Source organism: Taibaiella helva (assembly GCF_003545695.1).
Classification (GTDB): domain Bacteria; phylum Bacteroidota; class Bacteroidia; order Chitinophagales; family Chitinophagaceae; genus Taibaiella; species Taibaiella helva.
Genome location: NZ_QUZZ01000013.1, coordinates 1 through 57671 on the forward strand (window position 1 = coordinate 1; position 57671 = coordinate 57671).

45 protein-coding genes (1 of these 45 running past the window's edge) are annotated in these 57671 nt (G+C 51.8%); 19 read left to right on the top strand and 26 right to left on the bottom strand.

The window, feature by feature from the left end:
* Window positions 1–149 precede the first annotated feature (149 nt).
* From DZC79_RS17535 to DZC79_RS17545, 3 genes are read left to right on the top strand one after another with little or no spacing between them, the layout of a single operon-like run.
* Complete coding sequence (locus DZC79_RS17535; protein WP_118952915.1) at window positions 150–1253, top strand: acyltransferase family protein; 1104 nt, start codon at window positions 150–152, stop codon at window positions 1251–1253.
* 40 nt (window positions 1254–1293) lie between these two features.
* Window positions 1294–1545 (top strand): hypothetical protein, encoded by a 252-nt coding sequence (locus tag DZC79_RS17540; RefSeq protein ID WP_118952916.1) that lies wholly within the window; start codon window positions 1294–1296, stop codon window positions 1543–1545.
* 6 nt (window positions 1546–1551) lie between these two features.
* Window positions 1552–2058, top strand: a complete 507-nt coding sequence (locus DZC79_RS17545; RefSeq protein WP_157977243.1) for a hypothetical protein — start codon at window positions 1552–1554, stop codon at window positions 2056–2058.
* Window positions 2059–2150: 92 nt separating this feature from the next.
* Here the strand turns inward: DZC79_RS17545 and DZC79_RS17550 are convergent, their stop codons facing one another.
* Window positions 2151–2579, bottom strand: coding sequence for an SRPBCC family protein (locus DZC79_RS17550; RefSeq protein ID WP_118952918.1), 429 nt, complete (start codon window positions 2577–2579; stop codon window positions 2151–2153).
* A gap of 295 nt (window positions 2580–2874) precedes the next feature.
* Here DZC79_RS17550 and aspS point away from each other — a divergent pair, with 295 nt between their 5' ends.
* Entirely contained in the window at window positions 2875–4695 is a 1821-nt protein-coding gene (gene aspS / locus DZC79_RS17555) for an aspartate--tRNA ligase (protein WP_118952919.1), read from the top strand.
* Window positions 4696–4825: 130 nt separating this feature from the next.
* Here the strand turns inward: aspS and DZC79_RS17560 are convergent, their stop codons facing one another.
* From DZC79_RS17560 to ychF, 3 genes are all read right to left on the bottom strand, one after another.
* On the bottom strand, window positions 4826–8533 hold the full coding sequence (locus tag DZC79_RS17560) for an ABC transporter permease/M1 family aminopeptidase (protein WP_118952920.1): 3708 nt from the start codon (window positions 8531–8533) through the stop codon (window positions 4826–4828).
* Window positions 8534–8538: 5 nt separating this feature from the next.
* Entirely contained in the window at window positions 8539–9408 is an 870-nt protein-coding gene (locus DZC79_RS17565) for an ABC transporter ATP-binding protein (protein WP_118952921.1), read from the bottom strand.
* A gap of 478 nt (window positions 9409–9886) precedes the next feature.
* Window positions 9887–10984: a redox-regulated ATPase YchF gene (ychF, locus tag DZC79_RS17570; protein WP_118952922.1), complete on the bottom strand. Its 1098-nt coding sequence runs from the start codon at window positions 10982–10984 to the stop codon at window positions 9887–9889.
* Between the two features lie 192 nt (window positions 10985–11176).
* Here ychF and DZC79_RS17575 point away from each other — a divergent pair, with 192 nt between their 5' ends.
* Both DZC79_RS17575 and DZC79_RS17580 read left to right on the top strand, forming a co-directional pair.
* Complete coding sequence (locus tag DZC79_RS17575; protein WP_118952923.1) at window positions 11177–11443, top strand: hypothetical protein; 267 nt, start codon at window positions 11177–11179, stop codon at window positions 11441–11443.
* A gap of 30 nt (window positions 11444–11473) precedes the next feature.
* A complete protein-coding gene (locus DZC79_RS17580) occupies window positions 11474–12595 on the top strand; it encodes a glycosyltransferase family 4 protein (protein ID WP_118952924.1) in 1122 nt (373 codons plus the stop codon).
* A gap of 220 nt (window positions 12596–12815) precedes the next feature.
* On the opposite strand, the gene DZC79_RS17585 is transcribed toward DZC79_RS17580, so the two are convergent.
* From DZC79_RS17585 to DZC79_RS17595, 3 genes are all read right to left on the bottom strand, one after another.
* Window positions 12816–13685: a segregation and condensation protein A gene (locus tag DZC79_RS17585; protein ID WP_232831870.1), complete on the bottom strand. Its 870-nt coding sequence runs from the start codon at window positions 13683–13685 to the stop codon at window positions 12816–12818.
* A gap of 276 nt (window positions 13686–13961) precedes the next feature.
* A complete protein-coding gene (locus DZC79_RS17590; RefSeq protein ID WP_118952925.1) occupies window positions 13962–14456 on the bottom strand; it encodes an SRPBCC family protein in 495 nt (164 codons plus the stop codon).
* Between the two features lie 132 nt (window positions 14457–14588).
* A complete protein-coding gene (locus DZC79_RS17595) occupies window positions 14589–15206 on the bottom strand; it encodes a dihydrofolate reductase family protein (protein ID WP_118952926.1) in 618 nt (205 codons plus the stop codon).
* A 163-nt stretch (window positions 15207–15369) separates the two neighbouring features.
* On the opposite strand from DZC79_RS17595, the gene DZC79_RS17600 reads away from it, so the two are divergent.
* A complete protein-coding gene (locus DZC79_RS17600) occupies window positions 15370–16152 on the top strand; it encodes a helix-turn-helix domain-containing protein (RefSeq protein ID WP_118952927.1) in 783 nt (260 codons plus the stop codon).
* A gap of 69 nt (window positions 16153–16221) precedes the next feature.
* Window positions 16222–16773, top strand: a complete 552-nt coding sequence (locus DZC79_RS17605) for a dihydrofolate reductase family protein (protein WP_118952928.1) — start codon at window positions 16222–16224, stop codon at window positions 16771–16773.
* 273 nt (window positions 16774–17046) lie between these two features.
* Here the strand turns inward: DZC79_RS17605 and DZC79_RS17610 are convergent, their stop codons facing one another.
* A complete protein-coding gene (locus DZC79_RS17610) occupies window positions 17047–18060 on the bottom strand; it encodes a DUF3078 domain-containing protein (protein ID WP_118952929.1) in 1014 nt (337 codons plus the stop codon).
* 68 nt (window positions 18061–18128) lie between these two features.
* Window positions 18129–19163: a gliding motility lipoprotein GldB gene (gene gldB / locus DZC79_RS17615; RefSeq protein WP_118952930.1), complete on the bottom strand. Its 1035-nt coding sequence runs from the start codon at window positions 19161–19163 to the stop codon at window positions 18129–18131.
* Between the two features lie 112 nt (window positions 19164–19275).
* Between gldB and DZC79_RS17620 the strand changes: the two genes are divergently transcribed.
* Entirely contained in the window at window positions 19276–19872 is a 597-nt protein-coding gene (locus tag DZC79_RS17620; RefSeq protein ID WP_157977244.1) for a hypothetical protein, read from the top strand.
* The gene (locus DZC79_RS17625) at window positions 19869–20933 is read left to right on the top strand and encodes a cytochrome-c peroxidase (protein WP_118952932.1); all 1065 of its coding nucleotides are present in this window, start codon (window positions 19869–19871) and stop codon (window positions 20931–20933) included. The genes DZC79_RS17620 and DZC79_RS17625 overlap by 4 nt, the downstream gene beginning before the upstream one ends.
* A 486-nt stretch (window positions 20934–21419) precedes the next feature.
* On the opposite strand, the gene DZC79_RS17630 is transcribed toward DZC79_RS17625, so the two are convergent.
* The 6 genes from DZC79_RS17630 to DZC79_RS17655 all read right to left on the bottom strand — a co-directional run bounded on the left by DZC79_RS17630 (window position 21420) and on the right by DZC79_RS17655 (window position 27750).
* Complete coding sequence (locus DZC79_RS17630; protein ID WP_118952933.1) at window positions 21420–22505, bottom strand: beta-ketoacyl synthase chain length factor; 1086 nt, start codon at window positions 22503–22505, stop codon at window positions 21420–21422.
* Between the two features lie 92 nt (window positions 22506–22597).
* On the bottom strand, window positions 22598–23557 hold the full coding sequence (locus tag DZC79_RS17635; RefSeq protein WP_118953014.1) for a YpdA family putative bacillithiol disulfide reductase: 960 nt from the start codon (window positions 23555–23557) through the stop codon (window positions 22598–22600).
* A gap of 170 nt (window positions 23558–23727) precedes the next feature.
* Window positions 23728–24939, bottom strand: coding sequence for a beta-ketoacyl-[acyl-carrier-protein] synthase family protein (locus DZC79_RS17640; protein WP_118952934.1), 1212 nt, complete (start codon window positions 24937–24939; stop codon window positions 23728–23730).
* A gap of 152 nt (window positions 24940–25091) precedes the next feature.
* On the bottom strand, window positions 25092–25349 hold the full coding sequence (locus DZC79_RS17645; protein WP_118952935.1) for a phosphopantetheine-binding protein: 258 nt from the start codon (window positions 25347–25349) through the stop codon (window positions 25092–25094).
* Between the two features lie 84 nt (window positions 25350–25433).
* Window positions 25434–26492 carry a tetratricopeptide repeat protein gene (locus DZC79_RS17650; protein WP_118952936.1) on the bottom strand — a complete coding sequence of 353 codons (1059 nt, stop codon included), beginning with the start codon at window positions 26490–26492 and terminating at the stop codon, window positions 25434–25436.
* Window positions 26493–26592: 100 nt separating this feature from the next.
* Complete coding sequence (locus DZC79_RS17655) at window positions 26593–27750, bottom strand: hypothetical protein (RefSeq protein ID WP_118952937.1); 1158 nt, start codon at window positions 27748–27750, stop codon at window positions 26593–26595.
* Between the two features lie 344 nt (window positions 27751–28094).
* On the opposite strand from DZC79_RS17655, the gene DZC79_RS17660 reads away from it, so the two are divergent.
* Window positions 28095–30473: a TonB-dependent siderophore receptor gene (locus DZC79_RS17660; protein WP_118952938.1), complete on the top strand. Its 2379-nt coding sequence runs from the start codon at window positions 28095–28097 to the stop codon at window positions 30471–30473.
* A 97-nt stretch (window positions 30474–30570) separates the two neighbouring features.
* Window positions 30571–31785: a PepSY-associated TM helix domain-containing protein gene (locus tag DZC79_RS17665; protein WP_118953015.1), complete on the top strand. Its 1215-nt coding sequence runs from the start codon at window positions 30571–30573 to the stop codon at window positions 31783–31785.
* On the opposite strand, the gene DZC79_RS17670 is transcribed toward DZC79_RS17665, so the two are convergent.
* The 3 genes from DZC79_RS17670 to tyrS form a co-directional block, all read right to left on the bottom strand.
* Complete coding sequence (locus DZC79_RS17670) at window positions 31782–32549, bottom strand: outer membrane beta-barrel protein (RefSeq protein WP_118952939.1); 768 nt, start codon at window positions 32547–32549, stop codon at window positions 31782–31784. The two genes, DZC79_RS17665 and DZC79_RS17670, sit on opposite strands and share 4 nt — an antisense overlap.
* Before the next feature lie 51 nt (window positions 32550–32600).
* Window positions 32601–34103: an NAD(P)H-hydrate dehydratase gene (locus DZC79_RS17675; protein ID WP_118952940.1), complete on the bottom strand. Its 1503-nt coding sequence runs from the start codon at window positions 34101–34103 to the stop codon at window positions 32601–32603.
* A gap of 61 nt (window positions 34104–34164) precedes the next feature.
* Complete coding sequence (gene tyrS, locus DZC79_RS17680) at window positions 34165–35448, bottom strand: tyrosine--tRNA ligase (protein WP_118952941.1); 1284 nt, start codon at window positions 35446–35448, stop codon at window positions 34165–34167.
* Between the two features lie 263 nt (window positions 35449–35711).
* Between tyrS and DZC79_RS17685 the strand changes: the two genes are divergently transcribed.
* The 3 genes from DZC79_RS17685 (at window position 35712) to DZC79_RS17695 (ending at window position 44531) form a co-directional block, all read left to right on the top strand.
* Window positions 35712–36899, top strand: a complete 1188-nt coding sequence (locus tag DZC79_RS17685) for a putative type IX sorting system protein PorV2 (protein ID WP_157977245.1) — start codon at window positions 35712–35714, stop codon at window positions 36897–36899.
* A gap of 37 nt (window positions 36900–36936) precedes the next feature.
* The gene (gene porU2, locus DZC79_RS17690) at window positions 36937–42000 is read left to right on the top strand and encodes a putative type IX secretion system sortase PorU2 (protein WP_118952942.1); all 5064 of its coding nucleotides are present in this window, start codon (window positions 36937–36939) and stop codon (window positions 41998–42000) included.
* Between the two features lie 86 nt (window positions 42001–42086).
* Entirely contained in the window at window positions 42087–44531 is a 2445-nt protein-coding gene (locus DZC79_RS17695; protein ID WP_118952943.1) for a PIG-L family deacetylase, read from the top strand.
* Window positions 44532–44651: 120 nt separating this feature from the next.
* Here the strand turns inward: DZC79_RS17695 and bla are convergent, their stop codons facing one another.
* From bla to DZC79_RS17710, 3 genes are read right to left on the bottom strand one after another with little or no spacing between them, the layout of a single operon-like run.
* Window positions 44652–45551: a class A beta-lactamase, subclass A2 gene (gene bla, locus DZC79_RS17700; RefSeq protein ID WP_118952944.1), complete on the bottom strand. Its 900-nt coding sequence runs from the start codon at window positions 45549–45551 to the stop codon at window positions 44652–44654.
* Window positions 45552–45589: 38 nt separating this feature from the next.
* On the bottom strand, window positions 45590–46171 hold the full coding sequence (gene rdgB / locus DZC79_RS17705) for an RdgB/HAM1 family non-canonical purine NTP pyrophosphatase (RefSeq protein ID WP_118952945.1): 582 nt from the start codon (window positions 46169–46171) through the stop codon (window positions 45590–45592).
* A 24-nt stretch (window positions 46172–46195) separates the two neighbouring features.
* Window positions 46196–46648: a hypothetical protein gene (locus DZC79_RS17710; protein WP_157977246.1), complete on the bottom strand. Its 453-nt coding sequence runs from the start codon at window positions 46646–46648 to the stop codon at window positions 46196–46198.
* Window positions 46649–46772: 124 nt separating this feature from the next.
* Between DZC79_RS17710 and DZC79_RS17715 the strand changes: the two genes are divergently transcribed.
* Window positions 46773–47843: a branched-chain amino acid aminotransferase gene (locus tag DZC79_RS17715; protein WP_118952947.1), complete on the top strand. Its 1071-nt coding sequence runs from the start codon at window positions 46773–46775 to the stop codon at window positions 47841–47843.
* A gap of 255 nt (window positions 47844–48098) precedes the next feature.
* Here DZC79_RS17715 and DZC79_RS17720 read toward each other — a convergent pair whose 3' ends face one another.
* The 3 genes from DZC79_RS17720 to DZC79_RS17730 form a co-directional block, all read right to left on the bottom strand.
* The gene (locus DZC79_RS17720; RefSeq protein WP_118952948.1) at window positions 48099–49694 is read right to left on the bottom strand and encodes a peptide MFS transporter; all 1596 of its coding nucleotides are present in this window, start codon (window positions 49692–49694) and stop codon (window positions 48099–48101) included.
* A 72-nt stretch (window positions 49695–49766) separates the two neighbouring features.
* On the bottom strand, window positions 49767–51326 hold the full coding sequence (locus tag DZC79_RS17725; protein WP_232831871.1) for a peptide MFS transporter: 1560 nt from the start codon (window positions 51324–51326) through the stop codon (window positions 49767–49769).
* Between the two features lie 227 nt (window positions 51327–51553).
* Window positions 51554–53206, bottom strand: a complete 1653-nt coding sequence (locus tag DZC79_RS17730) for a peptide MFS transporter (protein ID WP_118952949.1) — start codon at window positions 53204–53206, stop codon at window positions 51554–51556.
* 106 nt (window positions 53207–53312) lie between these two features.
* On the opposite strand from DZC79_RS17730, the gene pth reads away from it, so the two are divergent.
* Both pth and DZC79_RS17740 read left to right on the top strand, forming a co-directional pair.
* Entirely contained in the window at window positions 53313–53873 is a 561-nt protein-coding gene (gene pth / locus DZC79_RS17735; protein WP_118952950.1) for an aminoacyl-tRNA hydrolase, read from the top strand.
* Window positions 53874–53877: 4 nt separating this feature from the next.
* Complete coding sequence (locus tag DZC79_RS17740; protein ID WP_157977247.1) at window positions 53878–55491, top strand: M1 family metallopeptidase; 1614 nt, start codon at window positions 53878–53880, stop codon at window positions 55489–55491.
* Window positions 55492–55529: 38 nt separating this feature from the next.
* Here DZC79_RS17740 and DZC79_RS17745 read toward each other — a convergent pair whose 3' ends face one another.
* On the bottom strand, window positions 55530–56639 hold the full coding sequence (locus tag DZC79_RS17745; protein WP_118952952.1) for a hypothetical protein: 1110 nt from the start codon (window positions 56637–56639) through the stop codon (window positions 55530–55532).
* A 9-nt stretch (window positions 56640–56648) separates the two neighbouring features.
* The gene (locus DZC79_RS17750) at window positions 56649–57212 is read right to left on the bottom strand and encodes an RNA polymerase sigma factor (protein ID WP_118952953.1); all 564 of its coding nucleotides are present in this window, start codon (window positions 57210–57212) and stop codon (window positions 56649–56651) included.
* Window positions 57213–57341: 129 nt separating this feature from the next.
* Here DZC79_RS17750 and DZC79_RS17755 point away from each other — a divergent pair, with 129 nt between their 5' ends.
* Window positions 57342–57671, top strand: partial view of a GNAT family N-acetyltransferase gene (locus tag DZC79_RS17755; protein WP_118952954.1) — the 5' portion only. Its footprint extends 150 nt past the window's final position; 330 of the gene's 480 nt are visible here — the first part of the coding sequence; it begins with the start codon at window positions 57342–57344; the stop codon falls past the right edge of the window.

Below are 57671 nucleotides of genomic sequence, written 5' to 3' on the forward strand. Positions count from 1 at the left end.
GCTAAAATTAAATCCTTCCGTTCTTCTTCCAGGGGTGTAAGAGACATCCCTTTCTTCCTCTTCAGGCTCGCAAATATCTATGCTTAATTATCTTCTCCCCCCAACTTTTACGATTGATCCCTTTTGTATCCTCCGCGAAACCTACTTTCATGATCCCTGAGAACCATAAAGACAGGTTAACCTACCTCGATTCAGCCCGTGGCATTGCTGCGCTGATGGTAATGTTCGGACACCTCCTTATGTGGAAATACGAGAACAATCATATCATCCATGCGCTTTGTATCATTTTCAATCCCAACGATGCCGTATCTTTTTTCTTTGTGCTCAGCGGTATGGTGCTTTCCTATCCTTACCTGCAGCTCAATAAAACGCTGGACATCGGCAAATTCTATGTAACCCGTATCTTTCGTATCTACCCGGGCTTCTGGGTGGCCCTGCTGGCCGGTGTGCTGTATGCTTATCGTCAAAGACTGGACGCAGAGCACCTTTCCGCTATCTTCCTGGAGAATACAGAGGGTTTCTGGCAGGAGTTTTTTCTCTTTAAAGGACATAATGTTTTCTATGGGGCCGGCTGGAGCTTATCTGTCGAACTAGTGTATTCCCTGCTGATGCCTTTTCTTATCGCGGTGGCACGCTACAACAGGAAGCTTGTTCCCTGGCTCATCTGGATCAGCCTGGCCACTTCTTCGGTTACCGGCCTTTTTCTCTTTCACTTTGCCCTGGGCCTGTTTATCGGTGCCTATTTCGATCGCTACAATTCTGAAGAAATCCGTCAAACCTTCTGGTACCGTTATCGCGTATGGTTGCTCATCCTGGCGCTACCCATGTTTTCCATGCGGTACTGGACCAGGATCATGCCCATAGGAGGCTATACCCTCTATGATTTTCTCGATTATCTCAAGCTGGATTTCGCGCACCTTTCCGCATTGACCTCCTTTATCTTTATTATCTGCTTTATTCACTACGGCCGGCTGCGCCGGGCTTTCCAGGCGCCCTTCCTAGTGTACATCGGCAAAATATCTTATGGTATTTACCTGGTGCACTATGTGCTGGTATCTGCTATGGGCGATTACTGGGAATCGGACATCCTGCCGCTCTTTCCCAATGCACCTGTTGCCCTGGCCGTTTCGGCTGTGGTTTGCTTTGCGCTGACGATATTGCTGGCCAGTATGATACACTACTGGGTGGAGCTGCCTTTCATCCGTTTAGGCAAACGCGTGGTGAAAAAGATGAAGCCGACCATCGGGATTTAAACGGGCTGCGCTAATTTTGCTCCTGCAAATTTCTACATTCATGACCACACAACTGATCACAGCCGTATCCCTTAGTGATGAAAAGGGGCTGCAAAAAGACCGGCAGTACCTCTTTTCCCTCCAGGTTTCCGACGAGGGCGTTATCCGCATCATTACGACCGACGACATCGAAGTGTACTACAGCAGCATTCACGATTTCCTTATTTCCTGGACAAAGATCAGCAGCCTGGGCTGGGCCAATGATAAAGAAACTTTTCAGAAAATGCTGGAAGAGCTGAAAGGCAATAACTGATGAAAGATGAGGCGATCTGTATGGGGACGTTTTAAGCGTGCAGTGGCTTATTTATGGGGTATCCAGCCGCCACCAATGAAAAAGGACGAGGAGCTGGGACTGATGATCTACAGGGAGCATCGGCACGATCCCCGGAAAAGCTATTGGAAATGCTATATCCCGCAACAGCCTTATATGTCGGCTGAGGACGACTATGGTCACCGGCTTACCCTGCGTATCATGGCGGGCAAAGAAGGACCGGCTCTTATACAGAGAGCATTTTATAAAGAAGTAATGGAACGGCATGGAGCAATGCTCCCCGATTTAATTGCGACAATTGAAAGAGAGGGCCGGGAGCAGCATAAAGATCTTTGGGGTACTGCAAATAGCTGGCGCCTCAGAACGTTTGTTATACCCTCCCTGCACGAGCCGCCCGTTTTGTGGGAAATATGGCTGAGGACAAAAGATGAAGTACGGGAGGCCACGGTATCCATGCAGGGGTGGGATATTGTTTCTGTATTTTGTGAACGTTAAGCAACAGGGGAAACCTGCCATATATTCTGTCTGGATGCAGATCATAAAAAAACACTGCGTACAGCAGTGTTTTTTTATGAGGGTGTTTGTCCTTAAGCGCCTTCCACAAATGTTTTGAGGTTTTTGCCGATGAGCTCGGTCCAGCCGGCGGCAAAGCTTTCCGGAGCAAAATCGGGATGTTTGGGGAAAGTCTCCAGTCCTTCATGTGTGAGGCGAAGCCGGGTCTGGCTGCCTTCCTCAAACAGCTCAAAGGTAACGACCGAACTGCCTTCGTAATGTTCATAGGCCCAGCTGTAGCTCAGCTTTTTATTGGGAATCGCTTCTCTGACCTCGCAGTGATGAATGTACTGCTCACCTTTATGTCCCTGCCCGGGAAAGCTGAACCTGAAGCCCGGCCTGGCTTCAAAGGCCGACAGGTCGAAATACCACTGCTTCATCTGGTCCTTGTCGGTGATCGCTTTCCATACCTTAGCCACAGGGGCATTGTACGTTCTTTCGATTACAAAGGGTACGTTTGACATAACAAATCGCTTTTTAGAAAATGAAATTAAGGATATAAATGCGTAACTAATCGGTTACAAATATATGGGTAACTATTCGGTTACACAATATTTTTTCAAAATTTTCAATGTTTGACTTTGCCTATTGTTTTTATTGAAGCCTGCGACGAGGTGTAATCCCGGCAGCGATCTCCAAAATCGCCGCCAAATCGTTATCTTCGCAGCCCGGAAGCGCTGTCCTGCTGTCCCTTTCCGGAACTAACTCAGTATCGTCTTCTAACATCTAATATCTGACATCTAATATCTAATCCCAGGAATGTATCGTAGCCACAATTGCGGCGAGCTCCGCAGCGAACATATTCAATCGACCGTAACCCTTGCCGGTTGGGTGCAGACCGTGCGCAAATTCGGCAGCATCACCTTTGTCGATCTCCGCGACCGTTATGGCATTACCCAGCTGTACTTTGACGAAGGCATGACACCACGCCTGGACGAGCAACCCCTGGGCCGCGAATTCGTAGTGCAGGCTACAGGAAAAGTGATCGAGCGTACCAACAAGAATAACAAGATCCCTACAGGCGATATCGAGATCGAAGTAACAGACTATACTATATTGAATAAGTCTTCAGTGCCTCCTTTTACGATAGAAGAAGAGACCGATGGCGGCGAGGAGCTGAGGATGAAGTACCGTTATCTCGATCTCAGGCGCCCTGCGCTGCAGCGTAATATGGAGCTGCGTTACCGGGTCAACCGTTCGGCTCGTAATTATATGGATACCCAGGGATTCTACGATATTGAAACGCCTTTCCTGATCCGCTCTACGCCCGAGGGGGCGCGCGACTTCATCGTGCCTTCCCGTATGAACGAAGGACAATTCTACGCCTTGCCGCAAAGCCCGCAAACCTTTAAGCAATTGCTGATGGTGAGCGGCTACGACCGTTACTACCAGATCGTAAAATGCTTCAGGGACGAGGATCTGAGAGCTGACCGTCAACCCGAGTTCACGCAGATCGACTGCGAAATGTCTTTCGTAGAACAGGAGGATGTGCTGCAGATGTTTGAAGGCCTTACCCGGCACGTCTTTCGCGATGTAAAAGGTATTGAGTTCAGCGAACCTTTCCCGCGTATGACCTGGGCTGAAGCCATGAAGCTTTATGGTAATGATAAGCCTGACCTGCGTTTCGGCATGCAGCTGGCTGAGCTGAAAGCACCGGCCGGCCTGCTGAACGAGCACGATGAAGCGATCGACCTTGTCGGCGGCGCTGATTTTAAAGTCATGGATGAAGCAGAGTACGTGGTAGCTATTGCTGCAAAAGGCTGCAGCGAATATACCCGTAAGCAGCTCGATGAGCTGACCGAATGGGTGAAGCGTCCGCAGATCGGCATGACCGGCCTGATGTATGTGAAATACAATGCCGACGGCAGCCTGAAAAGCTCAGTAGACAAATTCTACAACGAAGAGCGCCTGGTACAGTGGGCGCAGCATGTCGATGCTCGTCCCGGCGACCTCGTCCTGGTGCTGGCCGGACCGGCTTCGCGTACGCGCAAGGCGATGAGCGAGCTGCGGCTCGAAATGGGTAACCGTCTTGGCCTGCGCAACCGCGATGAGTACAAGCCGCTGTGGGTGCTGGATTTCCCGCTGCTGGAATTTGCGGAGAATAATGAAGATGGCGGCGGCGCCGGGCGTTGGGTGGCACGGCACCATCCTTTTACCTCACCCAAGCCCGACCAGATCGCCTGGATGCAGGACAAGTCCCGCTATCCCTATATACAGGCCAATGCCTATGACCTGGTGCTGAACGGCACTGAGGTTGGCGGTGGCTCTATCCGTATCCACCAGCGCGACCTGCAGCTGAAGATGTTTGAGGTGCTGGGTATTGATGCGCATGAAGCCCAGGAGAAATTCGGCTTCCTGCTGGGCGCTTTCGAATACGGTGCGCCGCCGCACGGTGGACTGGCGCTGGGCTTCGACCGGCTCTGCGCCTTGCTGGGTGGTGATGAGACCATCCGCGACTACATTGCTTTCCCCAAGAACAATGCAGGCCGCGATGTAATGCTCGATGCACCTTCGGCAGTGAACCCCGTTCAGCTGGATGAGCTGAAGCTACAGATTGTCCCCGCTCCCAAAACGGTGTAAGCTTATTTCCTTAAAAAGCATCAGCCCGGCTCCTTAACGGAGCCGGGCTGATTTATATACAGATTATTCGGCTGGGACTAGAAACCCCAGGCTGTGCCGTGCAGCCTGGGGAGCCGGAGGAGTTCTTCTGTTAGTCTGATTCCGTTTCGATCATAATGCCTCCGGGGCCGTTGTTTGCCTTTGCATCTGTATTCACCTTGGGTGGCTTGCTGCCAAACTTCCAGGTATTGTTGTCCGGTGCGCGGTCGATCAGCTTGTGATAGGGGTCGATACCCGCGCTGGCCGGTTGTTCGTTAACGATGAAGGTGAAGGTTTTCTCGGGGTGATCCATTTTGATCCGTTGCAGCAGCAGCTCTTTCCCGGTGTTGTCGCCCTTCCTGCCTTTAGTGGTACCGGCCGCAAATATGCCCACATCCATGTAATCGGCTACAGGCACTTTTACGTTTTTGCCTACGCTGTCGGCCCTGTATTTAGCCGAGCCTACGGTAAGGCTTACCTGGTAGCGGCCGTCGGGCAGGCGGGTATAGCTGAGGTCTTTCACATAATTCTCGTAGAGTGTAATGGTCTCAAACATATCCGTGATGATATATTTCAGACTGTCGGGCGTGGCTGCCCGCAGGTAGCTCACAAATTCGATGGAATTGGTATAAGGCGGGTCTTGAAATTTATACCGCTCCAGGTAGGCTCTGATGGCGTCGTTCAGCACATCTTCGCCCAGGTAATCGCGCAGGGCATACATGATCACGCTGCCTTTGTTGTAGTGGATATAATCCTGATTCTCGCACAGCATCAGGGGTACCTCCTTCTTGCTTTCAAAAGTTCTTCCTACCAAGTATTTGTCCATTTCATAGCGCAGAAACTTTTTCATGGCCTGCCTGCCATATTCTTTTTCCATAACCATCAGCGCCGAATACTGGCTCATTGTTTCCGACATCAGCACGCTGCCCTGTACATTGCCGCCGATCACCTGATGCGCCCACCATTGGTGCGCTACTTCGTGAGCAGTTATATAGAACGGCACATCGATCTTCTCCGGGTCCTTATCATCCACTTTGGTAATGAAGCCTACCGATTCGGAGAAAGGGATGGTATTGGGGAAAGACTGGGCAAAGGAAGCATAGCGCGGAAACTCCAGTATGCGTACCTGGCGGTGCTGGTAGGGGCCGAAGTTGGCGGTATAGTAATCCAGCGAACGCTTGATGCCTTTGATCATCCGGTCCAGGTTGTACTCATGGCCTTTCTGGTAATAGATCTCGATGTTCACATCTTTCCACTTGTCTTTCTTCACCTGGTAGGCGGCGCTCAGGTAAGCATAGAAATTGAGGATCGGGCTATCCATCTTATACTGGAAATACCGGCGGCCGTCTTTCGTCCATTCTTTCTTCAGGTAGCCGGGGGCAATGGCGATCTGGTCGTCGCTGGTGCTCACCGTTGTCTCGAAGCGGATCCAGTCAGCATCGTTGGAGATATAAGTGTTCCTGCGGGCCGCGGAATCGTTTACCGGCGCCATACGCGGCTTGGGCAGCAGGCCGTATTTCTTCCGGGCTTTGTTGGAGCCCAGCTCCGCTGCGTCATTATAGCCGATGGCCGGGAAGGTCATGTTGTTAAAGAAGCTGCCGTTGTATACGATGTCCGTTTCCGTACCGCTGTTCGCGAAGCCTGCGGGCCGGTACCATCCGTCAAAGTCGAAGCGGATGGAATCGCCCGGCTGTACGGGGCTGTTCAGCTTGAAGACACGTATGCCGAACTTCTGGTCGCTTACGATCGTGCTGGCGGGAACTGACGGCTGCAGCCGGCTGAAGTGATAATAGCTCTTGTCGCCGCCGGGATAGTCGATATACAGCGTGTCTACAGGCTGCGTATGCTTGTTCTTCAGGTAATAATACCCTTTGACATGTACGCTTCTTTCCCGCGGGAAAATAGCGACATCGGCCTGCGTGGCTACAATACGCAGCTGCGGTACCTTTTCATAGGATTTGTATTTCTTTTCGAAGGCAACGGCCAGTTCCTCGCGCTCCTTGCCGGTACTGTACTCATTGAGGACTTTGGTGTTGTAATAGATATAGCCGCCCGTAGCCAGGGCACAGACCGGCAGCAGGAACAATGCGATACGGTAAGAGGTGTTGATGCTGCCTTTGGACAGGCGGTAGCGTGCTTTCCAGCCTTTCTCTTTGCCGCGGGCATACAGCATCAGGGCCAGCAGGCAGAGGAACAGCACAATGCTCATCCAGTAGGTTTTGAACAGCAGCCATACACCGGTAGTGTGGCCGAGGCCGTTCATGTCGGAGTAAGGCATACCGGGCCCGCTCGAATTGAAGTGGTACAGCGCGAAGCTCCATTCCAGCAGCGAAAAGATGATGCTGGTAAACATAACGGGGACCAGCGACAGGAAGAAGCCCAGGTATTTATTGGGTGTAACGACCTGTATCGACAGGCAGAGACCGGCCACGATCATATCGGATACCAGGAGCATCGACGATTCCTGGAGATACTGCAACACATCGATCTTGTAAAAGCCCATGGATACTTGTATCATCATACCCGTAAGCGACATGATGAGCAGCAGCACCGCGGTGACATAAAGCAGGCTCAGGTATTTGGAAAAGAAAAGTACGGCGTTGCTGACAGGGGTGACGCCGATCAGCTCGTCGGTCTTGTTCTCTTTTTCCCGCCAGATGACGTTGCCCGACAGGAAAATGATCATGAGCAGGATGAAGAGCTGGAAGAAGGGAGAAGCGACTTCCAGTATCTGGTAGGTTACCGGGTAGGTTTCTGTATCGTAGATCGAGCCCATGAACTGTGCGATCATGCACATGGTGATGATGCCCAGCAGGGTGAAGATAATGAAAAAGCTGCTACGGGTGATCTTGCGGAACTCGAAGCGGGCCAGGTAAAACAGCTGGCGCCAGCTTTCGGTGGTGGAAAAGCTTTGCTTCACTTTGGGCAGCAGCGACAGGGAATGTAAAGCGACTTGTTCTGAAGCGGCTTCCTCTTTCCTCCGGAACAGGGTGATCGGGCTGAGGAATTGGCTGAAGCGGAAGGAATAAAAGCTGAATGCGGTAACGGCAAAGGCAATGCCCAGCCAGAGCATGCGGTTGTACAGCAGCGTGCCCTCCAGCGGGATCATACGGTTGTTCTGCTCATCGGGCGTCCAGTACTGGGTGAGGTGGCTCAGCGCTTCGGCGCCGAAAGGTTCCCAGATGGCTGCCGTGGCTTTGTTGTCCAGGTCGGCGGTGATATTGCCGGTGATGGTCCTGATCACGAGCAGCACGATACAGAATAAATAAGCCGAAAGCGTGCTGCGGGTAAAGGTGGTAATGGCGAAAATAATGATCCCCAGCAGCAGGATATTGGGCAGCGTGAACAGCAGGAAGGGTTCGGCAAAGTTCATGAGGCGGAACGGCCCCATAGCGGGCCCGCCGATGCCGAAGAGGCTGCCGGCCATGTAACCGAGCACCTGCGCCGAAAAGACAAAAAGCGCAGTAAGCAGCACCGACAGGAAGCGGCCAAAAAAGTAGCCGGCTTTGCCGATAGGTTTGGTAAAGTATAAGGGATGTGTGTTGTATTCGTAATCTTTCTGGATGCCCGTGGCCATAACCGCTACGAGGATCACGCTGTTGACCAGGCCCATGATACCGGTATTGAGGCCGACGATGATGCCGGCAACGGCAACGGCCGAGTTGCTGACCGTGTTCGAATCGCCGGTGGCAACATTGAATACACCTGCTGCCAACAGGCCCAGCAGGAGCATCAGGATAAAAAAAATGCCAAAGAAGACATATGTCTGTGGCTTCCTGAAGTTCTGCTTCAGGTCAAATAGGAAGATCTCTCTGAACATGGCGTTTAGTTTTTGGTGATGGTAGAGAAGTACACATCTTCCAGGCCGGCAGGTACCGGTTCGAATCCTTCCCCGGGCCTGCTGTCGGCATAGGTATGAATGATCAGCCTGCCGTCGGACATATGCGAGGAGATGACCTGCATGCGACCGCGGTAATCGTTGATCTCATCTTTGGCGATGGCGCTGCGCCATATCTTACCTTCTACGGAAGCTACGGCTTCGGCGGGCGTGCCGTCGAGCATAATGCGACCCTTGTTCATGATCACCATCCGGTTGCAGAGGTTCTTCACATCGTCTACGATATGGGTCGAAAGGATCACGATCACCTGCTCGCCGATCTCGCTCAGCAGGTTGTGAAAACGGTTGCGTTCCATAGGATCCAGGCCGGCCGTGGGTTCGTCCACGATCACCAGCCTGGGGTTGCCCAGTAAGGCCTGGGCTATGCCGAAGCGTTGGCGCATACCGCCGGAGTAGTCGCTTACATTGCGTTTGCGGGCATCGTAAAGGTTGGTTTGCTGCAGCAGCCCTTCCACGATCTCCTTACGTTCTCCCTTATTGCTGATGCCCTTCAGCACAGCAAAGTGGTTGAGCAAGTTAAGGGCCGACACCTTGGGATAAAAGCCAAAGTCCTGGGGCAGGTAGCCCAGGGTTTTTCTCAGCTCCGCTTTCTGCTGCAGCACATCAATATCGCCGAGCTTAATACTGCCGGTATCCGGATCCTGCAAGGTGGCGATGGTACGCATCAGGGTCGATTTGCCGGCGCCGTTGGGGCCCAGCAGGCCAAACATGCCTTTGCCTATGGTAAGGCTGATGTCGGAGAGGGCTTTCAGGCCGTTAGGGTAAGTCTTGCTTACATTGGAGATCGTGAGTTCCATGCTGTGCTTTTTGAATAGTGGATAAGGCTTTTTCCGGAACGGGGGTTATACCGTCGCATCCCGATAAAAGCGACATGCTTTTCTAAGCACAAAATAAATAAGTCATTGAAGTAAATGTTTTAATAATTAGACCTATCACCTGAAATTCTCGACAAAAGGTACCGGCGCCCTTTCGTCGAAGGAAATGCCCGGTTTGTCGAAAGCCCCGGGGAAAGGGGGCCGGTGGAATTTGTGGGCGTTTAGTATGGGATCAAATGAAGCGTTGACAGATGGATACGGTTCAGGTGGATAAATCTTAACGATGAATCCGACCTGTCCGGCCAGGCCGGTCGGGATGCGCAGCAGCCTGAACGGCGACCGTTTCTGATCGGGAATATCTTTGAAAGTAGCGGTTTACAGCCCGTGGAAGGGTGGGGGGAGGAAAGCAGGAAGGCCACCCCTTGCGGGGCGGCCTTCCTTTGAAATTAAATAATGCTGCTTATACGTTGAAGCGGAAGTGCATCACATCGCCGTCGCTCACGACATACTCTTTCCCTTCGATGCGCAGCTTACCTTTTTCCTTAGCTACGGCTTCGCCGCCCAGGGTCACATAATCATCGTAGCCGATCACCTCGGCCTTGATAAAGCCTTTCTCGAAATCGGTATGGATCACACTGGCCGCCTGGGGGGCTTTCCAGCCGCGGTGAATGGTCCAGGCCCTTACTTCCTGCACGCCTGCAGTAAAGTAAGTAATAAGGTTGAGCAGATGATAGGCAGAGCGGATCAGGCGGTTCAGGCCGGGTTCGGTAAGTCCGTACTCTGAAAAGAACATTTCTTTATCCTCGTTGCTTTCCAGCTCGGTGATCTGCGCTTCGATATTGTTGTTCATCACGATCACCTCGGCCCCTTCTTCTTTGGCCACTTTTTGGATCGCTTCGCTGTACTGGTTGCCGGTCAGAATGGCCTTCTCGTCCACATTGGCTACATACAGCACGGGCTTTTCCGTCAGCAGGAACAGGTCGGCTACCGCCTCACGGTCTTCGCCCTCCAGCTTCAGGCCGCGTATATTCCGGCCCTGCTCCAGGTGGCTTTTGCACTGGAGCAGCACGTCCAGCACTCTTTTGGCCTTGGGATCGTTCTTAGCGATCTTTTCGGTGCGCGCGATCTTTTTCTCTACGCTTTCCAGGTCTTTCAGCTGCAGCTCGGTATCGATGATCTCTTTGTCGCTCACCGGGTTGATGGCGCCTTCATCGCGGAGGATATTGTCGTCCTCGAAGCAACGCACCACGTGAATGATCGCGTCCACCTCGCGGATATTGGCCAGGAATTTGTTGCCCAGGCCTTCGCCTTTGGAAGCGCCCTTTACCAGGCCGGCAATGTCCACAAATTCTATGGAAGTAGGCACAATTCGTTGCGGCTGAACAATTTCAGATAATTTGGCAAGGCGCTCATCCGGTACGTCCACTAAGCCTATATTGGGCTCGATGGTGCAAAAGCGGTAATTGCTGGCTTGTGCCTTCGCACTGTTGCTCACTGCGTTGAAAAGTGTCGATTTGCCTACATTGGGAAGCCCCACAATGCCTACTTGTAATGCCATGTCTTTTTTGAAAATTTTCGCAAAGGTAATCTATTGGCTAAAAAAGAAAAATGCCTTGCCTTTTGCATAGGATATGAAAAGGTTGGGTGCCTACATTTTTATGTGGCTTCCAGGTGAAAACCTGTACTTGTTCCGATTTAAATTTATTATTAAATTTGGTTATCGTTAACCCAAAAACCACTAACAATCGTTATGGAACATACGATGATATTAAAGGAGGAGATCGGACAGTACGAGATTGTTCCTTCCCAGTTGACCCGCAACCTGCACCTGCAACAGGAGCTGAGCTACGCCGAGCGCCTGGGGAATGAATTCAAGGGTAAGGCTACGATTACGTTTTCAACTACGCAGGGGGCGCGTACCGTACAAACGACGGTGTGGTCGCTCACTGAAAATGATATCGTTCTTAAAGGCGGTATTACCGTTCCGCTGAACAGTATTACCGAAGTTCATTTTTAATGCCTTCGGTTTAGTACTTTTGCGGCCATCATGCGCATTGCTGTTAATACCAGATTATTTCTTAAAGGCAAGTTGGAAGGTATCGGCTGGTTCGCTCACGAAACCCTGACCAGGCTGGTGCGGCAGCATCCCGAGCACGAGTTTATCTTCTTCTTCGACCGTCCCTATCATAAAGATTTTGTTTTTGCTCCCAATGTAACGCCTGTGGTGCTGAAGCCACAGGCGCGACATCCGGCGCTGTATGTTCTCTGGACCGAATGGGCCGTTCCCTATGCCTTACGCAAGTACAGGGCCGATATCTATTTTTCCCCCGACGGCCTGGGCACGCTGCGCTCCAAGGTACCTACCTGCATTACCATCCACGACCTGGCCTACCGGCATTACCCGCAGTTTATGGACAAGCTGCACAAATGGCACTATGCCCATTACCTGCCGCGCTTTGCCCAAAAGGCCCGGCGCATCGTTGCTGTATCGGAATATACCCGCCAGGATATCGTAAAGCAATACGGCATACCCGAAGACAAGATCGATGTGGTCTACAATGGTGCGCATGAAGCTTATAAGCCCCTCAGCTACGATGAAAAAGAGCAGGTAAAAGCGCAATACACCGAAGGGGAGGAGTTCTTCCTGTTCACCGGCGCCCTGCATCCCCGCAAGAATGTGGTGAACCTGCTCAAAGCCTTTGTACAGTTCAAGCGCCGGCAGCGCAGTCCTATTAAGCTGGTGATCGTAGGCCGGATGGCCTGGCAGTATGATGAGATTGCAAAGGCGCGTGAGCTGATGCCTTATAAGGAAGATGTGATCTGGACCGGTTATCTGAATGTCGAAGACCTGGCGCGGGTTACGGCTTCGGCTTATGCCCTGGTCTATCCCTCTTTATTTGAAGGTTTTGGTATTCCCATACTGGAAGCGATGACCTGCGATGTGCCGGTGATTGTCTCCAATACTTCTTCCATGCCAGAAGTCGGCGGCGATGCGGCCCTGCTGGTCGATCCGGCCTCGCCCGAAGATATTGCAGCCAAAATGATGCAGATCTATAAGGATGAAACACTGCGGCAGAAAATGATCGAGGCTGCCCGCATCCGGAAGCAGCAGTTCAGCTGGGAGCGCTCTGCGCAGCAGTTATGGGAAAGCCTGATGAAGTGTCTTTGACAAATTCCAGGAACTAAATTCCAATGTCCAAATTTCAATAAAGCAGTTGATAGTTAGCAGTCAGCAACCAAAGCTTCAGATTCCAGGAACCAAATTCCAATAGGTTGAAGTAGTCAGCTGGCAATTTAATTCCAGATTCCGGGATCAATTTCCAATAAGGCAATTGACAGTTAGCAGTCAGCAACCAAAACTTCAGATGCTAACATCTAACATCTAATCTCTAATCTTCAGAAAAATCAAGCTCACCGGGATTATTGGGCTGCTCATCGGGTCCGTCCTGGTCTTTGGGCTGCAGGTCTATTTCGATATCTTCAGGTCGTGCATCGTTCCATTCGATAATGAAATTGTTGCGCCCGGTACCGATAAGCATCATCAGGTATTTTTGCTGCACCAGTTCCAGCATGGCCAGGAAAGTGAAGATAGCATGTATGCGGTTTTCACATATCGAGAAGATCACCTCGAAAGAAGCCTTCTTTTTCTGCTTCATTTCTTCGATCAGGTAGATGCGTTGCCCTTCCTGTGAATAATTGTACTTGACCACCACGTGCTGTGGCTTTTCGTTGCGGTCCTTGAAGCGCTTCATCACCTTCTCAAAGGTGCTCATTAGCTTGTACAAGGTCACGGTCTGCACCTCGGTGCCTTCGGCATAGGTCTGGCCCAGCTCCTCCAGCTCCTTGCGGATATTGCCCCGCTTGGTTTGCAGCAGGCGGTCAGCTTCCATCATGGCCATTGTGGCGGCTGCTTCTTTAAAGCGTTTGTATTCGAGGATCTTGTCGACCAGCTCGTGGCGGGGGTCGATCTCGTTGCCCTGGGCATCCAGCTCGCGGCGGGGCAGCAGCATTTTGGCCTTGATGCGCATCAGGGTGGAGATAAACAGGATGAATTCGCTGGCCAGCTCAATATTCAGCGATTCCATTTGATGGATATAATCCAGGAAATCGCGGGTAAGCGTATGGATCGGGATATTGTAAATATCGAGCTCATCCCGCTCAATGAAGAACAGGAGCAGGTCGAAAGGGCCTTCAAACTGGGGTAGCTTGATCTGGTAACCGGTAGACGCCATAAGAAATTGCTGCGGTATCCCTTCCATAAGGGAATTCCGGACAGCAAAGTACGCTTATTTTCTTTAAACGGCTGCCGAATCTGATAACAGGCCGGCCGGAACGCGATAGCGATCTGAACGGCGAAGGCTGAAAATGCTTTTGCTTAGATTGAAAGAAAGATACCTCTTAACTTAATGACATTGCTCTATTTTGGCTACCTGTATGCGGATCTTCAGGAAAAACAATTTTCAGGATCAGCCTACAGCACCAGCGCAATGCACAAAAAATAAGCCCGCAGCATCGCAACACCGCGGGCATTGGGATCAGCGGGAAGCCAGCCATTCATCCAGTCCGTTCATGGCGATGGTAATCCCTTCTTCAAAGCCCATTTCCAGGAGCTTCTTCAGGTCTTCTTCACTGGCAAAAAGAATGGTGCCGGTAACCTTTGTCCCATTGGCGGTTGCCGCAAATTCATTGGTCCAGTCCAGCCCGGGCAAGGCGGGATTGGGCGTGCCGTTTTCGTCGCAGAACACATCCTGAGCAACAAAAGAAGTCTCCGGCACGATCTTGCCATAGATCATTTTTCCCCAGTGCTTTTCGCCTTCCGGTCCTACCATGGCATATTGCCATTGGCCACCTTCACGGAAGTCCATAGATTTGGTCTCGGCTTTCCAGGGTTTGGGCGCCCACCATTGATCAAGGATATGGCGATCAGTATAGGCTTGCCAAACTATGGCGGGGCTGGCGTCGAATTCGCGTGTCAGCACTATTTTTTTGTTGGGCAGATCTTTATTGATCTGAACTTGATGCTTGCTCATAAATTTTTGTTTTAGAGAATGAGATAAAAGATGAAACGAGTTTATTTGCTACCATTTGGTTGCAAATTTAAATGCAAATATTCGGTTGCGCAAATTTTCTTCCCGGTTTTTATAAATTTTTTATCGTTACGCTTATTTCCGCTTGAAGGTATAGGTAATGTGCGCGGCCAGGGGAGAATGGCTGGTTGCTTTCACCGCGATATCATACAGGCCGTCGGTGATATTATCGAACAGGCGTATGCCGCTGCCCAATAATACGGGAGCTATATGTACCATGGCCTCATCGATATAGCCGGCGTTGAGGTAGGCCCGTATCGTCTCGCCGCCACCTTGTATGCGTACATCCTTGCCTTTCGCGCTTTTGCGGGCCAGCTCCAGGGCCTGGTCGATGCCTTCGGTAATAAAATGGAAAGTGGTCGATCCTTTTTGCACCCAGGGGGCACGTGGTTCATGAGTAAGCACGTATACGTCGGCCTTGAACAGGTCATCGGGCCAGTGGGCTTCTCCTTCCTCGAACATGCGCTTCCCCATAATAAAAGCGCCGCTGCGCGCTATAACTGCTTTCACCAGGTCATTTTCAGGGCCCTCTTCGCCACGATCTATATCCATCATACCCCAGAAGGCTTTTTGTCCGTACATCCAGTGATGCAGGGTAGTGCCTTTGTCGCCCAGGGGATTCTGTGGTCCACGGTGTTCTCCGGCGAGGAAGCCATCCAGCGAGACGGCGATATCAAAAATTACTTTGCTCATAACAATCCGTGCTTTTTGTATACCAAAATTAGGGTGCCTTTTATCGCGGAATGGAGGGCTCACGCGACAAAATGAGGGCAGATCGGGACAAAAGGCCGTTGTGCTGTTCGGGAAAGCCGGTGCTGTGCTATCTTTATAGCGCCCGATCTCCGGAATAAAGCCTATGCAGATACAATCCTTACAGCCGCCACCTGAACTTGCCGCCTATGTGAAGAATATCATGGTGATCAGGCAGGATACGCCACGTCCCGATTTTGTCCTGCCGCTTTATGCCAATGGGGCTTCCACGTTGGTCTTCCAGAGCGTTCAGGGGCAGCGCAGCAGCGCTTCAATAGGGCATCTGAGCATTTACGGACAAGCGATAGCGCCCAGTAACCTGCAGCTGCAGGATGCTTTTGTCCTGATCGCCTACTTCCTGCGCCCCTACGTGATGCAGGCCATTACAGGGATATCCGCATTGGAGCTAACCGACACTGTCGCCGATATGGCTGCGCTGAAAACAGCCAGGGAAGCAGGCCTGCAGGAACGGTTGCTGGAAGCCCATTCGCTGGAAGCGCAGCTGGAGCTGATCAATGTCTTCCTGTGGAAGCGGGTAGCCGCCGACCGCATCGACTACAGCCGTATTGCCTTTGCCACCGGCGCTTTACAGCAGGATAACAGCGCTGCCGCATTGAGCCGTCTCCGCGGGCAATTGTACAGCACCGAGCGCTCTATGCAAAGATTGTTTGAAGAGCAGATCGGTATCTCACCCCGGCAGTATAAAAGAATATGCCAGTTCCAGGCAGCCTTCAGCACACTCAACAGCGGCCGGTTTATTCGGCTCAGCGATATCGCCTACGAACAGGGCTTTTCCGACCAAAGCCATTTCGTAAGGGTATTCAAAGAATTTACCGGTATGACGCCTAAAACTTACCTGGCCCTGCGTTCGGGCTATGTCCCTTCATGAGCATTTTGTCGGGTCCATTCTATTTTGAGGGTATGCTGCGCGGTTACCTTTGCTAAAAAACAAAACACAATGAGCAAGATCATCGCAACCGTATGGATGTCGTTGGACGGCATCTTCGATGCCAGCCTGATGGCAGAATGGTTCAATCCTTATCACAGCGACAGCAGGGCCGCGCTTATCGCCCGCAATATCCAGGATTGCAGCGCGATGCTGTATGGCCGCAAGACCTATGAGATGCTGTATCCCTACTGGTCTTCGTTGAAGAACAATGAAATGGGTGTGGCCGACAAGCTGAACCGGACGCCCAAATACCTGGTATCGGCTACCTTGAAAGCAGCGCCCTGGGAAAGCACCACTATTCTCGGTAAAGACTTCGCCGCCAGGCTCCGGGAGATCAAGGCTGACAGCGAGGGCAATATCCTGGTGCAGGGCAGTGGCGAGCTGGTAAACGGCCTTATTGCAGAGGGATTGCTCGATGAGCTGAAGGTAATGATCCATCCCTGTATCATGGGCCGTGGGCAACGCTTTTTTAAAGACAATACGCTGAGCGCACTGGAACGAAAAATGATTAAAGAGCTGGAGCTGGGTGTGCTGGAGATCACTTATGCACCTGTGGGTTAGCTCCTGCGTAGCTGCTGTTCAGGCTATATAGTACCAATGATATTTAGAGACGCTTCCATGGCGCCCGCAGATGTAAGTATGAACGTCCTCAGCTTGCAAAGTGAAGTATCTCTTCATTCTTTAGAAAGGATATTTGCTCCTGTTAAAGAGAGGCTTCTCCTCTACTGTAACAACATTGCCATTTTGTTCCGACCGACCCTTACTTTTGAGATGAGTGAGCCATAAAAAAAGTCTCCCTGTGCAGGGAGACTTTGAAATGATATAAAGAGAGGATCAGAACTTATAATTGAAGCCGAAGCTCAGCACCTGCTTGATCTGCCACCAGCCCAGGCCTTCGTAGGGTTCATCCTTGGCGGTACCATCCGCCAGGGTTTTGACATAGGGCACATCGTTGTCGTAGATGGCCACCACGCCCAGGTTTACCGAGAAGAATTTATAAAATTTGATCGCGATAAAGTTGTCGAAGAGGATATCGATATTGCCGGGGTTATCTTTTTTTACCAGGATATTGTTCTTATCATATACATCTTTGGCCAGGTAATTGCTGTACAGGTCCAGGCGGCTGCGGAAAGAGATGCTCTTGGTCAGATCCTTTACATAACGGGCCGTGAGGTAAGCGCCCAGCTCGAAGCGGAAAGTCTTTCCATATTCCACGCCGTAAGCGCCTGCATCATCGCGCAGAGTATAATACTTATCCACGAAAGTGGTGCGTACAGCAGCAGGGGAGAAGAAAACACTGATCTGGCTGCCTTTGCGGTATTCAATACCGGGGGCAAAGGTGAGATAGAGCGGCGAAAGGAACTTGGAAGTGGAAAAGGTGTCCCACTCCGGCGCATCATAGTTATAGCCTTTGGTAAACTGGGTTTTGGCATTGAACAGCCCGGTAAGGTAGAAGTCGCCGGAATCGCTGAGGCGGTAGCCGTACTTGGAGGTCAGGTCGATACGGTCATCTGTTTTGCGGGGAACAAAAGAATTGGAATAGGCATAGAACAGGCCATAAGCCGCATCCAGGTTGGTGGTCCATATCGTGCGCATGTTGTAGCGCGTAATGCTCCCGTTGAAGAGGCCGTTCACCGTAAGCGAAGCCAATTCGCCCCCGGCAGCCCAGTTGTGGAGGATGCCCTGGTTGATACCGAGATTCAGAACACCTGAATGTATCCAGGCGACGGTGTCGAGGTTTTTGGTCTCGGCGCTCTTTTTGGCGAGGTCTTCATAGTAAGATCCTTGCTGGGCTTGCATTTGCAGGGCGCCCGCAGCAAAAGCGGAAAGTAGAAGTAGCTTCTTCATTTGCGGTCTTTTTTGTGTTTGGTGTTTATGAGCAAAAAATATGCCAAATTCTTGTGGCGCTGATCCGGTCAGGGCTTATATTGAGCGCCTTCCAGTATCTTGCGTGCGTCTTTCATTTCCAGGAGCTCATGCATGCCGGCCTTCTGCTGTGCGGCATATCGCCTTACGATCTGCCAGCCGATGAAGCTGCCTGTATTGCCGGGACTGTCTCCGGGCATGCCGGCAGAGGAAGGGCCATCGCTTACATAGCGCATGGTTTTCTGCAGGTTGTTTTCAAACAGGAGATTGTTCTTGATGAAAAAATTGTAGATCAGCGCTTCATTCTCCTTACACCATTTCAGCTGATCCGCCGTAAAGCCCAGTCTTACTTCATCGCGGATATAAGGCGTTGTCTTCTCCAGGAAATAAAGCTCTTTCCCTTTTTCGATCATCAGCTCGAGCAGGTTCTTATTTTCGGGATTAAACGGATACTTGTCTTCATAAATGGCCATGCCTGCCCATACCGGTATGTTTTCCGGTGTCATGCGTATGGTTTCGAACTGTGATTTATTCAGCTGGCGGTAAGGGAAGAAATCTTCTCCGAGGAACATATCCAGGCCGATGCCCATATTGGTTTCCGATTGCAGCACGGCAGTAATGCCCCTGATGCCCGATACAAAATAATAAACCTGCTCCGGCAGCTGGAAGCTGCTGTCGTAGTATTTGATGTAGCGGAAAGACTGCTTCAGCCAGTCATCATATTTTTTGGTATCGGGGAAAGCGATGTTGACGGTATCCAGCAGGTTGCGGTAGTCCTTCATCGTCAGGAAATCGTACATCATCCGGTTGCTGTCGGTATATTGCTGGTTATAGCCGAAGCTGATCAGCGTATCGAGGTAAAAATCCAGGAAGCCCGGGTATTGCTGCTTCAGCTGGCTGAGGCCCGCGGCAACATGATTGGGATCCAGCGCTGAGAAGTCTTTATAGAAAGGGTAGGAGGTATAGCTGATAGAGATACGGGAAGCATCGGGGGCGGCATCTGTGCCGCTTTCTTTCGGACCGCAGGAAAACAGGTAGCAAGAGCAGATCAATACCAGGAAACTGTAGCGCAGGTGCTTCGTCATGTGGGTAAGCGTTTTGGCGCAAAACTAATCAAATTCGGGAGAAAGCTCAGCTGCACTTACCAAACAGCCTGGAGTACCGTCTATCTGTTATAGAATGCTTAACTTTGAACCGATGCGCAGCATACTTCTATGTCTCACCTGTTTACTTCTTCTGCCCGCTTTTTCTTCAGCACAATATGTGATGGAGGAAGAGGATCATGTGCATGACTTTACATTTCCGAAATCGGATGTCTACAATACCCTTCGCTGGCAAAAGAAAGAGATCCGCAGCGGCAGGGAATATGATCTCTATAACCAGATGGACAGCGGCCTGGTGATCATCCACGAATACGTGATGATGAACTGCCGGCCCTGCATTACGGCCGGTAAAGGCCTGGAGAAGATCGTGAGTTCCATGCGCAAGCTGTATCCCGGCCGTATCCGCTATTTCCAGACGGTTTATGAAGATGAGACCAATGCGGCGACGATGAAGAAGTGGGTAAAAGAAAACGGCTTTACGCCCGATGCGGTATTTATCAAAGGTGCGGAGGAAGTTAAGTTTTATGGCGGCATGGGTATGCCTACTATTCTGGTGCTGGGCGGCGGCAAGCGGCACAAAGGCTATTACAGGCGCCTGGGCTATTCGCCACGGGACAATGGCGTTATCATCAAAGCAGTAAGACGCGCCCTGGATCTTTCGGTCAATAAATTTGAAGCAGCGGAAAAATGAAACGGCTGACGGTCATAGCGATCATAGCGCTGCTGTTCTCGGCAGCAGGCCTGGCGGGCAAGGACAAGCGCAAACGCTCGGGGCTTACTCCCTATAAAATTCCCTTGCCCGAATTCGTCGGCGACTACTTTGATAAAATGCCGGTGGATGAAGAGAACCCGCTTACGGAGGAAGGGATCGCCCTGGGACGCCGCTTGTTTTACGACAAAAGGCTGAGCGCCGACAATACGCTCAGCTGTGGTTCCTGTCACCAGCAGCGCTTTGCCTTTGCCGATAACCGTGCCTTCAGCCTGGGCGTTCACGACAGCCTGGGCATCATCAATACCATGCCTTTGTTCAATCTGGGCTGGGGCCGCGCTTTCTTTTGGGACGGGCGGGCGGCTTCCCTGCGCGAGCAGGTGACCGAGCCCCTGATCAACCAGCGGGAGATGGCCGGTACCTGGGCTGATGTGCTGGATAAGCTGCAGCAGGATAAAGATTATCCCCTTTTATTTAAAAAGGTGTTCGGATCGGAGAAGATCAACAGCACTATGGTATCGAAAGCGCTTACCCAGTTTGAGCTGACCCTTGTATCTTTCGGCACCCGCTTCGACCGCTATTATTTCGACGGACAGGCCGATGCGTTGACGAAGCAGGAAGAGCGTGGGCTCGATATCTTTTTCGGCTTCGGCAATTGCAATCATTGTCATAGCGATGTGCTGCTGACCGACAATTATTTCCGCAACAACGGTCTGGACCTCGACCCGCAGCCAGGCCTGTACAATACCACAGGTAAAGCGGCGGACCGGGGCAGAATGAAAGTGCCTTCGCTCCGTAATATCGCGCTCACTGCGCCCTATATGCACGATGGACGCTTCAGCACTTTGGAAGAGGTGCTGACCTTCTACAGCAGCGGCATTCACCAGAAAAGCCCCAATGTAGACGAGCACATCGTCCCGCTTGGAAAAGGTCTGTTCCTGACACCGGAGCAAAAGGCCGACCTGGTGGCTTTCCTCAATACGCTTACGGATTCTTCCTTTATCCGCAATCCCGCTTTCAGCGATCCTAATCCGCCCCGTTAGCCTCAATTATCGCATCCCGACCGGCATGTTGTATCTGTAGTGAAAGGTGTGATCATGATCCCTATCTTCTTTTTTGCTTCGCCAAAAAAGAAGCAAAAAAGGCGACACAAATTCAATGGCTCCGCAGAAATTGTGAGGCCAACGCACCCCGGCTTTGTTTCTATCACCCTGCTTTGAACGGTATCATCAGCTTATGCGGGAATGTAAATTCAACATCGTCAGGCTATATGCCGCTGTATCGTCGTGAGCTGCGCCGCTGGATCTGTATACAGCATACTGTCATCCTGAACGTAGCTTGCGCAGCATGCGGAATGAAGGATCCGGATCGCCTGTTCATTGATCTGTAATGTCTTTCGACGTTCAGATGGCTACACGCAAGAGTTCGCAATGTTCGCAACGCAGGAAATACATTTCTTTGCGCCGCTGCGTCTCTGTGGCAATACTGCACGCTGTTTAAGCTAAAAGCAGCCTCTGCCGTTCAGGCCGCTATCGCGTCCCGACCGGCGCGTTGGAAAGCAGCACCAGGTTGTGGTTCAGGCCGCGGTAATGATTGTAGTAGAGTATTTTTTCGGGACGGAAAGCCTGGCCTTCCGGTCGTCGGTACCAGGCCGCATCGGGCAGTGTATGGCCATCCAGTAGTTGACAAAGCATCCAGAGCGCAAAGCCGCCGGAGGTTTCGTATTCTCCGCAAAGATGCTTAAAGCCTAATATGGGCAAAGTATCGGGAAAGCTTTGCTGCAGCGCTTCATAATAAGGCAGGTCCCTCTCGTCTCCATTAACGCCCAGCACCAGCATATCGATCTCTTGTGGCCGCCAGCCGGTCCTGGAGATCAGGGTATGGGCTTCCCGGCCGATGTCTGTCAGCGGTGTTTTATAAGCTGTTTGTATCGCGTGGATACCGGCAATAGCGCCGGCATTGCTGTTGCTGAGCATAAAGAAAGCGGCGCCTTCCCCGGCCAGCGTTCCAGGGCTTCCGCTTTGCTGCCACAAAGGGCGGCTGCTGTCCCGGTCTGCTTTCCAGTAGCCGATCTTGCTCTTGACCAGGAAATATTCCGATGTCATTTCATCAAAGCAGCCCACCAGGTAGTGTTGCGGCTCCGGAGCCGTATGCAGCTTCAGCTGCGCGTCGTAGAGGGAGACTTCAAATGAGCTGCCCCGGTGCACATAGGTCTGGTTGTAGCCGGTAGCCTTTGTCTGCAGCGCAATGGCGCCGTTGATGGCATTGTAAGTGGAAAGGATGAAAGGCGTAGGGTTGAGCGACGCTTCCTGGTATTCGCTCAGCTCTTTCACAAACTTTTCCGTATCCGTCATGCTACCCTTGCCCGTACCGGTAATGATGCCGTCGGGCCGTGCGATCCCCGAGCGCTTGAGGCAGTTCATGCCGGTATAGACACCCATGCGCAGCATGCGGCTCATACGCCGGAGCTGCATCGGCGGGATCTCAGTCGTATAATCCGGTTCGATAGCCCGGAGCACGCCGTGGGTATCGGTTACCAATGGATGGAACAATTGTATTCCGTCCTGGTGCTGCGGACTGACGGCGCTGGTATGGGTAATATAAACGGGTTTCAACGAAGCAGATTTAAATGTCCCGCAAGGGAATGGCTATACGGGAGACTGGCCACAAAGAAACTCTTTTTTGAGCGAATACGCCGGAATTGCGGTTACTTTTTTGCCCGGATATCGCTTATGATCAGGTCGGCATGCACCCTTGAATTTTCAATGAACCATTTATGGGTTTCGAGGCCACCACAAACCACACCGGCGAGATAGAGTCCGGGTACATTGGTCTCCATCGTCAGCGGGTTATGCTCGGGTCTTCTGAGCCCATCGTCGGAGAGCCGCACGCCGCACTGTTCCAGCCAATGATAATCGGGCCGGTAACCGGTAAGCGCCAGCACAGCATCGTTTTCCAATGTCAACGGCCCTCCCGGCGTTTGCAGGTCGACCTCATGCTCACGAATGGCTGTTATGCCGGAGCTGAAATAGGCTTTGATGCTGCCTTCTGCAATACGGTTCTCTATATCCGGCCTGACCCAGTATTTCACCCTTTCGCCTATGGCCGGCTTACGCACGATCATTGTCACCTCAGCGCCTTTGCGCCACAGCTCAAGCGCCGCGTCCACAGCGGAATTGCTGGCGCCGGCAACGATCACTTTCCGGAAAGCATAGGGGTGGGCTTCTTTGTAATAATGCTGCACTTTAGGCAGCGATTCGCCGGGAACATCCAGCAGTATGGGGATATCGTAAAAGCCGGTAGCGATAATCACTTTGCGGGCCTGGTAGCGAGCCTTGCCGGTGTGTACAGTAAAGTTATCTTCCTCTTTATGCACCGTCTGCACCGCTTCATACAGGTGTATGTTCAGATCGTGGCGTCGCGTGACGCTGCGGTAGTATTCAAGCGCTTCCTGGCGGCCGGGCTTCGGCGCAATGCATTGAAAGGGTATATTGCCGATCTCCAGCCGCTCGGCGGTAGAGAAGAAGGTCATGTATAAAGGATAATGGTAAATGCTGTTGACCAGGGCGCCTTTTTCCAGGATCAGGTAAGAAAGGGATTGCTCTTTTGCAGCGATACCGCAGGCCAGGCCTATAGGTCCGCCGCCGATAATAATGAGATCCAGCATGCTGTTTTGCTTTGTGGCCGCAAAGATATTCGAAAGTCCGGATGTAAGCTCCAATGTCCAAATTCCAATGTCCAAAGACAAAGCGGTTGACAGTTAGCAGCTTCTGATACTCAATAGTCAACACTTATAACTGCTTGCACTACTCTAATCTAAAATCTAATATCTAGCATCTAAGATCTTAGATTAACATCTCCCAGAACCAAAGACACATTGTTGCCGCCGAAGCCGAAAGAATTGGCGAGGGCATAGCGGACGGGGGTATTGCGCAGCAGTTTTTTTTGCGGCACGATGCCGATCTCTTCCATTGGCGTTTCAAAACGCAGGTTAGGAGGAATGAAGGAACCGCGTATCGCCAGGCAGCAAATGATCGCACCTACGGCGCCGCTGGCGGCAAGGGTATGTCCCGTGAAGGCTTTGGTCGAGCTGAAATGGGGATAGTCCTGGTTACCGAACAACCGTTCGATAGCGGTGCCTTCCGACAGGTCATTGCCCAGCGTCGCAGTGCCATGGGCATTGATATAGTCGATTGCTTCCTTATCCAGGCCGGCTACGGATAGGGCTTCCTGCATGGTCAGCAGGGCGCCGGCGCCGTCGGGGGAAGGGGCGGTGGGATGATGGGCTTCATTGGTATTGCCATAGCCGGCCAGCACGGCTATCGCCGCGGCGTCCCTTTCTTTTGCTGAGGTCTCCGATTCCAGGATGAGGTAAGCAGCACCTTCGCCCAGGTTCAGCCCGTTGCGGTGCTGGTCGAAAGGCCGGGTAGGCTTTTTGTCCACGTTTTTAAGCGCGTTGAAACCGTTCAGCGTAAAGCGGGTGAGGGCGTCGGCGCCGCCGCAGATCGCTATATCCGCTTCCCCGCTTTCGATCATGCGGGCGCCCAGCTGCAGGGCATTGGCCGATGAAGAGCAGGCTGTGCTGATAGTCGTCTGGAAGCCCCTGAGATCGAAGTAGTCGGCCATACGCTGGGTACAGTCGGCGCAATCGAGGGAATCGATATAGCTGAGAAAATCTCCTTCCGTTGCGGGCGAGATCATGTCGGAATAAAGGTTCTCCACATCGCTCATACCGCCTACAGTAGTGGCGTTGATAAAAGCAATTTTTTTGGGGGCTCGTTGTTCGGGAGGGAGTGTCTTCAGGGTCTCGCGAAGGGCATGAAGGCCCAGCAGGGTAGTGCGGCTGAACCCTGCTCCCGGCAGGTTCAGCGCTGCTGCCAGCTGTTCATTGGTTTGCTTTACCTCGCCTACCACCATTTCGTTACGGTGACGGGTCTGGAGGATATTGGGATGGCCGAGCACTTCTTTTTCCTCCAGGATCGCCTGCAGGTTTTCAGCAACGGTATTGCCCAGAGCGGTGATCATGCCTATGCCGGTGATCTGGACCATGTGAGGGAAGAAGTAAGCATATGGGGTAAAAAAATAAAGCTGTCAGGAAGGCAGGGACCGGCCCCGATGCTGAAGTCCGGGTATTGTGCCGGATCGGCGGGCGGATTTTCCTCTGGCTTTCCAGACAGCCTTTTTGCCGGAGCAATCCTGGTTTAGAATTTCCGGTTGGCTTCGATATAGTCGGCCATCGTTTGTACCGAAGCCAGGATGCTGCGGCCTTCACGGGCGTCTTCGATCTTGATTCCGTAATTGCGTTCGAGCAATACCATCAGTTCCAGTGAGTCGATGCTGTCGAGTCCCAGCCCGTCGCCGAACAGAGGGGCATTATCGTCGATATCTTCGGGTTTCATACCCTGAAGGTTCAGCGATTCAATAATCTGTTGCTTTAAAGTTACTTTCAGATCTTCCATGTAAGCTATAGTGAAAGCCGCAAAGGTAATTCAAAAAATGAATTATTAAAAGCAGCTATGTGGAATGCGTGTTTTAGCGGAGGCTTATTTTACCGGCTTCGGATCGTATTGCGCCGGCTGCAGCAGGTTGGTCTTCCGCCAGTTTTCAAATGCATTGTACTCCTTGCTGTTGACCTTTACCCAGAGCGAAAATTCCTGTGAATTATCCACTGCGCCGAAAAGCCATTGGTTGTAGGCATCGTAAACGCCATCGCGCAGCATTTTGTCCTGGTACGACATGAGGGTAAAAGGATAATTGACCGAATAGTCTTTGCTGTAGGCCAGCATGAAGCGGCTGCGCAGCATGATCAGGTTCTCGGTATTCAGCCCTTCGCTGATGGCCGGTGCGCTTTGCAGCATCAGCTTTTTGAAGATATCGGTGAAGCTGCGTGTCCGGCTTTCGCCTTTGGCCGTGGCTTTAAAGCCCGGCAAGGCCTCGTCCTTTCCCGGTGTAAAGAGCTTGCGGTATGCATCGATCATCATCTTCTTGATCTCGGTAGTGCGGGAGGAGGCAGGGTCGAGATTGACATAGATCTCGCCGTAGATGAGCGCCCATACCGCATCGTCGTTCTGGTAATAGATCTTGGCGGCATTATAATAATTCATCGGGTAGGAGGGCTCGGTCCTGATGCCCGCGCTATAAGCCTCCAGCGCATCTTTCGTATTCTTATCCGAATTGAGCAGGTTGCCTTTGCTGTTGTAGAGGAGGCCCGAATTGCTGTATTTGGTCAGGCCTTCGTTCAGCAATCTTTTGGCCTTGCCGGTATTGCCCAGCGCGTTTTCCACGGCGCTGGCCACCTGGTAGGTCTGCTCATCGGCCGCTTCGGAAGAAACTACAGGATCAATGATCTCTTTGGCTTTCTTGGTGTCGCCCGACAGCAGGTAAGTATAAGCGAGGTCGCGGCGGAGCGATACTTCCGACGGCGCCTGGCGTATTGCCTGGCTGAACATCATGATGGCATTGGCATAATCGCCGCGGCCGAGATAAGTGCGGGCGCTTTCCTGCATGCGCTTTACATCGGCGGTCATGTCTTCCTGCGCCAGTGCCGGCAGGCTGCTGAATACCAGCAGGGCAATATTAAGTAGATGACGTTTTTTGAACATTTGCTGTTACAATAATAAACGGGAACGGGGACAAAAATAAGGCATGCCGGCACAAAAGACGCTTCTTTTTTGCCGTTGCAGGGCATCGCTTCATACTGCTTTACAGTATGGGATGCCGTTTGAATTCTTTTTGCCGGTCAAACAGGTAACGGTAAGTGCTGAGCCGGCGGGTGATCGTGGCGCCCAGACTGTAGGCGATATTAATCATTTTAGGATTGAAATCGCCGATCCACTGCATTTCATAATCTTTATAAGGTGTTTTGAAGCAGATCACCTTGGAGCCTTCCAGGATGAGGTAGGCGTCGAGGCCTTTGCCTTGCCATTCAGGCACCACGCCGAAAAGAATGCCCAGGAAACGTTCGTTCTTACCAAAGCGCTGCAGCCACAGGAATTTAAGCTTCTGCAACAGCCCGAACTTACCGTTCATGTGCTTGAAGTACTGGTTGAGGTCGGGCAGGTTGAGCCAGCAGGCCACCGGCTCTTCCTTATAGTAAACGAACCAGCTCAGCCTTTCGTCCATTACCGGCTTCATGGTCTGGAACATTTTGATCACCTGGCGCTCTTCAAGGGTTTTGCCTTCGCCATGGCTGGCCCAGGCCTTATTGTAGACCTTTGTAAAATCGCGGGCGTATTTTTCCAGCTGCTTCTTCCTGATCGGTTCGGCATGCAGGTCTTTGTTGCGGGACAGCTCTTCGTGCCGGACATAAAATTTATCCTGGAACTCGTAAACGGCACGCATGCCAAAGCATTCCTGGTTGAAATAGACCTGGAAGCCGTAGCGTTCAAACAGCTCCTTATAATAGGGCGGGTTGTAGTTCATGCAGTAAAGCGGTTCGCGGAATCCTTCGATCAGCAGGCCCCACCAGCGCTCCCGCTCGCCGAAATTGATCGGCCCGTCCATGGCTTCCATACCTTGCGCTTTCAGCCAGTCGCGGCAATGATCCAGCATAAAATTAGCAGCGGCCTGGTCGTTGATGCATTCGAAAAAACCGACGCCTCCCGTAGGCTGTGCCTGCTTGTACTTTTTATTGATGAAGGCTGCTATGCGGCCGATCACTTCCTGTTGCCCGTTCAGCAGCAGCCAGCGTTTGCAGGTGCCATGCCTGAAGAATTTATTCTTCGCCGGGTCGAAGACATCTTCGATATCTTTATCCAACGGGCGGATCCAGTTGGGATCATCTTTATATATGTCGAGGGGAAGCTCCAGGAATTGCCTGATGTGGTGCGCGTTGCTGACTTCGGTTAGCTGGAAATTCATGAAGCAAATGTAAAAATTTTTATGCGCTCCCGTATGATGGGGCGCCGGTCATTGTTTCCTGACGGGATGATAGGTGCCCGGTAAGAATATACCCTTCGAAAAATGACGCAAAGCTTACAAAAACCGTTTGCGGAAATCCCTACGGGAACAGTTCGCTTTTTTTGACAGGGAACAGACACACTTTTCCCGATTTTGAAAGTTTTTTTCCCGATTATGAAAACCTCTGGCCCGGCGCGGTTCTAATTTTGCAGCGCCAAAAGCCGCCAGGCAGGTTTTGCCTGATGATCAATGCCCTATCCCTTGAGCTTTTCTACATTCCCATTTTTGCAAAATAGTATAGACAAATGAACAAAATCTTTATGATTTTTGGCCTGTTGGGTGCCAGTGCGGCTGCCTATGCCCAATCAGGAATCCTTAAGGGCCGCATCCTCAATGCCGACGGCGTTCCTGCGGCCCAGGTAACCCTGCGTCTCGATCATAGTGATGAAGAAACCTCGACGGACGAGCAGGGTCGCTTTACAATGGAAGCCGATGCCGGCAAACATAAGCTTTATGTACATGCCGTAGGCACGCAAAGCAAAACGGTGGAGTTCACCATCAGCGACGATCAGACCCTTACCCTTACCGATATCCAATTGAAAAAAGGCAATACTGATCTTGATGAAGTGGTGATCGGGGCCAACCGCCAGGCCTATACTGCCGAAAAAACTTCTAACAGCCTGAAACTGCAGACACCCTTGCTGGAAGTGCCGCAGAACATACAGATCGTTACCGGTAAGGTACTTGCCGACCAGCAGATCACCAGCATGAGCGACGGTGTGCTGCGCAATGTGAGCGGCGCCAACCGCCAGGAGCACTGGGGCGACCTTTACACCAATATTACCATGCGCGGTTCGCAGATCCAGGCCTTCCGTAATGGCTTCAACGTGGTGAACTCTTTCTGGGGGCCGCTTACGGAGGACATGAGCATGGTAGACCATATCGAATTCGTCAAAGGGCCTGCAGGCTTTATGCTGGCCAACGGCGATCCTTCCGGCTTATACAATGTGGTGACCAAAAAGCCTACTGGTGAAACCAAAGGCGAGGCCAGCTTCATGATGGGCAGCTACGATTTCTACCGCGCATCGCTCGATCTCGACGGCAAGCTGAGCAAAAATGGCAAGCTGCTGTACCGTATCAATCTTGCCGGTCAGAAGAAAGGCTCTTTCCGCCCCAATGAATTTAACGACCGCTATACCGTTGCTCCGGTAATCGCTTACCAGATCAGCGACCGCACCCGCCTGACCGCCGAATACACTTATCAGCGCGCCAATATGACGGACGTTGGCTCTTACTATGTGTTCTCCACAGATGGCTATGCCACGCTACCCCGCAACTTTACGGCCGTACCGCCCGGCCTGGCGCCTACCAATATCAACGATCATAGCCTCTACCTCACGCTCAACCACCAGCTCAGCGACGACTGGAAGCTGACCGTGCAGACCGCTTATTTCAACTATAACCAGACCGGGTCCAGCATGTGGCCAAAGGATGTAATGCCCGGCGGCAAGATGATCCGCTCTGTAGGGATCTGGGATGCCAAAAGCCAGATGACCCTGGGACAGGCCTTTATCAATGGTAAGGTGCACACCGGGCCGGTAACGCACCGCATCCTGGCCGGCCTGGATGTGGGTACTAAAAAATACTATGCCGATTGGTCGCGCGCTTATCCGCTCGACTCTGCCGGCGCGCCTTTCGATACCCAAAACCCGGTAAACGGTGTGCCCGATCTCGGCTATCCGAAATTTGACCGGACGCTCAGCCTGGAACAGCGGGCAACGGCGAACGGCGGCATCATCGACCAGCGCTATACCGGCATCTATGTGCAGGACGAGCTGGCTTTCTTTGAAGACCGCCTGCGGCTGACGCTGGCGGCGCGCTACACTACCGTTGAGCAGGCTTACTACGGCACGCAGAGCGCCAACCGGTTCACACCCCGCGCAGGACTCAGCTATTCTATCGACCGGAACACGGCCGTGTATACCTTGTATGACGAGGCTTTCGTACCGCAATCAGGCATCCTGCTGGGTGGCAAGGCGGCCAGTCCCATCACGGGCAACAATATCGAGGCCGGCGTGAAACGAGATTGGTTCGATGGTAAATGGAACACGACTTTATCGGTATACCGCATTATCAAGAACCATGAGATCACCGGCATTCCCAATTCCAGCTTCAGCATGGAGATTGGCCAGAAGCTGGCCCAGGGCGTAGAGTTTGATATCCGGGGTACGCTGTTCCCCGGCTTCAACGTGATCGCCAACTATGCCTATACCGATGCTAAAGTCAATAAGGTGAATGCCGGCATCGGCGAAAGTATTGCCTATGACGGGCAGCGTGTAGCGGGCTCCAACCGCCATACGGTCAATGCCTGGCTGAGCTATAAAGTGCAGCATGGTGTGCTGGAAGGCCTGGGTATTTCCGGCGGCTGCACCTGGCTTGGCGACAGGGCTACCGGCTCTTACAGCGACAAGCAGCCGGAGCAGAACCTGCCCGATTACTTTAAGCTGGATGGCGGCCTGTTCTATGAGGCAGGTAAGATCAGGCTCACTTTGAACGTGTTCAACATACTGGATACTTATCTTTACAGCGGCGCTTACTATACCAATTATTTCAGCAACCCGGCGTACTCCTGGCAGGCTGAGGCTGGCCGCAACTGGCGCATGGGCGTAAGCTACCGCTTCTAAAGCAGCGTATTTTTTGACGTAACAACATGCAAACCCGGTACGCGGGTTTGCATTGGCTTCCCGGAAAGCGCTGCAGTGCAGCAAGACAAACAGAGCTATGAACAAAGCGGATACCAAGGCGGGTAAAAAGAAAAAGGGAGGGCCTTCGCCTTTCAAAAAGGCTGTGGGCAAAGTGCACCTCTGGCTGGGCCTGGCCTCCGGACTCATTGTTTGCTTTCTGGGCATTACCGGCTGTATGCTGGCCTTTGAACGGGAAATTGAAAATGCTACCCAAAGCTTCCGCTTTGTACAGGAACAGCCGAAAGCTTTGTTGCCTCCTTCAACGCTCGAAGCGATTGCCAGGCAGCAGCTCCGGGGCAAAAAGCTGCATAGCCTGTCCTACGAGCCGGGACATTCGGCTATCGCGTCTTTCTACAACGGCGACCCGGAATATTATTACCTGGTATTCATCGATCCCTATACGGGCAAGGTGCTCCATACCCGCGATATGAGCCGGGACTTTTTCAGAGTGGTGATCAATGGTCATTTCTACCTCTGGCTGCCGCCGAAGATAGGGCAGCCGATCGTGGCCTCAGCTACCCTCATCTTTGTCGTATTACTGATTACCGGCATCATCCTCTGGTGGCCCAGGAACAAAGCGGCGCGGAAGCAGCGGTTTACTGTCAAGCTGAATGCCAAATGGCGCCGCACTAATTACGATCTGCACAACGTGCTGGGCTTTTACATGAGCTGGATCATCATCTTCATCGCTTTCACCGGTCTGGTGTGGGGCTTTGAATGGTTTGCCAAAACCGTATTCTGGACCACTTCCGGCGGCAAGGCCATGACGGAGTTCAGTGCGCCCTTATCCGATACCACAGCGATGACGCCAGGGGAAGGCCGGCCCGCAGCGGATATCCTGTGGCAAAGGATGCGGCAGGAAAACCCCGGCTACCGCGGTGTGATGGAAGTGCATATACCGGAGGGGCCTAACGCTGCCCTGGAAATCGCGCTCAATCCCGATGGCGGTACCTACTGGAAAGCCGACTACCGTTTTTTCGACCAGTACACGTTGAAGGAAATGGACGTGCGGCACACTTATGGCAAGCTGAAGCAAACGACCATGGCCGAAAAGATACAGCGCATGAACTACGATATCCACGTGGGCGCTGTGGCCGGTATTGCCGGTAAAATAATGGCCTTCCTGGCCAGCCTCATCTGTGCCAGCATGCCGGTGACCGGCTTTCTTATCTGGTGGGGCCGCAAGTACAAAAGCAAAAAGGAAAAAGCGGGAACAGCGAAGCCGGCGGCCCGTAAGGCTGCCGTGGTCTAGCGACTGGAAGGTGCTGAACCTTTGCCCGGCTGCCCGAACTGCGGCAGCAGGACGCCGAGGCTAAGGCCGGTATAGCGGAGCCGCACTGCGGGCCTGCCTCCAGGTTCTTTCAGGTAGACGCTGTACAGGCTTTGTTCATGGAACAGGCGCAGCACAAAGCGGGAACGAAAGACATAGCTCAGCTGCAGCCGGATACCGGCATCAAAAACACTCATCGTGCCTTCATAGGTGTTTTTCGTCTGCATCAGTCCTTTGGACACTTTGTTGCCCCGGAACCAATCTTCGTAAACATCCCCCTGTGCCGATTGTCGTGTGAAGTAATCGTTGCCGCCGCTGAGCAGGAAGGCATAGTTCATGCCGCCGCCCAGCAGCAGAGTGTGGTTGCGTTGCTGCAGGAGCGCATAGTTCAGCTGGATGGGTATGCTGAGGTAATGCAAGGTATATCGGGTATCGAACAGTATCTGCCGGGTATGGTTTGTGTAGTAAACGGTAAACTCGTCGATGCCGCGGAAGCCTTTCCTGCTGTAGATCAGGCCGGGTTCCAGGCTCAGGCGGCTGCTGAACGGGATCAGCGCCGAAATGCCCGCATTGGGTGTGATCCGGGGGCTGATGTCGACCCTGTAGCGGGCATCTCCTTTATCAATACGGCTATTGACCGAGCCATAAGCCATGCCTGCTCCTCCATGGACAAGCCAGGCCAGCCGCGCGCCGGCAGTTGCGGGCTGAAGAAAGCATAGGGCGAGAATGAGCTGCAGCGGTCGCATCAGCAAAGAACGGTATAAGGACAGTTAGTATTTTGCAAAGGCATGCCTATTTTAACGGAGGGTGAGAAAAGCCTTTCCCAGGTATTCGGCAAGATCGCCGGCGATAAGGGCTTCCTCCGACAAGGTTGCTGCGGCAAGATCTCCCGCCAGGCCATGCAGATAAACACCCAGCAATGCTGCATCCCGTGCTGTATAGCCCTGGGCCAGCAGACCGGTAAGGATACCGGTCAGCACATCGCCACTGCCTCCTGTGGCCATCCCCGGATTGCCGGTGGTATTGTACCAGCATTCGCCGTTGGGCAGCAGCACCGCGGTATGATGTCCTTTCAATACGATACACACATTATACTTCATAGCCTTGGCCCTGCCGAGCTCCACCTGGAGCATACTGCCGGGAGAAGGGCCGAAGAGCCGTGTAAATTCTTTAGGATGCGGCGTCAGGATAGAGCCGGCGGTAAGCAGGTTCAGGTAAGTTTCTTTAGCCGATAAAATATTCAGGGCATCGGCATCGAGCACTAAGGGTTTATCATACTGTTCGAGGAAAGCCACCAGAGCCTTTACTGTTTCCGGCGCCTGTCCCAGTCCGGGCCCGATGCCGGTTGCGCTGTCCTCCGTGCTGACCTCGATGCGGTCGATATGCTTTTGTCCCGCCGGGAGGAACATGGCTTCGGGTTGGGTAGCCTGCAGGATCTCGTAGCCGCAGGAAGGCGCCTGGGTATAGACCAGCCCGGCGCCGCTGTGCAAAGCGGCCCGGGTGCTCAGGGCTATGGCGCCGATCTTGCCGTAGCTGCCGCCGATCAGCATTGCTTTGCCATAAGTTCCTTTATGGCCCGATGCCTTGCGGGGACGGTAGATGGCGCATGCGGTGTCGCGGTCTATGGTGTGGTATTGGGAATGCGTGGCTTCCTGCCAGGTCCTGCTCAGGCCGATGTCGAGCACGTGGACCTTGCCGGTAAAAGGCTCCGCTTCGGTATGCAGGAAGCTGCGTTTCCAGAACTGAAAGCTGAGGGTATGCCGGGCCTGTATCACTGCTGCTCCGGGCTGGGGCAGGCTGTCGGCAGGCAGGCCGCTGGGTATATCTATGGCTATCTTTTCGTTGGGCAGCTCGTTCAGCTCCCTGACAAAAGCCGCAGGCCAGCCTTCCAGCGGTCGGTTCAGGCCGGTGCCGAACAACGCATCGATAATGAGGATATGCTCCGGCAGCTCGGTAACAAACATGCCGGGGTTCAGAATCTGCACTTCGTCGGGCGCCAGCTGGTGCAGCGAGGTAAAGTTATGCGTAGCGTCGGGACTGAATTGACCGGTATGCTTCAATACAACAGCGCGGGCCGAAAAGCCTTCCTGCAGCAGTATACGGGTGAGCGCCAGGCCATCGCCGCCATTGTTGCCCATGCCACAAACAACCAGCATGGGGGTATCACGGTGGTATTGCGCGGCAATCCATTGGTAGCAGCTGGCGGCGGCGCGTTCCATCAGCAGAGCAGAGCTGATCCCTTCCTGCCTGATGGTGAAGGCGTCGCCATCTCTGATCTGCTGAGCGCTGAAGATTTTCATAGGACCGGTTTTTTACAGGAAAAAATATGCGGAACATTTGTTCCGCATATTATCAATTTACTTACTCAAAAACGGCGAGGTAATAATCCTTCTTACCTTTCTGGATCAGTGTGTATCTTTCATTCAGCAAATGTGCTTCATTCAGCGAGAGTTCAGCCCCGCTTACTTTGCTTTTATTGATGCTTACACCACCTTGCTGTAACATTTTGCGTGCTTCTCCCTTAGAGCTGAAGATGCCGGTATCAGCGAGGAACTGGATCAGGTCTACGCCTTCTTTCAGGTTGTCTTTTTTAAAAGTTACCTGGGGTACACCTTCCATCACTTCCAGCAGCTGCTTTTCATTCAGCGCGGCGAGCGCGTCGGTGGTGTCTTTGCCAAAAAGGATATTGCTGGCTTGCTGCGCAAAGTCCAGGTCCTCCTTGCTGTGCACCATCGTGGTTATCTCTTCGGCCAGGCGCTTTTGCAGGTTACGCAGATGTGGCGCTTCATCATGTGCTTTGACCAGCTCGGCGATCTCTTCCACCGGGATAAAAGTAAAGATGCTGATCAGGTTCTTTGCGTCTGCATCGGTCACATTGAGCCAATACTGGTAGAACTGGTAGGGCGATGTCTTCTCCCGGTCGAGCCAGATGTTGCCGGATTCGGTCTTGCCGAATTTACCGCCATCGGCTTTTTTAAGCAGCGGACAGGTAAAGGCAAAGGCATCGCTGCCGCCTTTGCGGCGGATCAGCTCGGTACCGGTAACGATATTGCCCCACTGGTCGGCGCCACCGAACTGAAGCTTGATATTGCGTTCCTTATTTAAGTAGTAGAAGTCGTAACCCTGTATCAGCTGGTAGCTGAACTCGGTAAAGGACAGGCCATACTCCAGTCGTTTCTGCACCGAATCTTTGGCCAGCATATAATTGACGGTAAGGTGCTTGCCGATATCGCGGATGAAATCAAGAAAAGTATAGTCCTTCAGCCAGTCGTGGTTGTTAACCAGCTCGGCCTTATTGGGTTTGCTGTCGTCAAAATCCAGGAATTTTTCCAACTGCTTGCGGATGCCGGCGATATTGCGCTGCAGCGTCTCGTCGTCGAGCAGGTTGCGTTCTGCCGACTTGCCGGTGGGGTCGCCGATCATACCGGTAGCGCCGCCGATAAGGGCATAGGGTTTATGGCCCGATTTTTGCATATGCATCAGCAGTATGATCGGAAGCATGCTGCCGATATGCAGGCTGTCGGCTGTGGGATCAAAGCCTACGTAGCCCGAGGTCATCTCTTTGGCAAGTTGTTCCTCTGTTCCGGGAATAATGTCTTGTAGAAGGCCTCGTTTTTGCAGCTCGGGTATGAAATTATGAAACACTGTATGTCATTTATAGTGGTAAAAAAAGGACCAAATTAGTACACATCGAAAGCTAATTCAGGGCCTGCAAAAATAATAGCGTTTTAAATAATGGACAAGATTTTCAAACAGGTTAAAGAATATGTTAATCTTCGCTAACTTTGTTGCTAAATCATCGCAAAATTTAATATATATGAGGGGCAATATTAGAATTGCCTTTCCGTTATGGCTGCGATGCCTTGTCTCTTGATGACGGGTATTTAAATGTACGGAGAAGATCTTTTATGAAGCAAACTATACTGTCGCTGTTTTTACTGGGGTCTGTTGCTGGGGCGCATGCACAAAGCAGGATTTATGTCAATGAATACCTGAATATCGGTGTGGGCGCCAGGGGGCTGGCTATGGCCGGCGCTACGGCCGCTTCCACATCTGATGTGTATTCCGGCTATTGGAACCCGGCGGGCCTCGTCAATATGCAATCTGATATTCAGGCCGGCCTGATGCATGCCGAATACTTCGCCGGTATCTTTAAGTATGATTATGGCGCGGTGGCCATTCCGCTTAAGAACAAGGACCGTGCGCTGGGTATTTCGTTCATCCGTTTTGCCACAGACAACATTCCCTATACCCTCGACTACGTACAGCCTGATGGCTCTTTTGATGAAAGCAAGTTGAAAGATTTTTCTGCCGGCGATTATGCCGTATTGCTTTCTTATGCGCAAAAGCTGAATATTTTTAAAAAGAACCCCGATATTCATACCAGCATCGGGGCCAACGCCAAAGTGCTTTACCGTAATGTTGGCAGCATGGCCAATGCCTGGGGCTTTGGCCTGGATATCGGCCTGCAGGCCCGATACAAAAAATGGCGCTTCGGACTCGCGGCTAAAGATATCACCACCAGCTACACGGCCTGGTCGTTTCACCTTACCGACGAAGAAAAGGCCAAATTCTCGGCAACCGGTAACGAGATCCCCATCAAATCCTATGAAGTAATGCTGCCCCGGTTCAACTTCGGGGTAGGGCGCAGCTTCCTGAAGGAAAGCAGCGATATACAAGTGCTGGCCGAGCTGGGCTTCGACATCACCACCGATGGTAAAAGAAATACGATCATCGCTTCGAAGCCGATCAGCATCGACCCGCGGCTGGGTGTGGAAGCCAGCTATAAGAACGCGATCTTCGTACGCGCCGGGATCGGTAATTTTTATAAGGCCCTGGACAATGCCGATACCAACAACATCAGGAAATACACTGTATTCCAGCCCTCGGTAGGTGTAGGCTTTAAAATCAAAAGCTTTTCGGTGGATTATGCCTTTACAAGCTTGCAGATGCAGGACAATCCTTTGATGTCGCATGTGGTGTCTATACGGTTGGACATCATGCGGTCGAAAAAGCCGAAGGCGGAAGAAGCTGCTCCTGCACAGCCCCCGGCAGTGCCTGCTGTAGCACCTGCTGAGCCCAAAAAAGATAAATAAAAACCCTGCCGGATCGCCGGCGCTATATTGTGATACGATGAAGACAAGAAAAATACATTGCACTGTATTAACGGGTTTGCTGATCGCGCTGCTCCTGTCTGCAACAACCGTTCAGAACAGCTTCGCCCAACCGTTCAGCAACTCCTGGATCAGCTTCAGCAATACCTATTATAAGTTTAAGATCGGGCAGGATGGTATATACCGGATCACCAAAGCCCAGCTGGACGCCATAGGCATGGGCGCCGCAACCGGCAACCAGTTTGCCGTGTACCGGGAAGGGCAGGAGGTACCGGTCTACACATCCACCACCGGCAGCTTCGGCAGCAACGACTATATCGAGTTTTATGGCGCCAAAGCGAATGGAAAGATCGATACCAAGCTGTATACCGATCCGTCCTATCAGCCTAACATAGACGTCAACCTGATCTCGGATACCGCTTTTTACTTTCTTACCTTTGATAACAATGTCCACCAGCGGTTGTTCCTGGTGAGCAATGCCATTCCTTCACCGGCTCCGGTCCCGGCCCCTTATTGTTTTTCGAAAGTTTATCCTGCCCAGCCGATCCGTGGAGCACTTGACCAGGGCAGATCTTATGGCGGAAACGTAGAATATTATTATTCCTCCGATTACGATCTGGGCGAAGGCTATTGCTATGGCCCACCGTCAGCGGGTTCAACCGTAAATGTCGCTACCCCGGCAGTATACTCCGGTGGACCGGCGGCCAGTATTTCCTTCGTTATTAACGGGCAATCAAAAGTAGCCACACAGCATCATCCCTATTTGTCGCTCAACGGGAGCAATATATTCGACACCACCTATGCGCCGTTTATGATGGTAAAGCGGACGCTTTCCCTGTCTCCGGCGCAGTTAAGCAGCAGCAACCAGCTGTCGGTTTCCGATGTATTTAATTTTCAGAATCTGGGCATGTCGATCCGTTACCCGAGAACGTATGATTTTTCCGGGAGCTTCAGCACAAAGGCCAGTTTCCAGATGCCAGCGTCGGATCGTTACCTGGAAATAACCGGGTTCAATACCGGCGGACAGCCGCCGAGACTTTATGATCTGACCAATAACAGGATCTATTCCGGCACGGAAACTGGCGGTGTCGTTAAATTCTACCTGGATCCCAGCGCCGGTCCCAGGGATGTTTTTCTCGGTAGCGCCGGCACTATCAATAGCGTACCTTACTTTGTACCGGTTTCCTTCAGGGATTATACCAATACCGCTAACCAAGGCGATTACATCATTCTGACACACAAAAGCTGGATCAATGCCTCTCCCAGCTACGTCAATGAATTTAAAAGCTACCGGAGCAGCATGGCCGGCGGGTCTTACCATCCGGTAGTTGTGGACGTATCGGAGCTTTACGACCAGTTTGGGTACGGCTATGAATACCATCCTTCCAGCGTCAGGGATTTTATCGGTTATGCGCTGGCGACATGGACCACGAAGCCCCGTTTCCTGTTCATCATCGGCAGGGGATATTCCTATAATTACTACCTGGGATATCTTGGCAGTCCCCAGGCGCTGGTGCCTGTACCCACATGGGGACATCCGGGCTCTGACAATTTGTTTTCCAGCTTTAACAACAGCCAGAAGCCGGCTTTAGCTACCGGCAGGCTTTCCGCCTGGACCAATGAGGAGATCGGGAACTACCTGGAAAAAGTAAAAGTTTATGAGGCGGCGATCCGGCCATTGGCTGTGCCCACTGTGGAACATGAATTCTGGAAAAAGAAGGCGCTTCATATCGCCGGTTCGCCTATCCTGAGCGAGCAGAACAACCTGGTGGCTTCGCTGAACGTGTGCGCCGGTATACTGGCCGATACGCTTATCGGTGGCATCGCCGCCACGATCAGGAAATCGACAACCGACCCGGTGGAGCAGGTCAACAATTCGGTCATTGACTCCATGATGAATAACGGGATCCGCTTTACTTCTTTTTATGGCCATGGATCAACCTCAGGTTTTGATTTTAACCTGAACACGCCCGACCAGTACCACTCCCGGCCAAAGTTCCCGGTATTCTCCTCTTTTGCCTGTGAGGTAGCGGATATCTTCGCCAATTCGTCGGTAAGAACCATTAGCGAACAGTATATCAACTCCGTTTCGGGCGGTTCAATAGCGATGATCGCGGCCAACAATTTCGGTTGGACGGGAACGCTGGACGTTTACATGCAAAATCTTTACCGGAGCTGGTCGTTCAGGCAATTCGGTAAAACGCTGGGAGAGCAATACCAGCAGAACCTGGTTTACCTCAAGGACCATGCCTCGTCGGATTTTATGGATATTCATATCCAGACCATGCTGTTCCAGGGCGATCCGGCACTGGCTACCTATAGCCCTGAAAAGCCCGACTTCGCCATAGAAGAGAGCGGCTTGTCAGCCGATCCGGCCAATGTAAATACTACTCTGGATTCTTTTACATTGAAGGCAGTGGTCTATAGCCTGGGACGCTCCACCAGGGATACCGTCCTGGTAAGATTGCAACATACTCTTCCGGGATCAGGTACTGTGCTGTTCTCCGATTCGGTGCGCTTACCCAGGCTGCTGAGCTCGGATACAGTATCGTTCCGGGTACCGGTTGATCCCAACCGCGATATCGGCCTGAATAACTATACGGTAATGGTAGACGCCGCTGAGCGGTTCGACGAGCTGTCGGAGGCTAATAACCAGGCGACGCTGCAGATATTTATCTATTCCGAGAACCTGCAGCCGGTCTATCCCCCTGAGTTTGCCATTGTGCACGATCAGGGGATTACCTTAAAAGCCTCCACGTTGAATGCTTTCGCCGATATGAGAAACTATAAGCTGGAGATCGATACCACAGAGGCCTTCAACAGCTCAGCGCTGCAGACGACACAAATTGCGAGTATGGGTGGGGTGATCAAATGGAAGCCCAATGTTACTTATAAAGATAGCGTGGTCTATTACTGGCGGGCAGCGCCCGATGAGCTGATCAATGGCGCCTATGCCTGGAGCAACAGCTCGTTTATCTACCTGGCCGGAGGCGCTGAAGGATGGAATCAGTCGCATTATTTCCAATATAAAAAGAATGAGCCTTATTTAGGATTACAGCTACCTGCAAGCAGCCGCCGCTTTCAGTTCAGTCCGGTAACCAATGTGCTGAAGGTCGAAGACAAAGTGGTGAACATGACGCTCAATGACCTCAGCAGTGTAAGGCATTCGCTGAACGACCAGGTGCTCGATAACTATGGCTGCGGATTTTCGCTGACCACATTTAAATCAGGATCGGTACAGGTATTGGTTATCGACTCTACTTCAGGAAAGCCCTGGGTCAATACCAAAGAAGGGCTTTATGGCTCTATCGCCTACTGTGGAAGTCTACCGGTTCCGCCGCCACGGTATATGTTCGAGTATCTTACCGCCGATGCGGCGTCCCGCGAGCGTGCCAGGGCCTTCATCGAAAGTATTCCCACCGGTAATTATGTCATGATCAAAAACCTGATCCTGAACGGACCGCCGGGCCCGGTATGGGATGGTAAGGCCATTAACGAATGGCAGGCGGATACCCAGGTCTACGGCTCCGGAAGATCTCTGTATCACGCGTTTAAGAACCTTGGCTTTGACCAGATCGACCAGTTTACCTATAAAAGGGCCTTCGCCTTCTTCAGGAAAAAAGGCGATAACAGTTTCCCGGTAACGCAGGCGCTGAGTGTAGGCGTTGATGATAAAATACTATTCGAGGCACCTTTTTACAGCTATCCGGATACAGGTATCATGCAGACTGCGTTGGTGGGGCCTGCTAAAGAATGGCAGACCCTGAAATGGCGGGTCTCCGCACTGGATAACCCTGTGAACGATTCGCCTTATGTCGCCGTCTATGGTATCGACACCGTTAACCAGGAAACCCTGCTGTATTCGGGTGCAGACAAAGAAGTGCCGCTATCTTTTATTTCCGCCGTTCAATATCCCAAACTCCGGCTTAAATGGTTCAGTGTCGATAATATCGCCCGTACCAGTCCTTACCTGGATTACTGGCGGGTGCTGTACAGCCCGGTGCCGGAAGCGGCGCTCAATGCTGCAACGCATTTTGAATATATCGATTCGCTGAATGAAGGACAGCAGGGAAAGTTGCGGTTAGCCATCGAAAACCTTACGCCGCTGCCCATGGACAGCATGCTTGTCAACTTCAAGATCATCGATGCCAGCAATGTCAAACATGACCTGGTCAGTAAACGTTTCCGTAAGCTGGCAGGTAACGATACCTTGATCGCGTCGCTGGATTTTGATCCTTCCGCTTATCACGGCAAGAATTTCCTGTATATCGAAGCCAATCCCGATAACGATCAGCCGGAGCAATACCATCCCAACAATCTGGGGTACCTCAGCCTGTTTGTGAATGCAGATAAATACAACCCGTTGCTGGATGTTACCTTCGATGGTGTGCGTATTCTCGATAAGGATATCGTATCTGCCAAGCCCTTTATCAAGGCATTGATGCGCGACGAGAACAAATATATGCCGCTCAACGATACGGCGCTGATGAACGTACAGCTGCTTTATCCCAACCAGACTACGCCGGTGGCCATACCTATGGATGGAACGATCTGTAAATTCATTCCTGCCGATACAGCCAATGGCCGCAAGAATGAATCCCGTATTGAATTCAGGCCTACGCTCAACGAGGACGGGGTGTACAAGCTTATTGTATCGGGTAGAGACAAAGTAGGTAACCAGGCCAACAATGCTCTTAAATACGAGATCAATTTTACAGTGGAGAACAAGCCTTCAATTACCAATGTGCTGAATTATCCTAATCCGTTCTCTACTGCTACGCAGTTCATCTTTACTATGACCGGCTCAGAGATCCCCTCCCAGTTCAAGATACAGATACTTACCGTTACCGGTAAAGTAGTCAGGGAGATCAAGAAATACGAGCTGGGCAACCTGCATATCGGCCGCAACATTACGGAGTACCGCTGGGACGGAAAGGATGAGTACGGGCAGGTACTGGGCAACGGTGTGTACCTGTATAGGGTCATTACCTCGATCAGGGGCGAAGATGTTGAGCACCGCAGGAATACTGCCGTAGACAAGTATTTTAAAAATGGTTATGGCAAGCTATATATTATGCGATAAAAATCTTTGATGACCGGAAATCAGCTTGCTTTCTGATCTTTGAAACCCCGTAGCTTTGCTGCGGGGTTTTTAAATGCAACTTATTGATGAAGAAATTCTTTACGCTCTTTGCGTTGACCGGCCTGTCGCTTTCCCTGCAGGCGCAACAGTACCGCCCTATGCCTTCTGCGGAGATCTACCAGAAGCTGCAGCAGTTGAATGTACTGGGTACCGTAATGTATGTTGCGGCGCATCCCGATGATGAGAATACCCGCCTGATCTCTTACCTGGTACATCACGATCATGTGCGCACCGTCTACCTTTCGCTGACCCGTGGCGATGGCGGACAGAATATACTCGGCAACGAACAAGGCAGCACGCTCGGCCTTATCCGCACGCATGAGCTTATGGAAGCCCGCAAGATCGATGGCGCCGAGCAGCTGTTCACCCATGTAATCGATTTCGGATACACCAAATCTCCGGAAGAGACCTTCAAATTCTGGAACCGGAACAAGCTAACCGACGATGTGATGGCTGCTTTTCAGCAATATCGCCCCGATGTGATCATCTGCCGCTTTCCTACTACGGGCGAGGGCGGTCACGGACAGCATACAGTTTCAGCCATTGTTGCCGGAGACGCTTTTAAACACCTGGAACAAATGAAGCAATCGGGTAAGCCGGTTTGGGTGCCTACCCGTTTATTTTTCAATGCCTTCCGGTTCGGTAGCATGAATACTACCAGCGAAGACCAGTTCAAGGTGCCCGTCAATCAGTTCGATCCGTTGCTGGGTGAAGGTTATGGCGAAATGGCCGGCCGCAGCCGCAGCATTCACAAAAGCCAGGGCGCCGGTACGCCGCAGTCGGTAGGCATCAATAACGAGTATTTTAAGCTGCTGGCCGGCGCGCCGGCAACCAATTCTTTATATGATGGCATCGACCTGAGCTGGGGCAGGGTAGGCCGCAAAGAGATAGGAGAACATATACAAGCCGTGATCGACGGCTTCAATTTTAAAGACCCCTCCCAAAGTCTGCACGCTTTGGCAGCGATCAGGAAGGAGATCAATACCGTCAGCGATCCCTACTGGAAAAATCAGAAGCTGAGCGAGCTGAACGATATCGTCGCCTCCTGCGCCGGCGTGATGCTGGAAGCCCTTACCGATAACCCCGAATCCGTGGCGGGCAAAACGATACCGGTTACCGTCAATGTAATTACCCGCAGCAAGGTACCGGTAAGCCTCGAATCGATCGGCTTCCCGGTGGCGGTAGCACAGGGCAGTGTACAGCCTGCAGCCTTATCCCCCGACATGCTGCAGTCTTTTAAATATGACATCCGGCTGAATACCGACCAGCCACTTACCGAACCTTACTGGCTGCGGTATGCCGCCTCTACCGGCGCTTACCAGTACGACAGCGTTTATGCCGGCGCACCCGAAACACCTAACCGGCTGGCAGCTACGGTGACGTTTAAAGTAGCAGGAGAAGTCTTCTCTTCCGCAGCGCCTGTTTCCTATAAAAAACTGGATCCCGTAAAAGGCGACGTGGTGCAACAGCTGCGTATCGTCCCCGAAGTTTCTGTCGCACCCCTGCATGCGCTGTTTATCTATGATGAAGGAAAAAGCAAAAGGATAGGAGTGCGTGTCAGAACTTATGGTGCGGTAAGCAATGCCCGTTTAGTGATCCACTTAAAAGACAAGGAACTGGCCGTCCAGTCCCTGGGGCAGCTCAGGAACGGCCTGGATACCCTGTACAGCATCGAGGTGCCGGTGACAGGCTTGTCTGGTGAGCATGATGAGCTGCTGTGTTCGGTTGAAGCCGGTGGCAAAATCTATAACCGGGAGCTGCACCTGATCCAGTATCCTCATTTACCCGACCTGCAATACCTTACCGATGCCTCGATGAAGATCGTACGGAAAGACTGGAAGGCAGCCGTGAAAAAGATCGGGTACATCGAAGGCGCAGGCGATCATGTTGCTGAAGTGCTGGGCCAGACCGGCCTGGACGTAGACCAGGTGCCCGAGAGCGCGATGAGCAATGCTGCCTACCTGTCGCAGTTCGATGCTATAGTGCTGGGCGTACGCGCTTACAATACAAAGAAACAGATCAGCAGCTGGATGCCTGTATTGATGCAATATGTCGCCAATGGCGGCACGCTGCTGGTGCAGTACAATACCAACCAGAACCTGCAGACCAGTCAATACGGGCCTTACCCCTTCAGCATTTCAAGAGACAGGGTAACGGAAGAAGATGCTACAGTAACCTTTACTGATCCCCAGGCCCGGCTGCTGCATTTTCCCAATGAGATCACCGGAAAAGACTTTGATCACTGGGTGCAGGAGAGGGGGATTTATTATCCCACCGGCCTCGACCCGCATTACAAGACCTTATTGTCGATGCATGACACAGGAGAAAAGCCTTTGGAAAGCGCAATCATTTATACCCCTTACGGCAAAGGCCGGTTTATTTATACTTCCCTAGTTTTTTTCAGGCAATTGCCTGCGGGTAACAATGGGGCGATTAAGCTGATGATGAACCTGCTCTCTGCAGGTAAATAGCGATGTCGGGATGTATTGTTGATCCCATTTATCAGTAGGGAAGTAGCAGTATGCTGCTGATATCATACCAGTAGGGGCGTAGCACTGCTACGTCCCTACTGGTAATGGTAAATGATGCTTTTACTTATCGCTGTAATGATCCCACACGGCTTTTGCAACGATGGCGATCAGGTGCGCGCCCCTGGCGGTACCACCCTTAAAGTCCGATACATAAACGACCAGAGCGATATGCCTTCCATTGGGCAGGCTGATAATGCCCACATCATTGGTGGCAGCTGTCAGGCCCTGCTCATTGGTATCCGAAGTCCCGGTCTTGTGGGTAACAACTGCCTGCGCCGGCAGCAGGCCTTTAATACGATCGGCGGGGTTTTCGCTATCCGTCATAATCTGCCACAGGAATTGCTGGTGCTCCGGAGAGAGCAGTTTCTTCCGGTAAAACTGCTGAAGCAATTGCAGCATAGCATCCGGTCGGCAGCTGTTGGTGTACTGCACCGGCCAGGCCATCCTCATTTCCGCCTCCGTAGCCTTTATAGCCATACCCTTGATGCCCAATGACTTTATATACTGATCCACAACAAGTGTGCCGTCCGCCAGACGGAATAAGGCATCGCAGGCATTGTTGTCGCTCTTCTTTACACTATAGGAAAGAAGCTCACCCAGGGTAATCCGGATCTGTTCCTCTTTATGATCCCGTAGCATAGGACTCCAGGTATTGGCTTCCATATTCTTCCGGGAAAGGCTTACCGGCGTGGATAAAGGCTTTTTTTCCTGCTCCATCTGATGCAGTACGGCTATCGCCAGTGGGAACTTGAATACGCTTTGCATGGGAAAGCTGTCGTTGCCGTTGATGAGCAGCTTGTCGCCGGTATCCAGGTCAAGCACACCGACACCGATATGGGCACGGGCGGTATCCACGATGCCTTGTAAAGATTGGCGAAGCGCCTCAGCCCTGTCTTTACGGGCAAAGCCGGGTATTGCGGCCAGCAGGAGCAGAAGCGCGAAAGAATGGCGTAAAAGCATGGGCTTATGTATTGAGCATAACCGGAAGAACAATGCTGTTATTGCTCCGGCTGGTTGAGAAAGGCAATGAAGCTGCGCATGGCTTCGCTACGATGACTGATCCTGTTTTTAATGTCCTGTGCCAACTCACCAAAAGTGTCTGTATATCCGTTTGGCACAAATAAGGGATCGTAGCCGAAGCCGCCTGTACCCCGGGGTATATGGACCAGGTGACCGTAGCACCGGCCTTCAAAGTAATGTGTGCCATCGTCTCCAATATAGCAGATCACTGCCTGGTAATAAGCTTCGGGCGCGTCCATGGCTTCAATAGCGGCCAGCAGCTTGCGGTTGTTGGCCGCATCATCGGCCGGCTCACCGGCATAGCGGGCGCTGTAGACACCGGGGGCGCCATTAAGCGCCGGTACAACAAGCCCGCTGTCGTCGGCAAAGCAGGGCAGACCCGTTTGGCGATACACATAATCAGCCTTTGCCCAGGCATTCTCCCTGAAGGTATCGAAGGGTTCTTTTATCGGTTCGGTAATACCAGCTTCTAATAATGAAAATATTTTTAGATTATTATTTACTAAAGTTTGAACTTCAGCTATTTTACCTTTATTATTAGAAGCAAAAATGAGTTTCATAGAAAAATAGATAGAAAAAGGAAATCAGGATAAGAAATGGATCTTCAACGCATTCTGCCAAAGATCATTTTTGATCTGCTGGCTATTCAGGATCCCGGCGAGCGATGTCGTTTTAATGAAAACTCTATTGTCAAATCTATTTATTTGATTTTCAGTAAACGAAATGTTTAAGTTTAAGTCTTTTTCAGATATGCCGAACAGTAAAATTTCTTTAATGTTTTCAAACTTCCGGTAAAAAGACCAGGAATTTGGGTTTTGGTCAACTTTATACGCTTCTTTTTGTAATTTACAGGCAATCAATATTTTTTCCAGTTGTTCCATCTCTTCCGGCATTCTTTCGAATGGCCGGCACAATACCAGTGTCCTGACAGTTAGTAATTCCTCACTAATATTTTTTTCAGCCTTATCTTTATGATTAATGATTTTATTGTTAGAAAATAAAATATTGTAAAAATTATTATTTTTAGTATTTAACATTATCATATTATTGTAAAATATCCTATTGATAAACGAAGGCGGGAAAATTTTCGTTCCTTTGCACCGTCAAAGATAGCGATTGCAGAAAGAAAGTTAATTTAAAACAGAGTAAATCGTAAAATTTATGAATGTTTCTATGCTTAACATCAATGTCCGGAAAACGGAGAAAAGCAGAGTCCATCCTTTCACCAAGGAGAATCTTGTATTTGGTAAAGAATATTCCGACCACATGCTGGTTTGCGATTATAAAGATGGCGAATGGAAAACACCGGAAATTGTACCTTTTGAAAATTTCAGCCTGAGCCCGGCGACCTCTTTCATTCACTATGGTCAGGCGATTTTCGAAGGGGTAAAGGCATACCGGCAGCCCGATGGCTCTGTAGCCGTTTTCAGGCCGCACGACAACTGGGCGCGTCTTAATGTATCGGCTCACCGTATGGGTATGCCCGAGCTTCCCGAAGAGATCTTCATGGAAGGCTTGCGCCAGCTGATCGAGCTGGATGCCGAGTGGGTACCCGGCGAAGCGGAAACTTCCCTGTATATCCGCCCTTTCATGATCGCCATGGATGAGTTCATCGGCGTTCGCCCTTCCGATACTTACCGTTTTGCGATTATTACCAGCCCTGCCGGCGCTTATTACAATAAGCCTGTGCGTATTTACGTACAGGATCATTATGTACGCGCTGCAAAAGGTGGCATTGGCTTTACTAAAGCTGCAGGTAACTACGGCGCCAGCATGCTGCCCTCCGCCGAAGTGCGCAAAATGGGCTATGATCAGAACCTGTGGACCGACGCGGTAGAGAACAAATATGTGCAGGAGATCGGTACCATGAACGTATTTTTCATTGTGGACGGCGTTGCGCTTACCCCCGATCTGAACAGCGGCACTATCCTGGCCGGTGTTACCCGCGCCAGCATCATTACCCTGCTCAAGGAAAATGGTATTAAAGTAGAAGAGCGCCCCATCAGCATCGACGAGCTGATTGAAGCGCAGAAGAGCGGCAAGTTGCAGGAAGCATTTGGCAGCGGTACCGCTGCCTCTATGTCCTTTATCTCCGACCTGACCTACAAAGAAGAGACTCTGCACCTGCCCGATGTGGCGACCTGGAGCATTTCACCAAAAATCAAAGCACAGCTCGACGATATCCGTTATGGTCGCGTACCCGATACCTACGGCTGGCGCTTTAAGGTATAATCCATCTATCCGCAGGATAGGTTCGAAGCAGCTGCCCAAGCGGGCAGCTGCTTTTTTTAGCAGGAGTTGCCTTCATCGGAAGAGCTTAATGTTGATCAACAGCACTAAAAGGGCAGGACCCCGATAGCCTGAATACATAGAGACGTAGCATTGCTACGTCTCTATGTATTCAGGGGTATGCCGTTATTTTAGCATTTGTTATGGGAATGGTGCCATGCTGTGTCTTTATGCATTCAGGTATTTAAATGGTCAACGCTATTTGACCTCCTGCATCATCTTCCGTACGATGGGTGAAATGATGATCAGCAGCACACCTGCGCCCAGCGCATACAGGGCCAGCATGAAATAGCCGTCGGTATAGATCTGCAGCTTTTCGATCAGGGAATAGGTCTTACCTTCCTTCACTTCGGCAAGGCTTGCGCCCACCAGTCCCGCTACATATTGCCCGTAAGCGCTGGCCAGGAACCACATGCCCATCATCATCCCCTGCAGGCGGCCCGGCGAGAGCTTGGTCATGATCGACAGGCCAATGGGCGACAGGCACAGCTCTCCGATGGTTACCACCAGGTAAGCTACCGTAAACACATCGAGCGAGGTAACGCCTTTGGCATCGGCAAAAAAGCGTGTGGCGTAAAAAACATAATAGGCCAGGGCCAGGAATACGAAACCCAGGCCGAATTTCACTACGGTATTGGGCTCTATCCGGCGTTTACTCATCCACAGCCATAGCACACCGATCACAGGCGCCAGGATGATCACAAACAGGGCGTTGGCGGCATTGTTTACGCCATTGGGATCCAGGTGGAGAAAGCCCAGCATCTTGTCGCTCAGGTTCTCTGCGGCAAATACGCTCAGCGAGCCGCCGCTCTGCTCATAAATACCCCAGAAAAAGATAGAGAAGATAATGAACACCAAAGCGGCGCCCAGCTTTTTCCGTTCGGCAGGGGTACACTTGCTCATTTCATAGAACAGGTACACCAGCGTCAGCGGGCCAATGGTCCACATAAAATAATTGGTGTACTCTGTTTTCGATACCATAGCCATGATCACCGGGATCAGGGCCAGGGAGCCCAGGTAAACGACATATTCATACCATTTGCGGCTCCTGCCCGGAGCTGCCGGACCGGCCACTTTAGGATCGCCGCTGAAGATCGTATCGGATTCCATACCCTGGTTAGCCACCGGTTTGGGCAGCAGCGGCGAAAGACCGATAGGACCCAGGGTCTTTTGGGTAAACAGGAAGGTAACCAGGCTGATGGTCATCACCACAGCGGCAAGGCTGAAGGCGACGTTCCAGGTATGATCGGCGGGAATCAGGGAGCTCAGCACCTGTCCTTTGCCGATAGCAACGCAAAGATAGCCACCCAGCAACGCGCCGATATTGATGCCGGAATAGAAAAGAGAGAAGCCGGCATCCCTGCGGTCGTCACTGTTGCGGTAAAGCGAGCCTACCATGGTAGAGATATTGGGCTTGAAGAAACCCGTGCCGATGATGGTAAAGCTGATCCCCAGGAAGAAGAACCGGTGCGGGTCATAAGCCAGAATGCAACTGCCGACGATCATGAGGATACCGCCCCAGAACAGGGATTTGCGGAAGCCCAGTATCTTGTCGGCAAACAGCCCCCCGATAAACGTAAAAGCATATACGAAAGCCTGCGTAGCGCCGTATTGCAGGTTGGCATCCTTTTCATTGAACATCAGCTGATGGATCATGAAGAAGGTAAGCATGCCCCGCATGCCGTAGAAGCAGAAACGCTCCCACATTTCACTGAAGAAAAGGTACCACAGTTGTTTGGGATATTTTCCCTTGAAGTCCTGGATCTGATCCAGGGTCAGCGTCCGGTTGTCCATGCGCAGCGCTTTGAGGGTGTTTAAAGCTAAAGCCTCCTGTAACAGGAGGCTTTAGCGGTAAAAGAGAATTGTTTATCGGATGCCGCGCATCATCTTCAGCAGGGTGCCGCTCAGCACGAACAGGATAATTGAAGCGACACCGGTCATGATGATGAACACCATAAAGAAGTCATAAAGGTTGTTGATCGCATAGCCGAACAGGTGCGGAATCTTCACTCCCTTGGCCAGATCTTCGGCGCTGGGCGGGATCAGAGCGCTCAGGGTACCGGCCAGCTTATTGGCAGCAGCGTTGGCCAGGAACCAGGTACCCATCAGCAGGGAGGAGAAGCGCAGGGGCGACAGCTTGGATACCATCGACAGGCCGATCGGAGACAGGCACAGCTCACCCATAGTGTGCAGCAGGTACAGGGCCATCAGCCACCACATGCTGATTTTGACATTGCTGTCAACGCCATGTACGCCCACCGCAATCACGATATAGCCGAGGCACAGCAACAGCAGGCCGTAGGCCATTTTGCGGGGCGAAGCGGGCTCCAGGTTACGTTTGCTCAGCATGGCCCAGATCACAGAAAAGATCGGCGCCAGGGTAATAATGGCGAGCGGGTTTACCGACTGGAACCAGGAAGCCGGCATTTCCCAGCTGCCGATGTTACGGTTGGTCTGCTGCTCGGCAAAAATGGTAAGGGAGGCGCCGGCTTGTTCAAAGGCGCTCCAGAAGAAGATCACGAAGAAGGCCAGGATGAAGATCACGAGGATGCGGCTCCGCTCTTCGGAAGTAATGCTTTTATCGGTAAGAATCGCTACCGGGATCACGATCATAGCGCCGTAGATCAGGTAACCGATAATGTCGGCATCTGACTTGAACAGGTCTTTGAAGTTGAGCAGGAAAAAGATGAGGGCAATCGTACCCACGATCATGCTGATCCCTTTTATATCCAGGCCTTTGATCGGCAGGCCGATTCCTTGCTTTTCGCTATTGACCAGCATCTTGCCCTTGAACAGGACAAAGGTGATGATACCGATGATCATGCCGATACAGGCTGCCAGAAAGCCCCATTTGAAATCCACTTTCTCGGCAAGGCTGCCGCAGATGAGGGGAGAGAAGAAAGCGCCCAGGTTGATGCCCATGTAGAATATCGTGAAGGCTCCGTCGATGCGGCTGTCCCCTTTGGGATAAAGCTGTCCTACCATACTGGATATGTTCGGTTTGAAGAAGCCGTTGCCGATAATGAGGAAAGTGAGGCCGGCCCACATCATGGTGATGGCCGCCCCGCCTGCCGTAGAAGCACTGAGGAACATCAGGAACTGGCCTATAGCCATAAGAACACCACCGATGACGATGCTGCGGCGATTACCCAGGTAGCGGTCGCTCAGGTAGCCGCCCAGCAGGGGAGTGAGGTACACCAGTCCGGTATAGCTTCCGTAAATGTTGGAAGCATCCTGGTTGGTCATCAGCAGCATCTTGGTCATGAACAGCACGAAGATGGCACGCATACCATAATAGCTGAAGCGCTCCCACATTTCGGTAAAGAACAGCAGGTAGAGACCTTTAGGATGCCCTTTGGAAGTTCCCGGCACTTCCGGGGCGGGCATGTCCTTGTTCAATCCATCGATAGTAGTTGTTTGAGACATTCGTAGTAGTTAAATTTTTATTATGAATAAAAAAACGGTGGGGAAAGGTAGTTATTTTTTCGGATCGGCAAGATACCTGTGGAAAATTACCCCCAATTTTCCCCCGATCCTTTGCTATGACCCGCCAGGAGGATCAGTGTTTAATCGCTCACCATTTTTTTAACCTGCCTCGTTATGGGCCATATTACTTTTGACGACATGTTGGTTTGATGTCCGGGGGACACCATTTATTTCAAACCTTTTTCGCGCATGATCCGGTTCAGCCAGCGCAGCATCACGAAGCCGATTGCGGCCGAGGCCAGCAGCAAAACACAGTTGAAGAGGAAGAAGTGGGCTTTGTTCTCATAGCTGTACCAGGTACTGGCCAGGATACCCGACAGCTTGTTGCCGATAGAAGTCGACAGGAAAAAGCCGCCCATCATCAGCGCGGTGATCCGCGGCGGGCTCAGCTTCGATACCAGGGAAAGGCCCATCGGGCTAAGGAACAGCTCGCCCACGGTGATCACACCATAGCAAGCGATCAGCCATAAAGGCGAAACCTTGATGGCGCCGTTGCCGCCGATATAGACCGCGGCTACCATAACGAGTGTGGACAATGCAGAGATGAGCAAGCCAATGGCGATCTTGGAAGGCGTGCTCGGCTCTTTTCCTTTCCGGCGCAGCAAGGCAAAGAAAGCTACTACAACCGGTGTCAGGATAATGACCCATGCGGGATTGACGGACTGGAACAGCTCGGTATTCATCAGGTATACCGGGCGCCCGTCCTGCGGAATGCTTTCCGGTGCGGCATTGCGGAAGTAGATGTCTTTTCCCTCTTCCTTGATCACTTTTCCGTCGGCATCTTTTTCGGCCCTGAACTGGTCGTCGTAACGGGTCACGGTACCGATGGCCGATGGAATTTCTTCAGCAAGAAAGAGCGCCGCTACAGGCTTCTCCACGCTTTCGGAAACCTGCCGGTCGGTATAGAATTTGGCCCAGCGGGTAAGGGCGGTACCATTTTGCTTGAACACCGCCCAGAACATGACGCTCACGGCAAAGATAGCCAGCAGCGCGGCGATTGGCCTCTTGTCTTCCTTATTGGCGCGCAGCAGCAGGGAAATGAAAAAGCCGATCACGGGTATTGTGGCAAAGATAAAAGCATCGGTGCTGTCGCTGCCCAGCAGGTTGCCGGGAATCACCCAGCCCAGCACACCGGCCGCAATGGCCGGCAGGAATACGACAGAAAGCACCTTGCCGATGCCCATATCGCCGGCCACGGCCGGTTTCAGCACATTCACATGCCGGTAATGCTTCAGCCCTATGGTAAAGATGATAAGCCCCAGGAACATGCCTACACCTGCTGTAATGAAGGCAGCATGCCAGCCGATCTTGTTGCGCATAAAGGCGGCGATGATGTTGCAGACGAAAGCGCCGATATTGATGCCCATGTAAAAGATATTGTAGCCAGCGTCCTTTTTATCTTTATAAGGCTCTTCCGAATACAGGTTGCCCAGCAGGGTGGAGATGCTGGGCTTGAAAAAGCCGTTGCCGATAATGATCAGCGCTATGGAAGTATAGAAGCCGGCCAGCCCCGGCACGGCCAGGCCTATATAGCCGACGCCCATCAATGCGCCGCCGAGATAAACCGACCTTATATAGCCCAGCTTGCGGTCGGCCAGGAAGCCACCTAGGAAAGGGGTGAGGTAGGTGAAGGCGATGAAGGTTCCGAAAATATCATCGGCATTGGCATCGGGAAAACCCATGCCGCCTTTTTCGACGTCGATCATATACAATACGAAGATGCCGAGCATCAGGTAATAGCCGAAGCGTTCCCACATTTCCGTAAAAAAAAGAAAAGGTAATCCTTTGGGGTGGTTGCGTTGCGGTGTCTTAGACGTCATTAGCGATAATTTGATCAACGGGCAAAATAAGCATTTAAAAATACCTGGACAAGAAGAAGAAGGCCTTGGTGAAACAAATTACCTTTGCGCTCTTTAATATTGCAGTATGAAATATCTTATAGTCGGACTGGGCAATATCGGTGCGGAATATGATGCAACCCGACACAATATAGGCTTTGACGTGGCCGATGCTTTCGTGCTCAAGCATGGCGGCAGCTTTAAGCTGGATCGGCATGCCTATGTGGCCGAGGTTAAATGGAAGGGCAAGCAATTTGTGGTGATCAAGCCTACGACATTCATGAACCTGAGCGGGAAAGCCGTAAAATACTGGCTGGATAAGGAAAAGATACCTGTTGAGCAAATGCTGGTGATCGTCGACGAGATGGCTTTGCCTATAGAGACCATCCGGGTAAGGGCTTCCGGTTCTCATGCCGGGCACAACGGCCTGCGCGACATCCAGGAAGTGCTGGGCTCTCCGGCTTACCCGCGGCTGCGCTTTGGCATCGGCAACGATTTCCCGAAAGGCAGGCAGGTGGAATTTGTGCTGGGCAAATGGCGCAGCGATGAATTGCCTTATGTAACAGATAAGATACTGAAATCGGTTGAGGTGATCGAAAGCTTCGCCACTATCGGTATCGAACGTACCATGAATGTCTACAATAAATAGAGCTATGAGATGGTTATACCTTTTACTGGCTGTTTGGTTACCCTTTTGCGTTGCAGCGCAGTCCAGCAATAGCGCGCATTGCACCAACACACCGGCAAGGGCCTGGTGGAAGGCAAACAGCTACGATATCCTTTTACAGGTCGATAGCGTTACGGGATACCTGGATGGCCGGGTACTGATCCGTGCGCAGGTTACAGATCAGCCGCAGGATTCCCTGCAGATCGACCTGGTACAGCCACTCCGGATCAAAGGGGTAACGTATGGCGAGAAGCCCGCCGCGAAGCTGCGGCAGCAGGAGAATGTCTGGTACATCTATGACGATTTCCGTAAGCTGAAGAAGGGAGACATATTCGAGCTAGAGATCAGCTACGGAGGTGATCCGATAAAGGCGAAGCAGGCGCCCTGGGATGGTGGGCTGGTGTTGTCGAAGGACCGGCAGGGCAGGCCCTGGATCGGCATGGCCTGTCAGGGGCAAGGCGCCAGCTTGTGGCTACCCTGCAAAGACTTCCAGGGCGAAGAACCTGATAGTGTCTCCTTGTCGCTTATTGCCCCCGGAGATATGCAGGCTATTGGCAATGGCAGGCTGATGCAAAAGCAGGACGAAGGTAAGCTGGGTACAGTGTGGACCTGGCAGGTACGCAACCCGATCAATCTGTATGATATTTCTTTTTATATCGGCCATTACGCGCATTGGTCCGATACGCTTCATGGCGCCAAAGGACCACTGTCCCTGGACTATTATGTACTGCGTGCCAACCTGGACAAGGCAAAGAAACATTTCGAGGTAGTGAAGCCGATGCTGCGCTGCTTTGAAGATAAGCTGGGTCCTTATCCTTTCTATGAAGACGGCTATAAGCTGGTAGAAGCACCTTACCTGGGCATGGAGCACCAAAGCGCCGTGGCTTACGGCAATGAATATAAAATGGGTTATCGAGGCAAAGACCGCAGCCGTACTGGCGCCGGGCTGGACTTCGATTTTATCATCGTGCATGAAAGCGGTCATGAATGGTTCGGCAACAGCATCACGGCTTACGATAAGGCCGATACCTGGATACACGAAGGATTCACGACCTATACCGAAACGATCTTTGAGGAATGTCTGAAAGGTAAGGAGCGTGCATTCCTGTACCAGCGGGGTAAAAAAGACATTGTGCGGAACGATGCCCCGCCCCAGGGACAATTCGGTTTATGCGACGAAGGCAGCGATGATCATTACGATAAAGCAGCGTTGATGATCCACATGATCCGCATGATCATGAACGATGACAGCCGATTTTTCGGTATGCTGCAAGAGATGAACCGGAAATATTACCACCAGATCGTAGAGGGTAAAACGATCGAGCAGTTCATGATCGGCTATTCAGGGAAGGACCTCGCCGGGGTATTTGATCAGTACCTGCGGCGTGCAATGCTGCCTGTACTGGCTTTTAAGCTGGAGAAAGGTGTGCTGTATTACCAATGGAAGAATTGTGTGCCGGGATTCAATATGCCCGTATCCTTTACATTCGACGGCAAGGTACAATGGCTGTATCCTACGGAGCAGCAGCAGCAGATGCCGGTTACTGCCAAAGATATTGTTGCCGGCGAAGATTTCCTGGTGGACTATGAATGGGACTAACTCTTATAGGATTTTAAACCCTATAAGAGTTAGTCCCATTATTTCTTCTGCAGCTCATCGAGCTGTTTCTGTGCAGCTTTCTTCTGCGGCGCATTGGCATCCACGACCCGCTCAAACAGCTTGATCGCTTTCCTGCGTTTATCGAGATTTTTGTTACAGAGTGCAGAGTAGTACACGGCATCCCAGTGGCGGGGATCGCTCTTATCCGATTCAGCCGATTTGAAGTAGAGCAATGCGCTGGCATAGTTCTTCTCCTTGTATTTCTGCATACCCAGCTCGAAATCGCTGAGCGCTTTTTTGGCTTCCCTGGGCTCGTCCTTTTTCTCTTCCTCTTTTTTGGGCGCTGGTGCTGCCGCAACCACCGCCTTTTTGGCCACAATATCGGAAGCCACTTTGGTCGATTCTTCAGCTGTTTCCGCACTGCGCACCAGGGCACCGTCCTGGCTAATGTCGGCCCTGCTTAGCGCAGCAATCTTGTTGAGGCTGTCTTTATGTGCCTTTTGTTTGGCTTCCTGGCGTACGAGCAGCACCGAATCTTTCCGTTTCTTTTCACGGGCCAGGTCGGCTGCTTTTTGCTCTTCAGCCTGCATCACGGCAGCCAGCTGAGGATTGGCGGTATCTGCGACCGGCGCTGCCGTTTTATCCACCGTTTCCTGTTCCCGTTGTGCCAGCTGCGGCGTGGAAGAGGAGGGCTCTTTGTTCGCGACAAAATACCAAAGGGCGCCTATGCCCAGCACAAGCAGCGCAGCGATACCGATGGGGCGTCCCCAGCCACTTGTCCGGCGCAGCTGCCGTGTGGCGCCGGTTTCCTGCGCAGCAGCCTGAGGTGTGGTTGTACGGGTGGGCGCCTGGACCGGCGGCTTTTCCTGGCGGATCAGCGGGGTAGGCTCTTTCTTTTCTTTGGGTTTTTCTTTAGGGGCAACGTAAGGCAGCACCGGCGGTACCAGGTTGGCCAATAGCTTTTCCGCTTCAGCCTGGGTTTCCAGCCCCTCCAGGGCATCATTGCACAGCGCACAGGTGCTTAGGTGCAGCTCCACGGCCCGTAATTCTTCGGGATACAGCGTATGCCGCATGTAGCCCAGCAATTGTCCTTTGCTGAGGCAGGCGCTGTTGGCCAGTATCTGTAATATCCTTTCGTCGCTGTTCATCTGTGGCGTTTAGCTTATTTTCTGCTGCAGGCAATTCTTCAGGTTCCTTCTTCCGTTCTGGATATGGCTTTTCACCTGCTTGTCGGAGAAGCCGGTGAGGGTAGCTGTTTCATTGTAGCTTTTCTGATCGAGGTAGAAGCGGGTAATGCAGGTACGCTGCTCTTCATTCAATCCTTTCAGGCACATATTCAGGTACAGGAGAAGCTGCTCCTCATTTACCTTATGATGCAGGGTATCTTCAAATTCCACAATGTCCATGTCCCATTCTGCTACTGTTTTCCGGTTGGGATCATTTTTGCGCAGTTCCATCAGGCAATGGTTCCGGATCACCTGGTAAAACCAGGGCTTGAACTTACGTACCTGGTACTGGTGCACATCCGTCCACAGTTTGGTAAAGATCACCTGGACGGCATCTTTGGCGGGTTCGGCGCTTTTCAGGTATTTAATGCAGACGCCCAGCGCGAGATGGACATAGCGCTGGTATAGCGTACCGAAGGCTTCCTGGTCCTGCTTGGAGATGATACGGTGCACCAGGTCTTCGTCGGTCAGGTTTCTGTAATTATTTGTGGACAAGCGTTTATACGTTTAGAAAAGCAACACTGGCTGTAAAAATAGGGTATTCTGAAGTTATCAAACACTTAAAACGAATAAATATTCTTAGCCTTCCACTAAATTAAACATAAAGCTTCTAGCTTTGTATTTATGGTAGCAGCAACAGCAGTAAAAGTAAGGCCAGCACAGCGTTCCGACGCAGCGGCCATGATGTCGCTGATCCGTGAGCTGGCCCTTTACGAAAAGGCTCCGGAGCAGGTAACCGTGACGGAGGATCATTTTGTCGAAAGCGGTTTCGGGCCTCAGTCGGTATGGTGGGCCCTGGTCGCTGCAGCACCGGATCCAGGTGGGGAAGGGGAGCAGATCGTAGGATTTGCCTTGTATTATGTCCGTTATTCTACCTGGAAAGGGCAGCGCATGTACCTGGAAGATATCATTGTAACGGAGGCCTGGCGGGGAAAAGGTATCGGCAGCCTGCTG

Coding starts and splice junctions, on each gene's coding strand:
- DZC79_RS17645 (WP_118952935.1), bottom strand. CDS start 25,349: ATGGAAGATCTGAAAGTAACTTTAAAGCAACAGATTATTGAATCGCTG.
- pth (WP_118952950.1), top strand. CDS start 53,313: ATGAAATATCTTATAGTCGGACTGGGCAATATCGGTGCGGAATATGAT.
- DZC79_RS17695 (WP_118952943.1), top strand. CDS start 42,087: ATGAAGAAATTCTTTACGCTCTTTGCGTTGACCGGCCTGTCGCTTTCC.
- DZC79_RS17545 (WP_157977243.1), top strand. CDS start 1,552: ATGAGGCGATCTGTATGGGGACGTTTTAAGCGTGCAGTGGCTTATTTA.
- DZC79_RS17725 (WP_232831871.1), bottom strand. CDS start 51,326: ATGTCTCAAACAACTACTATCGATGGATTGAACAAGGACATGCCCGCC.
- DZC79_RS17605 (WP_118952928.1), top strand. CDS start 16,222: ATGAGCAAGATCATCGCAACCGTATGGATGTCGTTGGACGGCATCTTC.
- DZC79_RS17600 (WP_118952927.1), top strand. CDS start 15,370: ATGCAGATACAATCCTTACAGCCGCCACCTGAACTTGCCGCCTATGTG.
- DZC79_RS17550 (WP_118952918.1), bottom strand. CDS start 2,579: ATGTCAAACGTACCCTTTGTAATCGAAAGAACGTACAATGCCCCTGTG.
- DZC79_RS17655 (WP_118952937.1), bottom strand. CDS start 27,750: ATGAATTTCCAGCTAACCGAAGTCAGCAACGCGCACCACATCAGGCAA.
- DZC79_RS17535 (WP_118952915.1), top strand. CDS start 150: ATGATCCCTGAGAACCATAAAGACAGGTTAACCTACCTCGATTCAGCC.
- DZC79_RS17710 (WP_157977246.1), bottom strand. CDS start 46,648: ATGTTAAATACTAAAAATAATAATTTTTACAATATTTTATTTTCTAAC.
- DZC79_RS17585 (WP_232831870.1), bottom strand. CDS start 13,685: ATGGAAGGGATACCGCAGCAATTTCTTATGGCGTCTACCGGTTACCAG.
- DZC79_RS17670 (WP_118952939.1), bottom strand. CDS start 32,549: ATGCGACCGCTGCAGCTCATTCTCGCCCTATGCTTTCTTCAGCCCGCA.
- DZC79_RS17540 (WP_118952916.1), top strand. CDS start 1,294: ATGACCACACAACTGATCACAGCCGTATCCCTTAGTGATGAAAAGGGG.
- DZC79_RS17740 (WP_157977247.1), top strand. CDS start 53,878: ATGAGATGGTTATACCTTTTACTGGCTGTTTGGTTACCCTTTTGCGTT.
- gldB (WP_118952930.1), bottom strand. CDS start 19,163: ATGACGAAGCACCTGCGCTACAGTTTCCTGGTATTGATCTGCTCTTGC.
- DZC79_RS17660 (WP_118952938.1), top strand. CDS start 28,095: ATGAACAAAATCTTTATGATTTTTGGCCTGTTGGGTGCCAGTGCGGCT.
- DZC79_RS17565 (WP_118952921.1), bottom strand. CDS start 9,408: ATGGAACTCACGATCTCCAATGTAAGCAAGACTTACCCTAACGGCCTG.
- DZC79_RS17580 (WP_118952924.1), top strand. CDS start 11,474: ATGCGCATTGCTGTTAATACCAGATTATTTCTTAAAGGCAAGTTGGAA.
- DZC79_RS17620 (WP_157977244.1), top strand. CDS start 19,276: ATGCGCAGCATACTTCTATGTCTCACCTGTTTACTTCTTCTGCCCGCT.
- DZC79_RS17575 (WP_118952923.1), top strand. CDS start 11,177: ATGGAACATACGATGATATTAAAGGAGGAGATCGGACAGTACGAGATT.
- DZC79_RS17730 (WP_118952949.1), bottom strand. CDS start 53,206: ATGACGTCTAAGACACCGCAACGCAACCACCCCAAAGGATTACCTTTT.
- DZC79_RS17635 (WP_118953014.1), bottom strand. CDS start 23,557: ATGCTGGATCTCATTATTATCGGCGGCGGACCTATAGGCCTGGCCTGC.
- DZC79_RS17715 (WP_118952947.1), top strand. CDS start 46,773: ATGAATGTTTCTATGCTTAACATCAATGTCCGGAAAACGGAGAAAAGC.
- DZC79_RS17590 (WP_118952925.1), bottom strand. CDS start 14,456: ATGAGCAAGCATCAAGTTCAGATCAATAAAGATCTGCCCAACAAAAAA.
- rdgB (WP_118952945.1), bottom strand. CDS start 46,171: ATGAAACTCATTTTTGCTTCTAATAATAAAGGTAAAATAGCTGAAGTT.
- ychF (WP_118952922.1), bottom strand. CDS start 10,984: ATGGCATTACAAGTAGGCATTGTGGGGCTTCCCAATGTAGGCAAATCG.
- DZC79_RS17650 (WP_118952936.1), bottom strand. CDS start 26,492: ATGTTCAAAAAACGTCATCTACTTAATATTGCCCTGCTGGTATTCAGC.
- bla (WP_118952944.1), bottom strand. CDS start 45,551: ATGCTTTTACGCCATTCTTTCGCGCTTCTGCTCCTGCTGGCCGCAATA.
- DZC79_RS17675 (WP_118952940.1), bottom strand. CDS start 34,103: ATGAAAATCTTCAGCGCTCAGCAGATCAGAGATGGCGACGCCTTCACC.
- DZC79_RS17595 (WP_118952926.1), bottom strand. CDS start 15,206: ATGAGCAAAGTAATTTTTGATATCGCCGTCTCGCTGGATGGCTTCCTC.
- DZC79_RS17640 (WP_118952934.1), bottom strand. CDS start 24,939: ATGGTCCAGATCACCGGCATAGGCATGATCACCGCTCTGGGCAATACC.
- DZC79_RS17560 (WP_118952920.1), bottom strand. CDS start 8,533: ATGTTCAGAGAGATCTTCCTATTTGACCTGAAGCAGAACTTCAGGAAG.
- DZC79_RS17720 (WP_118952948.1), bottom strand. CDS start 49,694: ATGGACAACCGGACGCTGACCCTGGATCAGATCCAGGACTTCAAGGGA.
- DZC79_RS17685 (WP_157977245.1), top strand. CDS start 35,712: ATGAAGCAAACTATACTGTCGCTGTTTTTACTGGGGTCTGTTGCTGGG.
- aspS (WP_118952919.1), top strand. CDS start 2,875: ATGTATCGTAGCCACAATTGCGGCGAGCTCCGCAGCGAACATATTCAA.
- porU2 (WP_118952942.1), top strand. CDS start 36,937: ATGAAGACAAGAAAAATACATTGCACTGTATTAACGGGTTTGCTGATC.
- DZC79_RS17745 (WP_118952952.1), bottom strand. CDS start 56,639: ATGAACAGCGACGAAAGGATATTACAGATACTGGCCAACAGCGCCTGC.
- DZC79_RS17610 (WP_118952929.1), bottom strand. CDS start 18,060: ATGAAGAAGCTACTTCTACTTTCCGCTTTTGCTGCGGGCGCCCTGCAA.
- DZC79_RS17665 (WP_118953015.1), top strand. CDS start 30,571: ATGAACAAAGCGGATACCAAGGCGGGTAAAAAGAAAAAGGGAGGGCCT.
- DZC79_RS17625 (WP_118952932.1), top strand. CDS start 19,869: ATGAAACGGCTGACGGTCATAGCGATCATAGCGCTGCTGTTCTCGGCA.